Genomic DNA, 57,671 nt, shown 5'->3' on the forward strand with positions numbered 1-57,671 from the left:
ACCGCCCTCCAGCGGGGCGCCTCCGGCACACCCGCCCCGGACGCGCGGTGACCTACGCCCCGGCGGCGCGGCCTGGTGAGGCTCAGTTGCCCGGCGTCAGTTCCTTCGGGCCGTAGAGGGCTTCGGCCCTCCCGGTCATGAGGGCCCAGTAGCGGTCGCCGAAGGACCAGTGCCACCACTCCGTCGGGTAGTTCACCAGGCCCGCGGCGCTCAGGACGGAGCCGAGCAGGTCCCGGTGCGCGCGCGCCTCGGCGCCGATCGTGTCGGCGTCGGTGTAGCACGCTCCGGCGCTCTCCTCCGGGCCCGCGTTCATCCGGGTCCCCAGGTCCAGTTCCCGCCCGTCGGGCCCGACCAGGGTGAGGTCGACGGCCGCGCCCGCACTGTGCGGCGCGATCTCGGGCGGGGACACGTACCGGCTCGCGGCCGTACGGATCCGGTCCGCCTCCCACTTCGGGTGGAGCGCGCGCAACTCGTCCGCGTACTCCTCGAAGTACTCCCGCTGGAGGGAGGGCGGACGGTACCCCTCGACGAACAGCAGCCGCAGCCCGTCCGGGAGCATGGACTGGGCCTTGAGCAGCCGCTCGACCACGCCTTCGCGCAGATGGGCGAAGGCGCCCTCCGGGTCCTGCTTGCGCGTGTCGACGGGCAGCGCGCCGCCCTGCCGGACGTCGACGAGGTCCTCGCCGCACTCGGCCACGCGTATCGCGGCGACACGGGGATCGGACATCAAGATGATCTCAGTCATGAGGTGATCTTCTCCCACGGCGTCGCAGGTCATCCGGCCTGCCGCCGGGCACGGCGGGGCGTGGCCGCGGCAGTGCGGCGATTTCACCGGTCCTCCATGAGACGCAACAGTCGTCCTCCACGAGACGCGCCGGTCCGCCTCCCCGGTCTTCCCCGCCCCGCCGGTCCCGTGTGAGCATGAGCCATGACCGCCCGTGCCCCGCTCCCCGGCGCCCCCGGCGCACCCCGCGCGTACGACGCCGTGATCGTCGGAGGCGGTCACAACGGCCTGGTCGCCGCCGCCTACCTCGCCCGTGCCGGACGGTCCGTCCTCGTCCTGGAGCGGCTCGGCACCACCGGCGGGGCGGCCGTCTCCACGCGGCCCTTCGCCGGGGTCGACGCGCGGCTCTCCCGGTACTCGTACCTCGTCTCGCTCCTCCCGGAGAAGATCGTGCGCGATCTCGGGCTGCGGTTCGCCGTACGGAAACGGTCCATCTCCTCGTACACCCCGAAGGGCGACGGCGGCCTGCTCGTCGGCGGCGGCGCCGACCGCACCCGCGCCTCCTTCTCCGCACTCACCGGCTCCGACCGTGAATACGAGGCCTGGCAGGCCTTCTACGGGCGCACCGCCCGCGCGGCCCGCCGCATCTTCCCCACCCTCACCGAGCCCCTCCCCACCCGCGCCGCGCTCCGCGCCCGCGTGGACGACGCCGAGACCTGGCGCATGCTCTTCGAGGACCCCCTCGGTGTCACCGTCGAGCGGACCTTCGCCGACGACCTCGTGCGCGGTGTCGTCCTCACCGACGCCCTCATCGGCACCTTCGCCGACGCCCACGACCCCACGCTCCTCCAGAACCGCTGCTTCCTCTACCACGTGATCGGCGGCGGCACCGGCGACTGGGACGTCCCCGTCGGCGGCATGGGCGCCTTCACCGACGCGCTCGCGGCCGCGGCCCGCACCGCAGGGGCGCACATCCGCACCGGCCATGAGGCCACCCGTATCGAGACCGACGGCAGCCGGGCCGCCGTCACCTACCGCACGGCCGACGGCGTGGGCACCGTCGAGGCCGGCCAGGTGCTCGTCAACGCCTCCCCGCAGGAGCTCGCGACCCTGCTCGGCGAGACGCCCCCGCCGCCCCCGGAAGGCGCCCAGCTCAAGGTCAACATGCTGCTCACCCGGCTGCCGAGGCTCCGCGACCGCTCCGTCGACCCGCGCGAGGCCTTCGCGGGGACCTTCCACATCGCCGAGGGGTACCAGCAGCTGGCCGCCGCCCACGCCGAGGCCGCCGCAGGACACCTCCCCTCCGCCCCGCCCTCCGAGATCTACTGCCACTCGCTGACCGATCCGTCGATCCTCGGCGGCGAACTCGCCGCCACGGGCCACCACACCCTCACGCTCTTCGGACTGCACACGCCCGCCCGGCTGTTCGCCGCCGACAACGACGGCGCCCGCGCCGCGCTCCTCAAGGCGACCCTCGCCCAGCTCGACGCCCACCTCGACGAGCCGATCGCCGACTGCCTCGCCGTCGACGAGGACGGCCGCCCCTGCATCGAGGCGAAGACACCGCTCGACCTCGAACGGGACCTCCGCCTGCCCGGCGGCCACATCTTCCACCGGGACCTCTCCTTCCCCTACGGCGAGGACGGCCAGGACGGCGAGAGCGAAGCCGAGGTGGCACAGAGCGCCGGCCGCTGGGGCGTCGAGACCCGCCACGCCAACGTCCTGCTCTGCGGCGCGGGCGCGATCCGGGGCGGCGGCGTCAGCGGCATCCCCGGCCACAACGCGGCGATGGCGGCACTCGGACGTTGACGCGTGGCGGCCTCCCACCGGGGGTGTGAAGCTGATCTGCGAGCGCGCTTAAGAAATCCTCGATGGACCGCGAGCGCGACGTACGGAAGATTCTCTTCCAGGGATCATGGGCGCGCAGTCGTGCCCGCACCCCCACATCACAGGACACGCACGTCGGGAGCCGTTGCATTGAAGGCGCTGGTCAAGCTGAACGCGGAGCCGGGACTCTGGCTCACGGACGTGCCCGAGCCGGAGACCGGCCCGGGGGACGTCCTCATCAAGGTCAAGCGGACCGGCATCTGCGGCACCGACCTCCACATCCGCTCCTGGGACGGCTGGGCGCAGAAGACCATCGCCACGCCGCTGACGATCGGCCACGAGTTCGTCGGCGAGGTCGTCTCCGTCGGCCGTGACGTCTCCGACATCGCCATCGGCGACCTGGTCAGCGGCGAGGGCCACCTCGTCTGCGGCAAGTGCCGCAACTGTCTGGCCGGCCGCCGCCACCTCTGCCGCGCCACCGTCGGCCTCGGCGTCGGCCGTGACGGCGCGTTCGCCGAGTACGTGGCGCTGCCCGCCTCCAACGTGTGGGTGCACCGCGTCCCCGTCGACCTCGACGTCGCCGCGATCTTCGACCCGTTCGGCAACGCCGTGCACACGGCGCTCTCCTTCCCCCTGGTCGGCGAGGACGTCCTCGTCACCGGTGCCGGCCCGATCGGCATCATGGCCGCCGCCGTCGCCAAGCACGCCGGCGCCCGCAACGTCGTCATCACCGACGTCAGCGAGGAGCGCCTCGCCCTGGCCCGCAAGACGGGCGTCTCCCTCGCCCTCAACGTCGCCGAGCAGACCATCGCCGACGGCCAGCGCACCCTCGGGCTCAAGGAGGGCTTCGACGTCGGCCTGGAGATGTCGGGCAACCCGCACGCGATGCGGGACATGGTCGCCAACATGACCAACGGCGGAAAGATCGCCATGCTGGGCCTGCCCAGCGAGGACTTCGCCGTCGACTGGGCGAAGATCGTCACCTCCATGATCACGGTCAAGGGCATCTACGGCCGCGAGATGTTCGAGACCTGGTACGCGATGTCGGTGCTCCTGGAGGCGGGTCTCGACCTCAGCCCCGTCATCACCGGCCGCTACGACTACACGGACTTCGAGGCCGCCTTCGACGACGCGGCCTTCGGCAAGAGCGGCAAGATCATCCTCGACTGGACTGCGGGAGCCTGACCCATGTTCGATTCCGTACGCGACGACATCCGTGCCACCCTCGAAGAGATCCGCGAGGCCGGGCTCCACAAGCCCGAGCGCGTGATCGGCACTCCCCAGTCGGCCACCGTCGCCGTCACCTCGGGCGGCCGCCCCGGCGAGGTCCTCAACTTCTGCGCCAACAACTACCTCGGCCTCGCCGACAACCCCGAGATCGTCGCCGCCGCCCACGAGGCGCTCGACCGCTGGGGCTACGGCATGGCGTCCGTCCGCTTCATCTGCGGCACGCAGGAGGTGCACAAGGAGCTGGAGGCACGCCTCTCGGCCTTCCTCGGCCAGGAGGACACGATCCTCTACTCCTCCTGCTTCGACGCCAACGGCGGCGTCTTCGAGACGATCCTCGGCGCCGAGGACGCGGTCATCTCCGACGCCCTCAACCACGCCTCGATCATCGACGGCATCCGCCTCTCCAAGGCCCGCCGCTTCCGCTACGCCAACCGCGACATGGCCGACCTGGAGCAGCAGCTCAAGGAGGCCACCGAAGGCGGCGCCCGGCGCAAGCTGATCGTCACCGACGGCGTCTTCTCCATGGACGGCTACGTCGCCCCGCTCGCCGAGATCTGCGACCTGGCCGAGCGCTACGACGCCATGGTCATGGTCGACGACTCGCACGCGGTCGGCTTCGTCGGCCCCGGCGGCCGCGGCACCCCCGAGCTGCACGGCGTCATGGACCGCGTCGACATCATCACCGGCACCCTCGGCAAGGCCCTCGGCGGCGCCTCCGGCGGCTACGTCGCGGCCCGCGCCGAGATCGTCGCCCTGCTGCGCCAGCGCTCCCGCCCCTACCTCTTCTCCAACACCCTCGCCCCGGTCATCGCCGCCGCCTCTCTCAAGGTCCTCGACCTGCTGGAGTCCGCCGGCGACCTGCGCGACCGCCTGAACGCCAACACGGCGCTCTTCCGCTCCCGCATGACCGAGGAGGGCTTCGACATCCTCCCCGGCGACCACGCCATCGCCCCGGTCATGATCGGCGACGCGGCCGTCGCCGGCCGCATGGCCGAGCTGCTCCTGGAGCGCGGCGTGTACGTGATCGGCTTCTCGTACCCGGTCGTCCCGCAGGGGCAGGCCCGCATCCGCGTGCAGCTCTCCGCCGCCCACTCCACGGAGGACGTGAACCGGGCCGTCGACGCCTTCGTCGAGGCCCGCGCCGCCCTCGAAGGCTGACGGCGTAAGCAGGGCTCCGGTCCTGCGAGACTAGGGACATGATCGAAGCGCGGCGGTTGCACATCCTCCGTGCGGTGGCCGACCACCGCACGGTCACGGCGGCGGCCGCCGCGCTGTATCTCACCCCCTCCGCGGTCTCCCAGCAGCTCGCCGCCCTGGAGCAGGAGACCGGCCACCGGCTCGTGGACCGCAGCGCCCGCGGCGCACGCCTCACCCCGGCCGGCGAGATCCTGCTCAGCCACGCCAACGCCGTCCTCGCCCAGCTGGAGCGCGCCGAGTCCGAACTCGCCGCCTACGGCTCCGGCGAGGCCGGTACGGTCACGGTCGCCGCCTTCGCCACCGGCATCGGGCTCGTGGTGGCCCCCGCCATCAGCGCGCTGGCCGACTCCGCCCCCGGCATCCGGGTCCGGGTGCGGGACGCCGAGGGCGACGAGAGCCTGATGATGGTCCTCGACCGGCAGGTCGACGTGGCCGTCGCGGTCGAGTACCGGGGCGCCCCCGGCGAGGACGACGCCCGGCTCACCCGCGTCCCGCTCTACGCGGAGCCCTTCGACGCGGTGCTGCCGCCCGGCCACCCGCTGGCCGCCGGCGAGCGGGTCGCGCTCGGAGACCTCGCCAAGGACGCCTGGATCGGCCAGTCCGCCGGCAATCCCTGTCATGACGTGACCGTCCTGGCCTGCGAGTACGCCGGCTTCGCCCCCCGCTTCGACCACGTCTCCGACGACTTCCGGGCCGTCGTCGCCCTCGCCTCGGCCGCGGCCGGCGTCGCGCTCGTCCCGCGCTCGGCGCTCCGGGGCATGGACCTCACGGACGTGGGCGTCCGTCCGGTGGACGGGGTCGCCCCCACCCGCCGGGTCTTCGCGGCCGTCCGCCGCGGAGCCGAGGACCACCCCCTGATCAGCCCGGTCCTCGCGGCGCTCGGCGCGGCGGCGGCCCCGGGGGCCTGACGGCGCACGTCGGATGCGCGGGCACGTGGCCGCGCGCCCGGCCGAATGGCCGTGCGCGTCCTGGCGGAGCCCGAACCGCCCCACCAGACTGGGCGTCATGGAAACCATGGTGACGGTCAGTCAGGGCGAAGTGTGGGCGGACGATTCGGGCGGGGACGGGCTGCCGCTGGTCCTGCTCCATCCCGGTGTCGGCGACTCCGCGGTGTGGGACCCGGTCCTGCCGGCGCTCGTCGCACGGTACCGGGTGATCCGCTACGACGTGCGCGGCTACGGACGTTCCCCCGCGCCCACCGCCACGTACTCCACGGTCCGCGACCTCTCCGAGGTCCTCGACCACTTCGCCGTCGAGCGGGCGGTCCTGGTGGGCTCCAGCATGGGCGGGGCGACCTCGGTCAACCTGGCCCTGGAGTCACCCGAGCGGGTGGCGGGCCTCGCCCTCCTCGTACCCGGTGTCACCGGGTACGAGGGACTGGTCACGGGTGAGTTCTTCGAGCGGCTGGAGACACTGGCGAAAGCCGGCGACACGGAGGGGATCGTCCGCCTCGGCCTCGGTCTGTGGGGGAAGGCCGGCGGCGGGAGCCCCGAGTCCGACCCGGTCGCGGCGGCCCTCTTCCGGGCCGTTCTGCCCGCCTGGTTCAGCAACATCGACCGCCAGCTCCCCGACGAGCCCGCCTTCGACCGGCTCGGCGAGATCTCCGCGCCGACCCTGCTCGCGCTCGGCGAGCTGGACCGGCCGGAGGTCGTGCGCTGCAACGAGGAGATGGCCGAACGGATCCGCGACTGCCGTCTCGTCAGGCTCACCGCCTCCGACCACTACCCGACGCTGCGGGAACCGGAGCGCGTCGCCCGGCTGATCGAGGAGCTGTACGCCGAGGCCGTCTGAGCCTCATCGGTCCCCGGTCCGGCGGGCGTGACGCCCACCGGACCGGGGCCGCCCGACTACCAGATGGTGCTGAAGCCGAGGCGCAGCCTCTCCTTGTCCTTCGCCACCTCGAGGGAGCCCGCCTTGACGGAGGCCGCCTCGGCCTCGGTCAGTGCGGTCCCGAAGAGCCGCACGTCGTCCAGGGTGCCGCGGAAGAGCTCCGCCACCCCGGCCGGCTGGTTGGGGAAGTCGGGCCGGGCACCGACGTGGATGTTGAACTCGGCGGCGGGGGTGAGGTTCCGGTCGGTCGCCGAGGTCCCCGCCGGCATGGTCGCGGTGGCCGCCGGCCCCCCGTCCACGGCGAGGCTGATGGTCAGGCCCTGCCGCTTGAACACGACGTGGTGCCACACGTCCTTGCCGTAGGCGGACGGCAGCGTCACCTCGGTGGAGCCGATGTCCGTGCCGACGGTGGCCCGCAGGACGCCCGCGCCGGGCTCGGCCCGGACCGAGAAGTGCCGGCCCTTCTTCAGGGGGTCGGTGCCCGGCATGCCGTACGCCCAGATGATGGGCAGCGTGCCCGTCGTGGCATCGTGCTTGAACCAGGCCGTGACGGTGAAGTCCTGGTCCTCGACCCGCAGGGTCGGCGAGCAGACGAGGCGCAGGTAGTCGTCCGTCCCGTCGAACTCCATGGCCTTGCCGCCGTTGCGCTCGCCGAGCTGGGCCCCGCCGTGGATGACGGCGTGGTTGCCGGGCTCCTGGGGAGCCCTGTCGCGGGTGTCGGCGGTGCGCGGGCGGCGCAGCTCGGTCTCGGAGTCCTTCATGGCCTGCTCGGTGAAGGCGGTGAAGACGAGGTTGCCGTGCGGGATGTTGCCGGCCGTCTCGTACAGGACGCCGATGGAGCCGTTCGGCAGCACCGTCAGGTCCGAGTAGCCGGTGCGGGCGCCGGAGACCAGTGTGCCGACGGTCTTCCAGGTCTTGCCCTCGTCGTACGAGGAGCGGACGGCCAGCTCGCGCCGGTCCTCCAGCGGGCTGGGGCCGAGCCGGGAGGCGCCCGAGTACAGCAGCCGGTTGGGCTTCCCGTCCTTGTCCTCGGCGTGCAGCCGCAGCAGCGAGCCGAACACCGGGGAGGTGTCCAGGTTGGCCACCGGGGTGAAGGGGGCCGCGAAGGAGCCGCCGCCGTCGGTGCTGACGGTCTCCAGCCGGTGCTCGTTGGTCCGGCAGCGTGTGGGCTCGGAGTTGCGGGCGTTGACGTAGAGGCCGCCGTCGACGGTCTCGGCGACCGTCAGCTCGGCGGGGTACGCACCGGTCTTGCCCGCCGAGGAGGTCGCGCCGAGCGCCCAGGTGAGCCCGCCGTCGTCGCTGAAGTACAACTGGCCGCCCGCGGTCGTGTCACCGCCGGCCGTGTGGTCGCCGGGAACGATCAGCCGGCCGTGGTGCTGCCCCCGACTGAGCTGGATGCCGTGACCCGGGCCCGTCGAGACCCAGCCCCAGCCGGCGCCCTTGAGCTGTGGCTGCGGCACGCTCGCCGACCAGGTCACGCCGCCGTCCATGCTGTGGACGGCGTGAACCGTGCGCTCGTAGCCCTTGCGGCTGGGCTTGCTCGCGTCACGGTTCCAGTCGCTGCTGGAGTAGAGGAGCGTGATCCGGCCGGTGACCGCGTCCACGACCGGCGCGGGGTTGCCGTGGGCGAGCTCGTCGGAGCCGCCGACGACGACCTGGAGGACCTGCCAGGTGGCGCCTCCGTCGAGGGACCGCTTGAGCACGAGGTCGTTGTCGCCGACGTCGTTGCAGCCGGTCGCCACCAGCCGGGTGCGGCCCTCGGCGAAGGCGAGGAGGGCGCCCGTCCTGCTGGTGACGACGGCGGGTATGCGCGTGCAGTAGTAGTTCTCGCGCGCCTTGAACGGCGTCGTGGACACCTGCGTCGCGAGCGGCGGTGTGGCCGTGGTTGCGGTCGTCGACGCGACGGCGGGCGAGGTCGGCGTCACCGCGAGGGCGACGGCGGCCAGGACCGCGAGGGACAGCACGCACAGCCATGCGGACAGCGCGAAGCGGCGAGCGCCGGGTGGACGGCGCTCGGACAGGGGCAGCATGAAGGAATACCTCGTTACGGATGCGAAAGCGAAGCGGAGGCGACGGACGACGGGGCGGCTGGGCCTTGACGCGGTTGTGCCGCGATCGTCAGCGGGCCGGTTGCGGCGGCTCCCGCGGAGCGGAAGGGCACCGCGAACGGGCGACGCGACAGACGCTCGCCTCGGCGTTCGTCTCATCCCCCCGGTGAGATCTCCCGGCGGGGACGCTACCTCATGTGATCACTTGCGCACAGCTCGCCCCGACGGATCGTCAGCAACAGCTCAATCGGCGGACCTGGTCCAGCCGTTGACCTCGATCCGCGCCCCGTCCGCCGGCCGTGCCTCGTCGAACACCGGCAGCCCCGTCCCGTCGAGAAGCCGCAGCCCGTCGACGTACACGCCCCGTCCCACGTACCGCTGGTCCGTCGTGTACCGCCAGCGCAGGCGGGCGTCCGCCGTGGTCAGGGGCGCGGACACGGTGTGCCAGACGCGGCCGGACCAGCCGCCGGCCGTGCCCGTCGGATGCTCGGTCCGGCCGTCGGTGGCGAAGGGCACCGGCTGCCAGGTCGCGCCGCCGTCGGTCGAGGACTCCAGGGCGACCGCGTCGGCGCCCGGCTCGGTGTCCCACCACAGCGCACACTCCAGCCGTGCGGCGCCCGGTACCTGAGGGAGCGTCAAGGTGGCCGTCGTGGCGCTCGCCATGCCGGAGAACCAGGAGGCACGCCCCCGGGCGGGGCGGACGGGAACGGCGCGGGCCAGGTGGTTCCCCGCGGCGACCCGGGGCGCCGAGCCGGAGCGCCATGAGCGCACCGGATGGACCGAGTTGCCGAGGACGATGAGGAAGGCGTCGGTCGTCGGGTCGAGGACGAGGCTGGTGCCGGTGAACCCGGTGTGCCCGGCCGTTTGCGGGGTGGCCATCGCGCCCATGTACCAGTGCTGGTTGAGCTCGAAGCCGAGGCCGTGCTCGTCGCCGGGGAAGGCGGTGTTGAAGTCGGTGAACATCAGGTCGACGGACTCGGGGGAGAGGATGCGGGCCCGGCCGTACGCCCCGCCGTTGAGGAGGGTGCGGGCCAGGATCGCGAGGTCCCAGGCGCACGAGAACACCCCGGCGTGGCCGGCGACCCCGCCCATGGCGTAGGCGTTCTCGTCGTGGACCTCGCCCCGCACCATGCCCCGGTCAAGGCCCGACCAGGGGCGTCGGGCGTCCTCGGTCGCCGCGATCCCCGGCAGCCACGAGAGCGGCGGGTTGAAACGAGTGCGGTGCATCCCGAGCGGAGCGGTGATCTCGTCGTGGAGCAGGGTGTCGAGACCGCGAGCGGTGATCTCCTCCAGGATCAGCTGGAGCGAGATCAGATTCAGATCGGAGTACAGATACGCGGAGCCCGGCGGGTTCGCCGGCTTCTCGACCCACAGCAGCCGCAGCCTCCCCTCCCGGGTCGGCTCCCGGTACAGCGGGATCCAGGAGCGGAACCCCGAGGTGTGGGTGAGCAGCTGACGTACCGTGACGTCCTGCTTCCCGCCGCCCCCGAACTCGGGGAGGTACGCGGTGACCTTCGCCTCCAGCTCCAGGGCCCCGCGCTCGATCTGCTGCACCGCCAGGATCGAGGTGAACAGCTTGGAGACGGACGCCAGGTCGAAGACCGTGTCCTCCGTCATCGGGATCCGCTCCCCGGGCGGCAGCTCGACTCCCGTGTCCGTCTTCTCGTCGTACGCGGAGTAGCGCACCGCCGAGCCGATCGGCCGGTGCAGGGCGACGGTCCCGCCGCGCCCGGCGAGCAGCACGGCCCCCGCGTACCAAGGGTGCGTGGGGGAGGGGGCGAGGAAGGCCTCGGCGTCCGTGACCAGCCGGTCCAGGTGCGCCGGGAGCAGCCCGGCCCGCTCGGCCGAGCCCCGCCGCAGCGTGGTCCGCCGCGCCGCCCGCCCGAGTCCCGGACCCCCGGGTCCCGCGTGCTCGGGCCCCGCACCCTCGGGTCCCGGCGCCGCCGTGGCCCCCGGCACCGAACCGATCACCACCGCACCTCCCAGTGCCAGCACCCCGCCGCCGAACGCGCGGCGGCTCAGAACTCCGTCTCGTACCGCATCCTCCGTCATGCCCACCCTCTCCCACGGCGGGCCGCGACGAAACGTCGACGTGCCCGTCTGCGGCAGCCCGGCGACAAAAGAATCTGACGCTTCATCAGAAAATCTCTTCCCTCCGTCGCGCGGCTGCGGCATCCTGCCGCCCATGAAGACGGAGCTGAGTCGCACACTGGGGATCGAGCACGCCATCTTCGGCTTCACGCCCTTCCCCGCGGTGGCCGCCGCCCTCACCAGAGCCGGCGGATTCGGAGTTCTCGGCGCGGTCCGCTACACCGCGCCCGACGATCTCGCCCGCGACCTCGACTGGATGCAGGAACACACGGACGGGCTGCCCTACGGCCTCGACGTCGTGATGCCCGCGAAGAAAGTGGAGGGCGTCAGCGAGGCGGACGTCGAGGCCATGATCCCCGAGGAGCACCGCGCGTTCGTCCGCGCGACCCTCGCCAAACACGGCGTGCCCGAACTCGCCGAGGGCGAGGCCTCAGGCTGGCGCATCACGGGCTGGATGGAGCAGGTCGCCCGCGGCCAGCTCGACGTCGCCTTCGACTACCCGATCAAACTCCTCGCCAACGCCCTCGGCTCCCCGCCCCCGGACGTCGTCGCCCGCGCCCACGACCACGGCGTCCTGGTCGCCGCCCTCGCGGGCAGCGCCCGGCACGCCCGCCACCATGCCGAGGCCGGCATCGACGTCGTCGTCGCCCAGGGATACGAGGCGGGCGGCCACACCGGAGAGATCGCGTCCATGGTCCTCACCCCCGAGGTCGTCGAGGCCGTGTCCCCGCTGCCCGTGCTCGCCGCCGGCGGCATCGGCAGCGGAGAGCAGATCGCCGCCGGTCTGGCCCTCGGCGCCCAGGGCGTCTGGCTCGGCTCGATCTGGCTCACCACCACCGAGGCCGACCTGCACTCGCGCGCCCTGACCGCCAAGCTCCTCGCCGCGGGCTCCGGCGACACCGTCCGCTCCCGCGCCCTGACCGGCAAGCCCGCGCGCCAGCTCCGCACCGAGTGGACCGACGCCTGGGACGACCCGGCCGGCCCCGGCCCGCTCCCCATGCCGCTCCAGGGACTCCTGGTGGCCGAGGCCGTCTCCCGTATCCAGAAGTACGAGGTCGATCCGCTCCTCGGCACGCCCGTCGGTCAGATCGTCGGCCGGATGAACTCCGAGCGCAGCGTCCAACAGGTCGTCGACGAGCTCACCCGGGGCTTCGAGAAGGCAGTCGACCGCATCAACCGCATCGCGGGACGGAGCGCCGAATGAACCGGTCCACCACCCCCGGCCCCACCACCCCGGGCGCCCCCGGCCCCGCCGGCTTCTGGGCCCAGGCCGCCGCCGACCCCGGCCGTACGGTCCTCGTCGCCCCCGACGGCGAGGAGTGGACCGCCGGCCGCCTCCACACCGAGGCCAACCGGCTCGTCCACGGGCTGCGCGCCGCCGGTCTGGAGCGCGGCGATGCCTTCGCCGTCGTCCTGCCCAACGGCCCGGAGTTCTTCACGGCCCATCTCGCCGCCACCCAGGCCGGGTTCTACCTGGTCCCCGTCAACCACCACTTCGTCGGCCCCGAGATCGCCTGGATCGTCGCCGACTCCGGCGCCAAGGTCCTGCTGGCCCACGAGCGGTTCGCCGAGGCAGTGACCCTCGCCGCCGACGAGGCCGGGCTCGCCCCCAGCCACCGCTACGCCGTCGGCACGGTCCCCGGCTTCCGCCCGTACGCCGAACTCCTCGACGGGCAGGACGGCGCCGCACCCGCAGACCGCACGCTCGGCTGGGTCATGAACTACACCTCCGGCACCACCGGACGGCCCCGTGGCATCCGCCGGCCCCTGCCCGGAAGGCTCCCCGAGGAGACCCCGCTCGGCGGCTTCCTCGGCATCTTCGGCATCCGGCCCGGCGACGGCAACGTCCACCTGGTCTGCTCCCCGCTCTACCACACGGCCGTCCTGCAGTTCGCCTCCGCCGCCCTGCACATCGGGCACCCGCTCGTCCTGATGGACCGGTGGACGCCGGAGGAGATGCTGCGGCTCATCGACCGGTACGCCTGCACCCACACCCACATGGTCCCCACCCAGTTCCACCGGCTGCTCTCGCTCCCCGCGGACGTGCGCGAGCGGTACGACGTCTCCTCGATGCGCCACGCCATCCACGGCGCCGCGCCCTGCCCCGAGCACGTCAAGCGGGCGATGATCGAGTGGTGGGGCCGGAGCGTGGAGGAGTACTACGCGGCCAGCGAGGGCGGCGGAGCCTTCGCCACCGCCGAGGAGTGGCTGAAGAAGCCCGGCACGGTCGGCAGGGCCTGGCCGATCAGCGAACTCGCCGTCTTCGACGACGACGGGAAGCGGCTGCCCCCCGGTGAAGTGGGCACCGTCTACCTGAAGATGAACACCGGCGGCTTCCAGTACCACAAGGACGAGGCGAAGACGGCGAAGAACCGCATCGGCGACTTCTTCACCGTCGGCGACCTCGGCGTCCTCGACGCGGACGGCTACCTCTTCCTCCGCGACCGCAAGATCGACATGATCATCTCGGGCGGGGTCAACATCTACCCGGCCGAGATCGAGGCAGCCCTCCTCACCCACCCGGCCGTCGCGGACGCCGCCGCCTTCGGCATCCCGCACGCCGACTGGGGCGAGGAGGTCAAGGCGGTCGTCGAGGCGGCCGAGGGGCACGAACCCGGCCCCGCGCTCGCCGACGAGATCCTGGCCCACTGCGGCGACCGCCTGGCCGGCTTCAAGCGCCCCAAGACGGTCGACTTCGTCACCACCATGCCCCGCGACCCCAACGGCAAGCTCTACAAGCGCCGCCTGCGCGACCCGTACTGGGAGGGGCGCGAGCGCCCGCTGTGAACGTCTGCGGCAGGCGGAGGTCCTTCCCGGGCGGGCCGGCGGCGCGGCCGCCGGCCCGCCCACAAAGTGCACGGGCCGGTCGGCCGAGGCGGCGGTGCAGGATCGTTTCTTGAGTCGTGGCGAGCCACCGATCGGGGGTGATTTCGGAGCCGTTGACCATCGCCTCGGCGTTTTCCTGGGCGTGACGGACGGCCGGTCGCTTTAGTGCACGACGTGATGACACATCTCCTTTACTCCCCGTCGCGATCCGGGCGTTGCCTCACGGCCGGCGTCCTGGGCGCCGCGGCCCTGGCGCTCGGCATGCTGACGGCCCTCCCGGCCTCGGCGGCCGACGGGGAACTCTCGATCACGGGACCGGAGTCGGCGAAGGTCGAGCTGGACGACCACGGCAGACGCGACCACCTCCACGGACCTCTGCCCCTCGTGATCTCCAATACCTCGCCGACGCGCGTGACCCCGGTGATCGCGGCCTACCTCGACGCCACAGGAGGCGAGCACGACGAGGTCTGCACCCGGACCGGCGCCGTCACGGCCTCGGAGACCGGCCGGGCGAGGGCACTCGGCGGCAACGAGGCCAGAGCCGTGGTCATCGACCTGGTGGTGCCCGAGCAATGCGTGGGCCGGGAGGGCACCCTGGTCGTCTCGGCGGCGAACACCCCTCCGACGACGACGAGGTTCACTCTCACCCGGGGAGCCGAGCATGAGCCGAAGTACACCGCCGCGCTCCTGACCGCCGCCGTTCTCGCTCTCCTCGTCTGTCTCCTGATGGCCGTGCCGGCCACGTTCTTCGGCAAGCCGCGGGACGACTGGGAGAGGGCGCCGCTGGACATCGACTCACCCTGGTCGGTCAAGGACAGCTGGCTGACGAACATCACCGCGCTGGGAGCGGTCGTCGGCACGATCCTGAGCACCACCGGATTCCTGACGGACTGGCTGCCGGGCGTCGACCTCGGCCGGTTCCTCGGGATGAATCTCCTTTTCGGCGGGCTGATCCTCTTCGCCCCCATCATCTACTCCGCGTCGTGCTACTGGGGGTGGCCGGAGCAGAAGGACGAGAAGGGGAAGGTCACCAGGAGCTTCAAGCCCGTCGCCCACGGCTGGGGCCTCGTGGTCGCCGCCTACGCCACGCTGTTCGGCGTGTTCGGCCAGCTGGCGACCATCGTGGTGCTGGTCGTGTCGGCGGCCGCGGACCAGTGGACCAAGTGGGCGCTGTACGTACTCGTCGCCGTGGCGGCCTTCTTCGTCGGCCTGTACTCACTGCGATTCGTGCGGGGAGCACTCGCGGCTCCTCCGACGGACGGGGTCACAGCAACTACGGGACAGCGGTCCGCGGTGCTCTGACCGCGCTTCCCCGGGGTCGCCGGTCCGCTCAGTCCGTTCGGTCCGTTCGGTCCGCTCACCCGTTCAAAAGCGAGAGCATTTAACTTCCAGGCATCGTCAGAGGAGACTCCATGTCCGGCATTCGCGCAGCCTTAGTCACCGCCCCGGTCGTCCTCGGCCTCCTCGGCGCCGCCGCCGCTCCCGCGGCGCCCGCCGTGCCCGCCGTCGGCGTCGCGCCCGCCTCCCTCACCTGCCGCGGCGAGGGCGTCGTCCCCGACGCCCTCGTCCGCCACCGGACCGAGATCGTGATCGACGCCCCGCTGCGCACCATCTGGAAGCTCCAGACCGACGTGGAGCGCTGGCCGTCCTGGCAGGCCCCCGTCGAGTCCGTGGAGCGTCTCGGTCACGGCCCCCTCCGCAGGGGTTCGGCCTTCCGGTGGACGATGCCGATCCCGCCCCTTCCCTCGATCCCCGCCACCAGCCTGGACATCACCTCGACCGTGCGGCAGATCAAGCACCACGCGTGCATCCGCTGGACCGGCCCGGCGATCGGCGAAGGGCTGCGCATCGACGGCGTCCACGTATGGAACTTCACCCCGGTCAAGGGAGGTGTACGGGTCAGCACCGAGGAGACCCACACCGGCCCCCAGGCCGAAGCGGACGTTCCCACCGCGAACATGCTTCTCCGTGAGGGCCTCGAAGCGTGGCTGCGGGACCTGAAGGCCGCCGCCGAGGCGCCTGCCCGCAACCAGGCTCACTGACCCGCGGCCGTGGCTCACCCCGCCCCCGGGCGGGCGGGGCTACGTCCCGGGTACGGCCCGCGTGCGAGTGAGTGCCGGCAGCAACTGCGCCTCCTCGTACGTGAAGTGCTCCTCCAACCGGGTCGCCAGCCGGTCCACCTCGGCGCGGAGCGTCGCCGGTGCGGCCCCCGAGGTGAGGAGCGCCTCCAGTTCCTCCACCGTGCGGGCGACCACCTTGTGCTCCTCGCGCATCCGGTTCAGCGCGTCGGACAGCTCCGGGAACTCGCGCTCCAGGAGGTCGAAGACGCTGTCCTCGTTGTGGTGGTGGGCGTGCAGCGCGCCGCAGAAGGTCAGGCAGTGGCGGGCGAGCTGTCGTCCGAGGGTCGGGGTGTCCCGTACCGCCGGGCCCTCCGCCTCCGTCGCCGCGGAGCCCAGCCCCTCCCGTAACGCCGTCAGTTCGGCGCGCAGTTCGGCATGGACCTTGACCAGGTGGGCGGCGATCGCCCGGTGCCGCTCCGGGTCCCCGAGGTCCAGGCGGTGCAGGGCGACGACCGGGATGATCCTGTCCGTGGCCGCCTGGTAGGCGGCGAATCCCGGGTCGCGGGACGCCTGCTCCGCGTACAGCCGGTCCCGCTCCTCGCCCTCCGTCACCACCGCCGTCGCGACGAAGCGCTCGACGGTCCCCGCAGGGGTGCCGATCTCGACGGTCACGTGCGGGTCGGCGCTGAGGTTGTGGAACCAGGCCGGGTGCTTCGGTCCGCCGGCGTTCGAGGCGAAGACCAACAGCCGTGCCCCGTCGTGTATGTACACGGCCGGTGTGGTGTGCGGCCGCCCGCTCCGGGCTCCCGTCGTGGTGAGCAGGAGCAGGGCCGCGCCCTCGAACATCCCGCCCACCCGGCCGCCGTTGGCGCGGAACTCCTCGATGACCTGCTGGTTGAAATCGGGCATGGCTGTGCCTTCCGGTAGCATCGATTCCGACAGATCTATTTGCTTTGAAAGCAAAGCTAAAAGGGAGGGTGCAGGGTGTCAATCGCACACGAGGGGGACGAGGCCGCCGACGGGCCGGAAATCGACGAGGCCGTGCGCACGTTGCTGCTGCTCATGCCTCGGATGGTCTCGCGGGCGAAGCGCATCAGAATTCCCGACGAGCTGCAGACGCTCACGCTCGCGCCCCGCCATCTCTCCTTGCTCGCCTATCTCCTCTTCGACGGGGCGCTGAGCGTCAACGAGCTCGCCGCCCGGCTGGAGGTCGCCCCCACGACCGTGAGCCTGATGGTCGGGGACCTGGCGAAGAAGGGCGTACTGGAACGGGCCGAGGACCCCGCCGACCGGAGGCGCAAGATCGTCTCCATCGCGCCGGCGCACAGCGCCGCCATCGACGGCTGGCTCGGCCGCAGCGCCGGTGCCTGGCGCGCGGCCCTCGCCCCGCTCGACCCGGCGCAGCGGCGGATGTTCCTGGAGACCCTCACCGCCTACGAGCGCGCCCTCAGCGACCCCCTGGATTGACCGAACCGGGCGAAAGCCCCCTTTGTGGCAGGATGCGGATCATGAGTTCGAGCACGGCGTCATTGACACGACAGTGGACCACCTGGGGGCCGGTGGTGGCCGCGCTTGCGCTTGTCGCGGCCTGGGGGCGCGACCTGCCGGGCTTCGCCGTCGCGTTCATCGCGCTCTGCCTGATCGCGGCCGTCCTCGCCGCGGTCCACCACGCCGAGGTCATCGCCCACCGGGTGGGCGAACCGTACGGCTCGCTCGTCCTCGCCGTGGCCGTCACCGTCATCGAGGTCGGACTCATCGTCTCGCTGATGGTGGGAGGCGGCGAGAAGACCTCGACCTACGCGCGCGACACCGTCTTCGCCGCCGTCATGATCACCTGCAACGGCATCGTCGGTCTCTCCCTCCTCGTCGGCGCGCTCCGCAACCGCGTCGCCGTCTTCAACGCCGAGGGCTCCGGCGGCGCGCTCGCCACCGTCTGCACCCTGGCCACGATGACGCTGGTCCTGCCGACCTTCACCACCAGCCACCCGGGCCCCGAGTTCTCCTCCGCCCAGCTCGCCTTCGCCGCAGTCGCCTCACTCTGCCTGTACGGCGTGTTCGTCGGTGTCCAGACCGTGCGGCACCGGGATTACTTCCTCCCCGTACCGCGTCCCGGCCATGACTCGGAGGACGACCACGCGGACCCGCCGACCCGGCGCGATGCCTGGACCAGCCTCGGGCTCCTCGTGGTCGCCCTCGTCGCCGTCGTCGGCAACGCCAAGCTGATCTCGCCGACGATCGAGGACGGCGTCCAGTCGGCAGGTCTGCCCAAGGCGGTCGTCGGTGTCGTCATCGCCCTGATGGTGCTGCTGCCCGAGACCCTCGCCGCCGTCCGCGCGGCCCGTCGCGACCGCATGCAGACCAGCCTCAACCTCGCCTACGGCTCCGCGATCGCCAGCATCGGCCTGACGATTCCGGCGATCGCGCTCGCCTCGATCTGGCTGTCCGGGCCCCTGGTCCTCGGTCTCGGACCGCTCCACATGGTCCTGCTCGTCCTCACCGGCGTGGTGAGCGCGCTGACCGTGGTGCCCGGACGGGCCACCCTCCTCCAGGGCGGCGTCCATCTCGCGATCTTCGCCGCCTTCGTGTTCCTCTCGTTCAGCCCCTGACGGGAGCTCAGTCCCTGACGGGTGCTCAGCCCCTGACGACCACCACCCGCAGCGCCGGCGAGCGCAGGATGTCCTTCTCGCAGAACCGGGAGGTCACCCAGCGCTCGCCCGCGTACAGCCGGGTCTGGTCGCTGTAGTGCGGCGACGCCGGGTTGGAGGACTGGGAGTACGACAGAAGGGTGCGGGCCACCGGGCACCGGCCCCCGTCCCAGCCCACCGCCTGGACGTGGCTGGTCCCGTGCGCGACCTCCACATAGCCGCCGCCCGCCGCGTTCCACACGGGCTCCGTCTTGTTCCAGACGCCCAGCGCCTCGGTCCCGCCGCTCACCGGTATCCGCTCACCGTTCCGTACGACGAACTGGTGGGAGCCGAGCGGCGCGTCCAGCGGGATCCCCGCCGCCCGCAGCTCCGCCGCCGCGTCCCGCAGCGCCTTCGCGAAGCCCGGCGTCGCCGTGTTCACGGTGTGCGGGGTGCGGACCGGGTCCACCGCCGAGAACGGGACCTTCCACTGCTCGGCCTGCGGCACCGAGCCGGCGAACTTCCGCCAGAACCGGTCGAAGAACAGCGCGCCCCGGCTCTCGACGTTCACCGTCCGGTCCCAGGCACCGATCACCCGGCAGACCTCGGGATCGTCCGGGAGCGCCGTCGGGCAGGCCGCGGCGACATCGGCCGCCGCCAGGTCACCGGCCGGAGCCCGGTTGGCGAACTGCTGGCGCTGGAGGTCGGTCACCGTGAGCCGCCCCCGGTCCGCCATCGCGGCCACGTCCTCGACACCGCCCCGGGTGCGCAGCGAGCGCTGCGTGGCGGTCGTGCCGAAGATCCGCTCGTAGCCGGTCAGCGGCCGGTCGGCGTTGGTCAGCCAGGCGCTGTCGTTGGAGTTCTCGACGTACGGCGTGTCCCGAAGCGTCGGCATCCGCGCCGGACCGAAGGTCCCCGGCTGGACCGCGTCCGGGTCCGAGCCGAGCGCGCAGTCGGAGCGCGAGCCGTCGAGCACCGCGACGCCCGAGGCCGGATAGGTGGCCCGGCCCAGGGGCGTCGAGCAGCGCTGGGCGAGCTCGTCGGTGATCCGGGGGAGCACCTGCGACTGGCTGAAGTAGGAGTGGCCGGCCGAGTCGGCCGCGATCGTGTTGACCCACGGCAGGCCCTGGGTGCGGCGCAGGGTGTCGGCGACGTCCCGCGTCGAGCGCGCCTTGCCGAAGCCGAGCGCCGTGTCGGAGCCGCGCAGGTTGGCCGCGTTGGGGTCGTTGAGCGCGTACGCCGTCGTCGCCGTCCACGGCAGCGGGAGCTGCGCGCCGAGGCCGCCGACGACCGGGCCGTACCGGGTCCACCACTGGGTACGGGTGACGGGGGCGCCGTCCTTGACCGGGACGGTCACCGTGCGGGCCGTCATCGGTTCAGGGCGGCCGTCCACCAGGTAGGAGGTGGGGTCGCCGGGGGCGAGCGTCAGCTGGTGGAGGTTGAGCGGCACTCCGGTGGCGACGGTGTGGCTCCAGGCCACCTTGTCGTTGAAGCCGATGTTGACGACCGTCGTGCCGAGGAGCGAGGCGCCCGAGACGTTCAGCTCGCCCGGGATGGTCTGCTGGGACTGCCAGAAGCGGCGGCCGCCCTGCCAGGGGTAGTGCGGGTTGCCGAGGAGCAGCCCGCGCCCGTTGGCCGTCGTGGCCCCGGAGAACGCGACGGCGTTGGAGCCCATGGTGGCGTTCTCCGCGGCGAACAGCGCACGGGCCGCCTCGGCGGTGCGCGCCGGATCGGGCGCCTGCTCCGGTTCGGGCGCCTGCTCCGGTTCGGGCGCCTGCGCCGGTTCGGGAGCGGCGGACGGAGCGGCCGGCGGGCGGGCGGCGGTGATGCCGTCCACGGCCCGGCCCTGTCCGCCGAGGACCGAGACGGCGAAGCCGCGCCGGGCCACGTCGAGCGCGCTCACCGGGCGGACCCAGTCGGCGCCGGCGCAGGCGGGGTCCGTGATCCGGTTCTTCCGCAGCCAGGCGTTGTAGCCGGCCGCCCAGCCGCGCATCAGCTCCTTGAGGTCGCCGCTCGGCCCGGCCGGAGCGGGCGTCCTGAGCAGCTCCTCGACCGTCCCGGCGTCCTTGACGCCGCGGAAGTACAGATCGCTGGAGACGTTGGTCGCGGCCGAGGACAGCGAGCCGTCCGGGGCGGCGCTCGGGCCGAAGTACCGCGAGCGCTCGCCGTTCACGGTCAGGAAGCCGTCGGCGAGCACGCAGACCTGGTCGGCGGCCTGGGCCCAGCCCGTACCGAAGCCCAGGTTCGCGTAGTCCTTCGCCACGATGTGCGGGATGCCGAACTCGGTGTACCGGATGACGGCCGACAGACCCCGGTCCGAGGGCCGGTGGCCGCCCCGGTCCCCGGAGTCGGCCGCCGCCGCGCCGGGCAGCGTGGCGGTGACGACGGCGAGTGCCGCGCCGGTCAGTGCCAGGTGTTTCAGGCGGGTCAAGCGGGTGCGGAGGTGCAAGGTGCCTCCCAACGGACGGATGTGCACTGCTGGTCGGACCATGCACGCAGCCGGATGACCCGCTTGTCAACATCCCGTTCGGTATCCGAGGTCGGGCGAGGTGGGGCGCATGTGCGGCGCGCCGCAAGGTACTTGACCTTCCGCCCGCCCCGCGCCGAGGATCACGGCATGGAACGACTCCTCAGCCGTACCGTCGACGGCGTGCTGCGCATGAGCGCCCAGCGTGTACCGGACCGCGTCGCCGTCCGGTACGCCGACCGGACCTGGACGTACGCCGAGCTGGACGCGGCCGTCACCACCGCGGCCGCCGTCCTGCGGGAGCCGCACCACGGCCTCGGCCTGCCCGACGGCGCACGCGTCGCGACCTACGGCCACAACTCGGACGCCTACCTCGTCGCGTTCCTCGCCTGCGCGCGGGCCGGCCTGATCCACGTGCCGGTCAACCACCACCTGACCGGCGAAGACCTCGCGTACCTCCTGGAGCAGTCGGACACCTCGCTCGTCCTCGCCGACCCCGCCCTCGCGGACCGCGTCCCGGACGGCTTCGCGGTCAAACCGCTGCGGGACGCGCCCGGTTCGCTCCTCGACGCGGTCGCCGTACCGGAGGAGTACGACACCGACCGCGACGCCCGCGAGCACGTCCAGCTGCTCTACACCTCGGGCACCACCGCCCTCCCCAAGGGCGCGATGATGACCCACCGCGCGCTCGTCCACGAGTACGCGAGCGCCGTCGAGGCCCTCGACCTGCGCGAGGACGACCGGCCCGTGCACGCGCTGCCGCTTTACCACTCGGCGCAGATGCACGTCTTCCTGCTGCCGTACCTCGCCGTCGGCGCCGAGAACACGATCGTCGACGGCCCCGACCCGGCTCTCCTCTTCGACCTCGTCGAGGCGGGCCGCGCCGACAGCTTCTTCGCGCCGCCGACCGTCTGGATCGGCCTCGCCAACCACCCGGACTTCGCCGGGCGGGACCTCTCCGCGCTGCGCAAGGCCTACTACGGGGCCTCGATCATGCCCGTACCGGTACTCGAACGGCTGCGGGCGCGCCTCCCCGGGCTGCGCTTCTACAACTGCTTCGGCCAGTCCGAGATCGGCCCCCTCGCCACCGTCCTCGGGCCCGACGAGCACGAGGGACGGATGGACTCCTGCGGCCGGCCCGTCCGCCATGTCGAGGCCCGGGTCGTCGACGAGGACGGGAAGGACGTCCCCGACGGCACCGCCGGGGAAATCGTCTACCGCTCACCGCAGCTGTGCGAGGGCTACTGGCGCAAGCCCGAGGAGACCAAGGCGGCTTTCCGGGGCGGCTGGTTCCACTCGGGCGACCTCGCCGTGCGCGACGCCGAGGGCTTCCTCACCATCGTCGACCGGGTGAAGGACGTCATCAACTCCGGGGGAGTGCTCGTCGCCTCGCGCCAGGTCGAGGACGCCCTCTACACCCACCCGGGCGTCGCCGAGGTGGCCGTGATCGGCCTCCCCGACGAGCGCTGGATCGAGGCCGTCACGGCCGTCGTCGTCCCGCGCGGCGAGGTCACGGAGGCCGAACTCCTCGCGCACGCCCGCGAGAAGCTCGCCCACTTCAAGGCCCCGAAGCGCGTCCACTTCACTCCGGACCTGCCGCGCAACGCGAGCGGCAAGATCCTCAAGCGAGAACTGCGGGACCGCTTCGGCGCCGTGTGATGTCCTGCCGTCGTCAGCTCGCGAGCTCCTCCACCACGCAGAGGATGTTGCCCTCACTGTCCTTGAACCAGGCACCGCGCATGGTGTCCGATTCGACCACGCCGTCGACCGTCTTGATGCCCGGCAGGTCGTACTCCTCGAACGTGACGCCCTTGGAGCGGAGCTCCGTCATCTCGGCGTCGAGATCGGCGACCTTCCAGCTCGCGAGGGTGTGCCCGGCCTGGCCGCCGTAGGGCGTTTCGTAGAGTCCGATCGTCGTGCCCCCGCACTCGTATCGGGTGTCCTCGGCCGATTCCCTGGTGAGGGGAAGGCCGAGGGTCTCGGAGTAGAAGCGCTTGGCCCGGGACATGTCGTTGACCGGGATGATCGCGGCGATGGGGGAGTCAGACAGCATCGCACTCACCTCCTCCCTCCAGGCTACGCGCCGCGCAGGTCCACGATCCGCTTGATCTTGCCCACCGACCGTTCCAGCGTCTCCGGGTCGACCACCTCGACGCCGACCGACACCCCGATCCCGTCCTTGACCGCCGCCGCGATGGCCAGGGCCGCCGCCGCGCGCTGCTCGGCCGTCGCCTCCGCACGGGCCTCGGCCCGCACCGTCAGGGCGTCGAGCCGGCCCTCCCGGGTCAGCCGCAGCTGGAAGTGCGGGGCCACGGCCGGCGTGCGCAGGACGATCTCCTCGATCTGGGTGGGGAAGAGGTTCACCCCGCGCAGGATGATCATGTCGTCGCTGCGCCCGGTGACCTTCTCCATCCGCCGGAACACCCGCGCCGTCCCCGGCAGCAGCCGCGTCAGGTCGCGCGTCCGGTAGCGGATCACCGGCATCGCCTCCTTGGTGAGCGAGGTGAAGACGAGCTCGCCCTCCTCCCCGTCGGGCAGCACCTCGCCCGTGAAGGGATCCACGATCTCCGGGTAGAAGTGGTCCTCCCAGATGTGCAGCCCATCCTTCGTCTCCACGCACTCCTGCGCCACACCGGGACCGATCACCTCCGACAGCCCGTATATGTCGACCGCGTCGATGGCGAACCGCTCCTCGATCTCCTTCCGCATCGCCTCCGTCCACGGCTCGGCGCCGAACACGCCCACCTTCAGGGAGGTGGAGCGCGGGTCCACGCCCTGCCGCTCGAACTCGTCGAGCAGCGTGAGCATGTACGAGGGGGTCACCATGATGATCTCGGGCCGGAAGTCCTGGATGAGCTGCACCTGCCGGGCCGTCATGCCGCCGGAGGCGGGGATCACCGTGCACCCGAGGCGCTCCGCGCCGTAGTGGGCGCCGAGTCCGCCGGTGAACAGGCCGTATCCGTACGCGACATGGACCTTGTGGCCGGGGCGTGCCCCGGCGGCGCGCAGGGAGCGGGCCACCACGTCCGCCCAGGTGTCGAGGTCCCGGTCGGTGTAGCCGACCACGGTCGGCCGCCCGGTGGTGCCGCTGGAGGCGTGGACGCGCCGGATCCGGGACTGGTCGACGGCGAACATGCCGAAGGGGTAGTGGTCACGCAGGTCGGACTTGGCAGTGAAGGGGAAGCGGGCGAGGTCCGCGAGGGTGTGGCAGTCGTCGGGGGAGAGCCCGGCCGCGTCGAAGGACTGCCGGTAGAAGGGCACGTTCTCGTACGCGTGCCGCAGGGTCGCGCGCAGTCGCTCCAGCTGGAGCAGCGCCAGCTCCTCGCGCCCGAGCTGTTCGCCGCTGTCCAGAAGGTCCGTCATGCGCCACTCCTCCGCAGTCGTAAAACGGACTACCGATCATTCGGTAGTTGCGTACGGGCCAGTAAACCCGGAGGCGCCCAGGGCTTGGCAAGGGGTGGGAGGGGGTCAATCCGAGTGCGCCCGTTCGCTCTCCCGGATGATGTAGTTCGCACTGATATCGCACCTTGGGGTGCTTTTGAGGTGAATGGTGTGCTCTTGTGGCGGTGTGCGGGAGAGAGTGGATCATCCGAGACCGTCCCGCGTCTCGCCTCTCCCACCTCCAGCTCCGGACGGACGGGCCCTGCCCGCGTGCCCGGCCGAAAGCGAAGTCTGCACGCCGGGCACGAGCAGCTCCCGCTCGTCCTGCGCCTGATCGAGAACACCGGGGTCGCGAAGCGGCATCTGGTGCAACCGATCGAGCGCACCCTCGCCCACCCCGGCTTCGAGGCGCGGAACGCGCGGTACGAGAGCGAGGCCAAGGCGCGCGTCCCCGCCGTCGTCGAAGAGGCGCTCGAGGTCGGCAGCGTCACCGTCCGGGAAGGGGAGGCCGTCTACGTCTTCTACCCCGCGGCCAACCGCGACCCGTCCGTCTACACCGAGCCCGACCGGCTCGACCTCGCGCGGAACGAGGCCCCCCACCTCGCCTTCGGTCACGGCGCCCACTACTGCGCGGGCGCCCAACTGGCCCGGATGGAGGCCGAGGTGATGCTCTCCACCTTCCTCACCCGCAACCCCGGCCTCGCCACGGCGGTGGAACCCGAACGGATCGCCTGGCGCCGCGGAACGGTCAACAGAGGCCCGGTCGCCCTGCCCGTCACCTGGTGAATCCCGACCACCGCGGCCACCCTGGCCAGGCAAAACCTGTTGCCGGAGGGCCGGAACCGCTGCTGGAGTGACCCCCATGGAACCTCAGCACCTGCGTGACCTCTACGACCGTCAACTGCGCCGCGAGGCACGCCCCGACGGACCCGGCTGCCGCGTCGAGCGCGTCGGCCCCGTCGTCCGGCAGACCGGACCCGCACACGCCTGGAACGGCGTGCTCTGGTCCGGCCTCGACGCCCCCGGGGCCGACGCCGCGATCGCCGCGCAGATCGCCCACTACCGCGCCGCCGGACTCTCCTTCGAATGGAAGCTGTACGGACACGACGGCCCCGCCGACCTCGCCGACCGGCTCCTCGCCGCCGGCTTCACCGCCGAGGACCCCGAGACCCTGATGGCCACCGAGGCCGCCGCCCTGCCCCAGGACGTGCCGCTCCCCGAAGGCGTCGAGCTCCACGCGGTCACCGACGAGGCCGGGGTGCGCCAGGTCGTCGAGGTCCACGAACGCGCCTTCGGCACCGACAGCTCCCACATCGGCCGCCAGCTCCTCGACCGCCTCGCCGCCGACCCCGACACGGTCACCGCCGTCGTCGCCGTCGCGTCCGGCGAACCCGTCAGCGCGGCCCGCCTCGAACTCTGCCCGGGCACCGACTTCGCCGGACTCTGGGGCGGCGGCACCGTCGAGGCCTGGCGGGGCCGCGGCCTCTACCGCGCGCTCGTCGCCCACCGCGCCCGCATCGCCGCGGCCCGCGGCCACCGCTACGTCCAGGTCGACGCGGCGGACACGAGCCGCCCGATCCTCCAGCGCCTGGGCTTCCTGACGCTCTCGACGACGACCCCGTACACGTACACCGTGTAGACGCAGCCGGTCAGGACCTCCCTTCTGCGGCGGGCACGGACGATGCGGGCGTCGCGGTCCGCGGTCGCGCCCGCATGTGCAGGTCGCGAAGCTCCAGCGTCACCGCCGCGGCGAGGCGGCCTCGGTGGCCCGGCACGTGCTCCAGACGCCAGCGGGCGGCGATGGTCGCGAGGGCGAGGGTGGCCTCGATCATGCTGAACGAGTCGCCGATGCACTTGCGGGCACCCGCGGCGAAGGGGAGGAAGGCGTGGCGGGGCGGCTGGGGGTGCGGGGCCGCCCAGCGATCGGGGGAGAAGACCTCGGGATCCTGGTAGAGGTCGGGCCGGTGGTGGATGAGGTAGGGGCTGTACGCGACGCTGGTCCCGGCCGGCAGCAGATGCCCGCCGAGGTGCGTGTCGGCGGTGACCACGCGCGTGAAGAACCAGCCCGGCGGGCGTAGCCGGAGGGTTTCGGTGATGACGCGCTCGGTCAGCGGCAGGCGCGGCAGGTCGGCGTGGGTGGCCGGCGCACCGCCCAGGACGGCGTCGACCTCGGCGTGCAACCGCTGCTCGACCTCGGGGTGGCGGGCCACCAGATCCAGCGCCGAGGACAGCGTGGCGGCGGTGCTCTCGATGCCGGCCAGGACGAAGGAGACGACGGTGTCGGTGATCTCGGCACTGCTCATGCCGGGGCGATCGTCCTCGGGGTCGTGGGCCGCCACCAGGGCCGAGAGCAGGTCACCGTAGTCGGCGCCGTCGGCACGGCGCTCGGCGATGATGCGCTCGACGGTGCCGTGGAGGCGGGCGCGGGCCGCGAGGTGGGCGCGATTTCCGGGGGTGGGCAGGCGATCCAGCGGCGGGATCAGGAACATGCGCTGGTAGAGGCTCTTGACCACGGTGGTGACATCGGCGGTGAGCCGGCCGTGCGCCGTCGCGGGCAGAGCGTCGGAGAAGAGCGTGGCGGTGATGATCCTGGAGCTCGTCGCCATCATCTCGGCGGGCACGTCGAGGACCTGGCCGGGACTCCAGGAATCGGTCGCCTCCTGTACGCAACCGGTCATGGCCCGTGCGTAGTCCGGCAGCCGGGCCTGGTGGAAGGCGGGCTGGGACAGCCGCCGCAGCCGGCGGTGCGCCTGGTGCGGGCAGGAGACCACGCCGTCGCCGATCACTTCGCGCAGGCGGTCGTAGAGCGGGCCGCCCTTGTCGAAGACGCGGTCGTCCAGCAGGGCTCGCCGGGTCAGTTCCGGATCGCAGATCACGATCATGCTGAGGGGACCGAGGCGGACGCGGACCAGCTCGCCGAGGGCGGGCAGCGAGTTCAGGAAGGCCAGGGGATCCCGCAGCAGCGGTACGACGTGCCCGATCAGGGGCAGCGCACGGGGAGCGGTGGGGATCGAGGGGAAATCCTTCATGACGCGCCACGGCTCCTCTTGGCGGGCCCCATCGTCGGGCGACCCCCCTGCTGAGGGTCTATCCCGCTGGCGGTCCGGCCGATCCGAACGTCGCCGGAGCCGTACGGCCACGTCGGGTCCACCCCGACCACGTCCCGCATCTCGGTGTATTTAGCGCAGGGCCTGTGGGCCGGCAAGTGCCAGGTCGGGGAAGCGGCAGGTCAGCGACGGTCACCCGGATCATCGCCAGGTTGACGGCGACGGGCCGTGGTGACCCCGCCCTCCTCGGGTGTCCTGTATGCGTCGTCGCTGGTCGCGACTCTGACTGAGCCTCAATTGATCTTTGACGCTGCCGAATTGGGGCGGATAACGTCCACATGTTCTTCACGAACACGGGGGCGTGAGCACATGCCCGTAGTCTCTCTTCCTGGAGCGAATGTGCGTACGGTTGGAAGGCTGGCGTTGCCGCTTGCGGCGTTGCTGGCGATACCTGTTGTGGTCGGTTCCGTGCCGGCTTCCGCTGCGGAGGCCGCACCGCCGTTGGCGGTCGAGTCCTTCGCCTACCCGGGGGCCGCGGAGATCCTCGCGGAGCAGGCGGTGACGTTGAAGGCGGGCGACGGCAACATCCTGCTCGCGGACTGCTCCTCGGAGCCGAACCTGGTGCAGGTGGTGCGCCGGGACGCGTCGCCCGCGACGGTCTGTTTCAAGGTCAGCGGCGCGTCCGGCTACCTGGCGTTGGAGATCGCGAAGGTCGTCAGGATCAAGGGCGACAACCATGCGATGAAGGCGACGCTGAACAGGGCCGGAACGGTCAGCAGTGTCGACATCGCGAAGAACGACTGGACGCCTGTCGGCGAGGGCGACCCCCAGCCGGCGGGGGACGGGACCACCCTCCTGGAGCTGACCGCCGGGGGTGCTCCGTCCGAGCCCGTCGTGACCACGGATGTCCCGGCCGTCGGGCGGCTGACCGTCGGTCCCGCCGGGCGGGAAGGCTCGCGCCGGTGCACCGCCAGCCTGGTCGACCCGCTCTGGGCGCTCACCTCCGCGGGCTGCTTCACCGACGACCCCACCTCGCTCGCCGCGGGTGCGCCCTCGGTCAGGAGCACGTTCACCGCCGGTGGCCGCACGGTCGAGATCGCGGAGCTCGTTCCCCGTTCGGACCGGGACGCCCTGATGGTCCGTCTGGCCACGCCGGTCACGGGCATCACCCCGCTCAAGCTCGCCGCCACCGCCCCGACCGGCGGTGAGTACCTGCGGGTGGCCGGGCTCGGCCGCACCGCCACCGAGTGGAACCCGGCCAAGGCCCATGCCGGCACCTACACCGTCGGCAGTGTCACCGCCACCGGCATCGACACCGCGCCCGGCGCGGGCTCGGCCGCGATCTGCGCCGGCGACGCCGGTGCCCCACTGCTGCGCGAGGCCGGCGGCACCACCCGGATCGCGGGCATCGTCTCCCGTGCGTGGCAGGGCGGCTGCCTGGGTACCGCAGCCGACGAGACCCGTACCGACGCCCGGAGCGTCCGCGTCGACGGTCTGGACGAGTGGATCGGCGCCCAGACCGGCCGCAGCTTCACGATCGTCAACCCGGCCGGCGAGCGCTGCCTGAACCTGTCCGGTGTCGGCCCGTGGGGCAACCTGACGCCCGTCATCCTCTTCGACTGCGCGCTGGGCGCCCCCAACGAGCAGTTCCAGATCACCACGGACGGTCAGATCCGGAACCCCGCCTCCGGCCGCTGCCTGAACCTCGAGGGCGCCGGCGGCTGGACCAACGGCACCCGGGTCATCCTGTTCGACTGCCAGGACATCGTGAACGAGAAGTTCGAGTGGACCGCCGACGGTCAGATCCGCAACGCCGCCTCCGGCCGTTGCCTGAACCTCGAGGGCGCCGCCGGCTGGACCAACGGCACCCGGCTCATCCTGTGGGAGTGCCTCGGCGGGGTGAACGAGAAGTTCAAGCTGGTCCCGGAGGACCAGGCGCCGAACCCGATCGGCCGGATCCTCAACCCGCAGACCGGGAAGTGCCTGAACCTCGAGGGCGGGGGCCCCTGGGACAACGGCAACAGGGTCATCCTGTGGGACTGCACGGTCGGTGCGCAGAACGAGCTGTTCCAGCTGACGGCCGACGGACAGATCCGGAACCCCGCCTCCGGGCGCTGCCTGAACCTGGAAGGCGCCGGTGGCTGGACCAACGGCACCCGGGTCATCCTCTGGGACTGCCAGGACGTGGTGAACGAGAAGTTCGAGTGGACCGCCGACGGTCAGATCCGCAACGACGCCTCCGGCCGTTGCCTGAACCTTGAGGGCGCCGGTGGCTGGGCCAACGGCACCCGGGTCATTCTGTGGGACTGCGAGGACGTGGTGAACGAGAAGTTCAAGCTGGTCTCCGTCGGCGGCTGACACCGCCGCACCTCCCTCGCACCACGGCCTCGCGTCGGCAGGGCCGTGGTGACCGCGTGCGGATACGCCGGGGAACGGGGCCGGCCGCTTCAGGACCGAAGCGGCCGCCCCGGGCCCTGGCGCACCATGGTGGTGTGGACACGGACACCCCGCACGGCGACAGCGCCGAGCGGCCCGGTGCGCTCGGCAGCCCGCCGACGCCCCGCACCGCCGTGGCGTGGCTCCCGCCGGCGGAGCTGTGGCCCGCGATCCAGCGGATCCGTGAGGTGCACGACCGGCAGATCGGTCGCTGGCCGCCGCACGTGAACCTGCTCTTCGGCTTCGTCCCTGAGACGGACTTCGACCGGGCGGCTCCGCTGCTGGCCGCCGCCGCGGCCGAGGTTGCGCCGTTCACCGCCCGGCTCAGCGGTGTGCGCAGCTTCGGGCACCGCCACGACGCCACCCTGTGGCTCGATCCGGCGGCGGCCGGCCCCGAGCCCTGGGAGGAGCTGTACGACGCGCTGCTACGCCGCTTCCCCCGCTGCCAGGGCCGCGCCGCCGGCTTCACCCCGCATCTCTCGCTGGGCCGGAGCAGGACTCCGCGCCGACTCGCTCCCGAGCTGGCCGGCCGGCTGGGCACGATGCCGGCCCGCGTCGAGGAGGTCGTCGTGCTGTCGCGCCGGGAGGACGGCCCCATGCGGCCCCGACTCGTCTTCGGGCTCGGGAGGGCCGACGTACGGTGACCCCCTAGACGGATCCTGCAGGTCGGAGCGCGCTGGGGCCTCGGTCAGGGTGTCCAGTGCGTGGGCCGGTCGAAGCCGTCCGGGAGGCGGGTCGCCGCGTTTCCGCGGGCCGAGTTCAGCTGCGGCTGCGTGAGGAAGAGCGCGCCGGTCAGGTCCGCGCCCGACAGGTCGGCGTCCCGCAGGTCCGCCCCGATGAGGTCGGTGAGCGTCAGGTCGGCCCCCGTCAGGTCGGCGGCGATCAGGAGCGCCCCGCGCAGGTCCGCGCCCCGCAGCTTCGCCCCGCGCAGCCGCTTGCCGATCAGGTCGGCCCCCCGGCGGCTCTTCGGCTTGCCGCCGGCCGTCGCCCGGACCAGTTCGCTGGTCCGCAGGAGCAGGGGGTTCACCTCGGCCCGTACGGGCGCCACGTCGAGCTTCTCCAGCGCGTCGGGCGTTCCCCCGGTCAGCTCCTCGACCCGGGCGAGCGCCGCGCGCAGCTCGGCGTGGAGCGGCCGGGCGGCCGGCAGCGCCAGGGCCTCGGTGAGGTAGCGCAGCAGCTCGTGGAGCTGGCGTACGACGGGGAACACCTCGTACATCTGGCGCGCGGTCTCCGGCGCCTCGCGCCAGGACACCCCGCCGAACGTCACCTGGGAGACCTGCTGGCCCGCGCCGAAGCAGTCGTACACCGTGCAGCCCTGGAAGCCACTGGGCCGCAGCCGCGTGTGGATGCCGCAGCGGAAGTCCTCCTGGAGGTTGCGGCAGGGCTCACCGGACGACTTGTTCACGGCGAAGTCCGCCGACTTCGCGAAGGGCAGCGCCACGCAGCACAGTCCGAAGCAGTTGGCGCAGTCGCCGCGCAGCGCGGAATCCCGGGTCTCGGGCACGGTGGAACGGTTCCTTCGCATGTCGGGGACGGTCCGTCCACCGTATCGCGCGCTCCCTGGGCGTCCCGCAATTTCTCCCGCCCGTTCCGCAGCCCTCGGCGAAATCCGTTGCGAAGATCGACAACGGGTCGTGAAGATCGGCGGCATGCCCACCTTCATGAGCTTCACGACCCCCACGACCTTCACCACGTACGACGGGACCGTGCTCGCCTACCGGACGCTGGGGGAGGGGGCGGGCGAGCCGCTGATCTGCCTTCCCGGCGGACCCATGCGCGACGCCGCCTACCTCGGCGACCTCGGCGGACTCGCCGCCCATCGCACCCTGGTCGTGCTCGACCCCCGCGGCGTCGGAGCGAGCGCCGAGCCCGCCGACCCCGGCACGTACCGCTGCGACCGCCAGGTCGGCGACGTCGAGGCCCTCCGCGCCCACCTCGGCCTGGAGCGGATCGACCTCCTCGGCCACTCCGCCGCCGGAAACCTCGCCACCCTGTACGCCGCCGCCCACCCCGACCGCGTCCGCTCCCTCGTCATCGTCACCTCCAGCGGGTGGGCGCTCGGCCTCGGCACCACCGACGAGGAGTGGGACGAGGCCGTCGAGGTCTTCGCCGATCAGCCGTGGTACGCGGACGCCCACGCCGGAATCGCCACGATCGGCCCCGACACGCCGCTGCCGCGCGTCCTGGAGATCGTCGCGCCCTTCGGCTACGGCCGCTGGGACGAGGCAGCGCAGGAGCACGCGGCGGCGGCGGAAGGGCAGATCCGCTGGGAGGCCGCCTCCGCGTACCACGGTGAGGGCGCCTACGACCCGGAGACCACCCGGCGCGCGCTCACCGCGCTCAAGGCGCCCGTGCTGATCCTGGCCGGGGAGTACGACGCCGGACCCACCCCGGCCAGGGCCGCCGAGATAGCGACCTGCTTCCCCGACGCCGAACTCGTCGTCCAGCCCGGCGCCGGGCACTTCCCGTGGGTGGACGACGCGGAGGCCTTCGTCCGCCCGATCGCCGCCTTCCTCGATCCGGAGGTCCGCACGGTCACCGTGGACGGCGTTCGCCTCGCCTACCGGGTGAGCGGCCCCGAGGGCGCCCCGCCCGTCGTCCTCGTCCACGGCCGCGGCGAGAACGGCACCGGCTGGCACGGCGTCAGCGAGGCCCTCGCCGCCGACCACCGGGTGTACGCCCCCGACCTGCGCGGCCACGGACTGAGCGACCGCCCCGGCGGATACGGCTTCGAGGACCTCCGCGACGAACTCGGCGGCTTCCTGCGCGCCCTCGGCCTCGCCGGGGTGACGGTCGTGGCCCACTCGATGGGCGCCGGGGCCGCGTGCCTCCTCGCCCAGCGGGAACCCGGCCTGATCGGCCGTCTCGTCCTGGAGGAGCCGCCCGTCTTCCTCCCGCTCGACCCGCCGCGCCCGGTCGCCGAGCGCCCCGAGGGCCCGCTGGCCGTCGACTGGGAGGTCGTCACGACCACCGACGCCCAGCTGAACGCCCCCGACCCGGCCTGGCGCGAGGGCCTCCCCGCGATCAAGGCCCCCACCCTCGTCCTCGCCGGAGGCCCGTCCAGCCACGTCCCCCAGGAACAGCTGGCCTGGCTCGGCGAACGCATCCCCGGCGCCCGCCTGGTCACGATCGACGCCGGGCATCTGATCCATGAGGCCCGACCGGCGGACTTCCTTGCCGCGCTCAGGGAGTTCGGGATTTAGGACCGCCGGCTGCCCCTAGGCGCCGCCCTTCGCGGCCGTTCCCGTCCCCGTGTCCGCCTCCACCGCCACGGTGCGGGCCCAGCGGTAGTCCGCCTTGCCGCTGGGGGAGCGCTGGATCCGGTCCGTGAGGACCAGTTGGCGCGGGACCTTGTAGCCCGCCAGGCGCGGGCGGCAGTGGCTCTGCACCGCCTCCAGGTCCAGCGGCGGGGCGTCCGCGCGGAGCTGGACGACCGCGGCGACGTGGTTGCCCCAGCGGGCGTCGGGGACTCCGGCGACCAGGGCGTCGTACACGTCGGGGTGGGACTTCAGCGCCTGCTCCACCTCCTCCGGGTAGACCTTCTCGCCGCCCGTGTTGATGCACTGCGATCCGCGCCCGAGGACGGTGACGACGCCGTGCTCGTCGACGGTCGCCATGTCGCCGAGGAGCACCCACCGCACGCCGTCCTTCTCGAAGAAGGTCTCGGCGGTCTTGGCCGGGTCGTTGTAGTAGCCGAGCGGGACGTGACCGCGCTGGGCCAGGCGGCCGATCTCGCCCGTCGCGACGGGCTCGCGGGTCGCCGGGTCGACGACCTGGGTGCGTTCGTTGACGTGCAGCCGGAAGCCCTTGTCCGGGCCGGAGTCGTCCGTCGCGCGGCCGTTGGAACCGGACTCGGTGGAGCCGAAGTTGTTGAGGAGCAGGACGTTCGGCATGAGCTCCTGGAGCTGGGCCCGCACGGTGTCGGACATGATCGCCCCGGAGGACGACAGGCTGAAGAGATGGGAGAGGTCGGTGCCCTTGAGGGGGCCGTGCAGCGCGTCGACGAGCGGGCGCAGCATCGCGTCGCCCACGAGGGAGATGCTGGAGACCTTCTCCTTCTCCAGGGTGCGCAGGACCTCCTCCGGCACGTACTTGCGGTGGAGGACGACCCGCTGGCCGTAGTTGAAGGCGATGAACGCCGTCAGCGTGGAGGTGCCGTGCATCAGCGGCGGCGCGGGGAAGAACGTGATGCCGGGGCCGCCGGCCGCGACCCGCTCGGCCAGCTCCTCGGGCCGCTTCACGGGCTCGCCCGAGGGCTCTCCCCCGAACAGGCCCGCGAAGAACAGGTCCTCCTGGCGCCACAGGACGCCCTTCGGCATGCCGGTCGTGCCACCGGTGTAGATGATGAAGAGGTCGTCCCCGGAGCGCGGGCCGAAGCCCCGCTCCGCCGAGCCGGCCGCCTCCGCCTCGGCGTACGGCACGCAGTCGAGCGCCGGAGCTCCCTCGGGCGGGGTCCCCACCCGCACGAGGTGCCGCAGCATCGAAGTCTGCGGCAGCGCCGCCGCGACCCGCTCCGTGAACTCGGCGTCGAAGACGAGCGCGGCGAGGTCGGCGTCCCGGTAGAGGTAGACGAGCTCTTCCTCCACGTACCGGTAGTTGACGTTGACCGGCACGATCCGTGCCTTGAGGCAGGCGAGGACCGTCTCCAGGTACTCGACGCCGTTGTACAGGTGGAGGCCGAGGTGCTCACCGGGGCGGATGCCCGCGTCGATGAGGTGATGGGCGATCCCGTTGGCGGCGGCGTCGAGTTCGGCGTACGTGAGACGGCGCTCCGCACCCGTGCCCGGGTGATCGACGTACACCAGAGCCTCGCGGTCCGGGACCACGTCGACCACCGATTCGAACAGGTCGGCAAGGTTGTACTCCACCGTTCCTCCTGACCCCGGTTCGCGCTGACTCGTACGGGTGCGCAGTGACTCGGCGGTCATTAGAGCGCCGACCGGCGACGGGGGGAAGGGGGTGCGCAGAAGAATCTGACTGAGTGTCAGAAAACTATTGAACTGGAACCCCCACTCCTGCAACCTGTTCCAGAACTGGAGACGGGAGACCCCATGGGTGGCACCGAACACCTGGACGTCCGGCGCGAAGGCGCCACGCTCGTACTCACCTTGAACCGGCCCGAGGCCAAGAACGCCCTCTCGCTGCCGATGCTCGTCGGCCTCCACGACGGCTGGCTGGAGGCCGACGCCGACGACGCGATCCGCTCGATCGTCCTCACCGGCGCGGGCGGCTCCTTCTGCGCCGGCATGGACCTCAAGGCCCTGGCCGGCAAGGGCATGGAGGGCGAGCAGTACCGGGACCGGCTGAAGGCCGACCCCGACCTGCACTGGAAGGCGATGCTGCGCCACCACCGCCCGCGCAAACCCGTCATCGCGGCCGTCGAGGGGTACTGCGTCGCCGGCGGCACCGAGATCCTCCAGGGCACCGACATCCGGGTCGCGGCCGCCTCGGCGACCTTCGGCCTCTTCGAGGTCAAGCGAGGCCTCTTCCCCATCGGCGGCTCCACAGTCCGGCTGCCCCGCCAGATCGCCCGTACCCACGCCCTCGAAATGCTCCTCACCGGCCGCCCGTACACCGCCGAGGAAGCCGCCCGCATCGGGCTCGTCGGGCGGGTCGTCCCCGACGGCACGGCCCTGGACGCCGCCCTCGACATCGCCGAGCGGATCAACGCGTGCGGTCCGTTGGCGGTCGAGGCGGTGAAGGCGTCCGTCTACGAGACCGCCGAGATGGCGGAGACGGAGGGGCTGGCCGCCGAGCTGAAGCGGGGGTGGCCGATCTTCGACACGGCGGACGCGAAGGAGGGGGCGAGGGCGTTCGCGGAGAAACGGACGCCGGAGTACCGGCGGGAGTGACGTTTCCCCACCCCGCCCCTTCCCGAACTGGGGCTCCGCCCCAGACCCCGGTCCTCAAACGCCGGACGGGCTGACATCGCCGCCGCAATCCAGCCCCGCCGGGCGGAACTTCAGCCCCGCCGGCGTTTGAGGCGCGGGGGTCCGGGGGCGGAGCCCCCGGTTACGGGAAGGGGCGGGGTGGGGGAAGGCCCCGCGCAGCGGTCCCACCCGCACCCAGCCCACCCCCCCCCAACGAAGGAGCCGTCCCATGACAGCCGCCGCCCCACCGCCGGAGGCCCTCCGCGCCCCCCTGGTCGTCGAGTTCCCCTTCACCCGCTCCCTCGGCCCCGTCCAGTCCGCCTTCCTCACCGGACTGCGCGAGCGGACCGTGCTCGGGGCGCGGACCGAAGCCGGCGAGGTGCTCGTCCCGCCCGTCGAGTACGACCCCGTCACCGCCGCCGAGCTCCGCGAGCTCGTCGAGGTCGGAGTCACCGGCACCGTCACCACCTGGGCCTGGAACCCCGAGCCCCGCAGGGGCCAGCCGCTCGCGACCCCCTTCGCCTGGGTCCTCGTCCGTCTCGACGGCGCCGACACCGCCCTCCTGCACGCCCTCGACGCCCCGGGCCCCGAGGCCGTCCGCACCGGACTGCGCGTCCGGATCCGCTGGGCCGCCGAACGCTCCGGCGCCATCACCGACATCGCCTGCTTCGAGCCGTACGAGTACGAGAACGACGACCCCGCGACCGGACCGCAGCCCCACGACGGGGAGTTCGGCAACCCCGTCACCGGCATCGTCGCCCCCGCCCGCCTCGACTACACCTACAGCCCCGGCCGCGCCCAGACCCGCTACCTCCACGCGCTCGCCGGGCGCCGCACCGTCGGCGAACGCTGCCCCTCCTGCGCCAAGGTGTACGTCCCTCCCCGGGGTGCCTGCCCCACCTGCGGGGTCGCCACCACCGACCAGGTCGAGGTCGGCCCCCGCGGCACCGTCACCACGTACTGCATCGTGAACATCAAGGCGAAGAACCTCGACATCGAGGTGCCGTACGTCTACGCCCACATCGCCCTCGACGGCGCCGGGCTCGCCCTCCACGGCCGCATCGGCGGCATCCCCTACGACGAGGTCCGCATGGGCCTGCGCGTCGAACCCGTGTGGAGCGAGGACGGCCGCTACCCCGACCACTACCGGCCCACCGGCGAACCCGACGCCGACTACGACACCTACAAGGAGCTGCTGTGACGCCGCACCGGCCCGCGCGAGAGGTGGCGATCGTCGCCTTCGCCCAGAGCGACCACCGCCGCCGCACCGACGACCTCTCCGAGGTCGAGATGGTCATGCCCGTCCTGCACGACGTGCTCCGGCAGACCGGACTCAAGGCCTCCGACATCGGGTTCACCTGCTCCGGCTCCTCCGACTACCTCGCCGGACGGGCCTTCTCCTTCACCATGGCACTCGACGGCGTCGGCGCCTGGCCGCCGATCTCCGAGTCCCACGTCGAGACGGACGGCGCCTGGGCCCTGTACGAGGCCTGGGTGAAACTCCTCACCGGGGAGGCCGACACCGCCCTCGTCTACTCCTACGGGAAGTCCTCGCCCGGCTCCGTACGCGACGTCCTCACCCGCCAGCTGGACCCCTACTACCTCGCCCCGCTCTGGCCCGACTCCGTCGCCCTCGCCGCGCTCCAGGCCCAGGCGCTCGTCGACGCGGGGCACACCGACGAACCCGCCCTCGCCGCCATCGCCGAACGGAGCCGGAGCGACGCGGCGGCGAACCCGCACGCCCAACTCCCCGGCGCCCGCCCCCAGGGCGAGTACGTCGTCCAGCCGCTCCGCACCGGCGACTGCCCGCCCATCGGCGACGGAGCCGCCGCCGTCATCCTCGCCGCCGGCGACCTGGCCCGCGAGCTCTGCGAACGACCCGCCTGGATCCGGGGCATGGACCACCGTATAGAGGCACACTCCCTCGGCGTCCGCGACCTCACCGACTCGCCCTCCACCCGCCTCGCCGCCGAGCGCGCCGGAGCCTTCGAGAGGCCCGTCGACACCGCCGAACTCCACGCCCCCTTCACCTCCCAGGAGGTCGTGCTCGCCAAGGCCCTCGGCCTCGACGAGAGCGTGCGGGTCAACCCCTCCGGCGGAGCCCTCGGCGCCAACCCCGTCATGGCGACGGGCCTCATCCGCCTCGGCGAGGCCGCCGCCCGCATCCACCGGGGCGCCTCCGACCGCGCCCTCGCCCACGCCACCTCCGGGCCCTGCCTCCAGCAGAACCTGGTCGCCGTACTGGAAGGGGACCCCCGTGCCTAAAGAGCCCGTCGCCGTCGTCGGCATCGGCCAGACCAAGCACGTCGCCGCCCGCCGGGACGTCTCGATCGCCGGACTCGTCCGCGAGGCGGCCGTCCGAGCCCTGGCGGACGCGGAGCTGACCTGGGCGGACATCGACGCCGTCGTCATCGGCAAGGCCCCCGACTTCTTCGAGGGCGTGATGATGCCGGAGCTGTACCTCGCCGACGCGCTCGGCGCCGTCGGCAAACCCATGCTCCGGGTGCACACGGCCGGATCGGTCGGCGGCTCCACCGCGCTCGTCGCCGCCAACCTCGTCGCGGCGGGCGTCCACGGGACCGTCCTCACCCTCGCCTTCGAGAAGCAGTCCGAGTCCAACGCCATGTGGGGCCTCTCCCTGCCCGTCCCCTTCCAGCAGCCGCTGCTCGCCGGGGCCGGAGGCTTCTTCGCCCCGCACGTCCGGGCCTACATGCGCCGCACCGGCGCCCCCGACACGGTCGGCTCCCTCGTCGCGTACAAGGACCGGCGCAACGCCCTCAAGAACCCCTACGCCCATCTCCACGAGCACGACCTGACCCTGGAGAAGGTCCAGTCCTCCCCGATGCTCTGGGACCCGATCCGGTACTCGGAGACCTGCCCGTCCTCGGACGGCGCCTGCGCCATGGTCCTCACGAACCGCGCCGGCGCGGCCCGTGCACCGCGCCCGGCCGCCTGGGTGCACGGCGGCGCGATGCGCAGCGAACCCACCCTCTTCGCCGGCAAGGACTTCGTCTCGCCGCAGGCGGGCCGGGACTGCGCCGCCGACGTCTACCGGCAGGCCGGCATCACGGACCCGAGGCGGGAGATCGACGCCGTCGAGATGTACGTGCCGTTCTCCTGGTACGAGCCGATGTGGCTGGAGAACCTCGGCTTCGCCGAGGAGGGCGAGGGCTGGAAGCTCACCGAGGCCGGAGTGACCGAACTCGACGGCGACCTGCCGGTGAACCCCTCGGGCGGAGTGCTCTCCACCAACCCCATCGGAGCCTCCGGCATGATCCGCTTCGCCGAGGCCGCGCTCCAGGTGCGCGGCGAGGCGGGCGAACACCAGGTGGAGGGCGCACGGCGGGCGCTCGGCCACGCTTACGGAGGCGGCGCGCAGTTCTTCTCCATGTGGCTGGTCGGCGACACCCCGCCCGCCACCTGAACCGGCCGGCCGGGCAGCTTAGGCTGGCCGCCATGAACGCCGAACGCGACCTGATCCGACTCCTCGCCGGAATGCGACCGGAACTCGCCCCCGGGCGGTACGTCTTCACCACGGTGGCCGGCCCCGCCGCCCCGGCCGGGGTCGCCCCCGTCGTCACCGTGACCGAGAGCGAGGGGCTCACCCTCGTCGTACGCCAGGAGGAGGCGGACGCCGCCTCCCTCCCGTACGACTACGTCGCGGGGTGGATCACCCTGCGGATCCACTCCGCGCTCGACGCCGTCGGCCTGACGGCCGCCGTCGCGGGCGCGCTCGCCGACGCGGGCATGAGCTGCAACGTCGTGGCCGGGTTCCACCACGACCACCTCTTCGTGGAACACGCGCGGGCGGAGGAGGCGTTGGCCGTTCTGGAGCGCCTCGCGGAGGGCGGCGACCTTCCGGGGCGTCCCTAGGGCTCCGGTCGGGGTCCTCCTTAGGGAAGCGGTGGGCCTCACTCATCCCTCGTCATGATCACCGGTGCTCTCCACCTGCCTAGGCTGAAGCCAACTCACGTCGCTCCAGCCGCAGATGAGGAAGTCAGCCCCGTGAAGTCGTCGCACCGCAAGGCCACCGCCGCCACCGTCTCCCTGCTCGCCGCCGCCGCGCTGCTCGTGCCCGCCGTCACCCCCGCCACGGCCGCCGCACCGGCAGCCGGCGCAGGCATCGGACACGGAGCCGACCGGGCCGCACTCCAGCAGGCCCTCGACGCCACCGTCGCCGCCGGGGTCCCCGGGGCCGTGGCCGAGGTGCGCGACGGGCGCGGAGTGTGGCGCGGCAGCAGCGGAACCGCCGATCTGGGCAGTGGGCGCGCCGCCAAGGCCGGCGACCGGTTCCGTGCCGGGAGCGTCACGAAGAGCTTCACCGCCACCCTCGTGCTCCAGCTGGTGGCCGAGGACAGGGTCGGGCTCGACGACACCGTGGAGGAGCACCTCCCCGGCGTCGTGCCCAACGGCGGGCACATCACCGTACGGCAGCTGCTCCACCACACCAGCGGTCTCGCCAACTACACCGACGTGCTGCTGAGGAAGCCCGATCCGGTACGGGACGCACAGCGGGCCACGTACACACCGCGCGAGCTCATCGCGCTCGTCGCCGACGCGCCGAACAGGCCCGCGCCCGGCACGGTGTGGGAGTACTCCAACACCAACTACGTCGTCCTCGGACTGCTCGTCGAGGACATCACGGGCCGCTCGCTCCGGCACGAGACCGAGCGCCGCATCCTGCGCCCCCTGCGCCTGTCGGGCACGTCCTTCCCCACCACGGCGCACCTCGCCGGTCCGCGGCTGCACGGGTACGAGTGGCTCGACGGCCGCGGACCGGGCGCCGCGCCCACCGACCTCACCGAGTTCAGCCCCGCCGCCTACTGGGCCACCGGGACGCTCATCTCCACCACCCACGACCTGAACACCTTCTACAAGGCGCTCTTCGACGGCCGGTTGCTCCCGTCCCGCCTGGTGAAGGAGATGCGGGCGACGCAGCCCATGAACCCCGAGCGGCCGGGGCGCTCCTACGGTCTCGGCCTGGAGGGCAACGCCCACACCTGTCCGGCCGACGGACCGGTCCTCGGACACACGGGCGAGGTGGTCGGATATCAGACCTTCAGCTTCACCTCCGCCGACGGCGACCGACAGGTCACCCTGTCGGTCAACACCGGTCTGACCCTGTCCGACACGGCGGCGAAGGCCGCGACGAAGGTGCTCTCCACCGCCCTGTGCCGAGCGGATTGAGACGGACGCGCCGTCGTGCGCCCCTGGCTTGGGTGTTTACCCGTCCCTGTTCACTCCGTCGGGCGTACGCTGGGGTTTTCGCGGGGCCACCCGCCCGGCACCCCGCACTGTGCGCCGGGCGCGCGCCCCCGGTGTGGGGGTGGAACGTGGTACCTGAGGACGGCAGGCCGGCCCGTAAGGGTTTCGGTCTCTTCGAACGCGAGGCGGCGCTCACGGCGGCCGAGGAGGCACTCGACCTCCTGACGGGCCTCGCCGAGGAGTTCCCTGCCCGGCCCGACCGGGTGCCCGCACCCCGCGAGCCCCGTGGCCCCCACCTCGTCGCCGTCCCCGACGGAACCCCGAGCCGTCCCGTCATCCTCCCGGGCAGGGAGCCCGCCACCGGACCGAGGCTCCTCCCCGCCCCGGCCGACGACACCGTGACCGACCACATCGCGGCCGACAGCACCCTGGCCGACGCGTCCGACAGTGCTACCGACAGCGCGTCCGAGGCCGACCGGCCCCGCGCCACCCGGCGCGGCGGCATCCTCGCCTACGCCGCCCCCGCCGGGCTCGGCAAGACCACCCTGCTCGCCGAGATCCGGCGCCTCGCCGGCGCCCGCGGCTGCACCGTGCTCTCCGCCCGGGGCGGCGACCAGGAACAGCGGGTCGCCTTCCACGTCGCCCGGCAGCTCCTCCAGCCCCAACTGGCCCACGCCTCCGACACCGAGCTCCGCGAGCGGCTCGGCTCCTGGTACGACATCATCGGCCCCGCCCTCGGGCTGCGCGCCACCGGCGCCGGGTCCCCGCCCGACCCGCAGGGCCTGCGCGACGGACTCGACTGGGTCCTCACCCACCTCGCCGTCCGGCGCGCCCCGCTCGTCGTCGTCCTCGACGACGCCCACTGGGCCGACCCCGAGTCCCTCGGCTGGCTCGCCGCCTTCGCCCCGCGCGCCGAAGAGCTGCCCATGCTCCTCGTCGTCGCCTACCGGCCCGACGAACTCCCCGACGAGGGCGCGGAGTTCACCGGACACCGCTCGGGGCAGCGGCCCCTCGGCCTCGCCCCGCTCACCACCGACGCCATAGCGCAGCTCGTCCGCGACCGGGTCGGCGCCCATGCCGACGACGCCTTCTGCCGGGAGTGCTGGACCGTCACCTCCGGCAATCCCTTCGAGGCCGTCGAACTCGCCGCCAAGGTCCGCGACCACGGCCTCGAACCCACCGCGGGCGGCGCCCACGAACTCCGCGACCTCGCCGCCGCCCTCAAGGGCAGCGGCCTCGTCACCCGGCTCGAACGCCTCGGCCCCGCCACCGTGCGCCTCGCCTGGGCCTGCGCCGTCCTCGGCACCGAGATCTCCCCGCAGCTCGCCGGAGCCGTCGCCGGACTCGGCGACGAGGCCGTCGCCGACTGCGCCGGGCGGCTGCGCGAGGCCCGGGTGCTCGCCGAGGCCGACGGACCCGACGAGCCCCTCCAGTTCGTCCACCCCCTCATCGCCACCACCGTCTACCGCTCGATCCCCGCCGCCACCCGCGTCGCCCTCCACGGCCAGGCCGCCTGGTGCGTCGTCGACGCGGGCCTCGGCTCCACCGCCGCGGCCCGCCACCTCCTGGAGACCCACCCCGAGGGCGACTCCTGGGCTGTCGGCCATCTGCGCGCGGCCGCCCGCGAGAACCTCCGCGCCGGCGCCCCCGACGCAGCCCGCCGCTTCCTCGCCCGCGCCCTGCGCGAGCCCCCCACCGTCGACGACCGGGCCGCCGTCCTCTTCGAGCTCGGCTGCTCCTCCCTCCTCACCGAACCCGCCACCACCGTCAACCACCTGCGCGCCGCCCTGGAGGAGCCGATCGCCGACCCGGCCCTGCGGCACGGCATCGTCTACCGCCTCTCCCAGGTCCTCGCCCACAGCGACCGCCTCGTCGAGGCCTCCGAGCTCCTCGGCCGCGAGGCCCGGCAGACCACCGACGCCCGCAGCCGCCTCCGTATGCAGGCCGAGAAGTTCATGTGGGACGCCTTCCGCGCCGACGAACCCGAGTCGCCCGCCCGCTCCCGCCGCCTCACCGCCCTCGCCGACCGGCTCACCGGCCGCGACCTCACCGAGCGGTACGTCATCGGCCTGCGCGCCTGGGACGCCACCCTGCGCGCCGAACCCTCCGCCGTCGCCGTACGGCACGCCGAGCGCGCCCTCGAAGGCGGTCTCAGCTGGGCCGACGAGAGCCGGGGCTTCGAGGTCCCGGTCCTCACGGCCCTCACCTTCCTCTACGCCGACCGCCCCGGCCGCGCCGAGGAGCTGTTCGCCGCCGGCACCGCCGAGTTCGAGCGCCAGGGCTGGCGCGGCGCCCACCTCTCCTTCGCGTACACCCTGCTCGGCTACATCCGCTACCGCCGCGGCCGCCTCGTCGAGGCCGAGGACTTCGTCCGCGCCGGACTGCGCCTCGCGGAGCGCGTCGGACCGCGCACCCCCGCCCAGTGGTACGCGGTCGGCGTCACCATCGAGGTCCTGCTCGCCCGCGGCCGGGTCGAGGAGGCCGACCGCATCGCCCGCGAGCACGACTTCGGCGAGCCCTTCCCGGCCGCCGTCGGCCGCCGCCTCGACCCGCGCGGCATGCGCAACCCCGCCTGGTGCCCCTGGCAGCTCCACCTCGCCGCCGCCGAGGCCGCCACGACCCCCGCGAGGGCCCGGCGGACCGCCCAGGAGGCCGTCGCCCGCGCCCGGCAGTACGGGGCACCCTCCGCGATCGGCTCGGCGCTCCGGGTGCTCGCCGAGGTCTCCGCGCCCGCCGAGCACGTGAAGCTCCTGGAGGAGTCCGTCGACTGGCTGGACCAGTCGCCCGCCGCCTACGAGCTCGCCCGCTCCCTCGTCGCCCTCGGCGCCGCCCTGCGCCGCACGGAACGCGCGGGGGAGGCCGCCGAGCACCTCTACCGGGGCCTGGAGGCCGCCCAGGACTGCGGCGCCGACGGCCTGGTCGACGAGGCGCGGGCCGAGCTGGCGGCGGCCGGACTGCGCCCCCGGGCCCTCCACCCGGCCGGCACGGACACGCTCACCGCCCGTGAGCGCCAGGCCGCCGAGCTCACCGTCCGCGACCGGGACGTGGCCCTCCACCTCGGCGTCGACGCGGCCGCCGTCAGCCGCCTCCTTTCGGCCGTCTACCGGAAACTGGGCACCGACAGGACCGGCCTCGACCAGGCCCTGCGGAACACGGGCCGCCCCGGCGGGCAGCCCTGACCGGGGCGGGGCGCCCGGCGCGCGGCATCGCGCGCCGGGGCACGTACCATGGCCGTATGTCCTTCCTCCGCCGCCGCAGCGCCGCCACTCCCGCGGGCCCGGACTTCGATGTCCTGGCCATGGATCCGGGCGACTGGCCCGGCAATCTCGGCGCCGGTCTGCTGCCCGCCCCCGACGGCTCCTGCCAGGGCGTGTTCCTCCGGTACGACCTGTTCGGCGGCCGCGGCCCCGCGATGATCATCGGCAACCTCCCCGAGGGCTCCCCGGCGCGCGAGCTCGCCGACGGGCAGATCCCCTTCGAGGTCGCCCAGCTCCTCGCGGCCCTGGAGAACGACGAGCCGGTCGAGGTGCTCGACACCGAGGACGTCCCCGTGATGCAGGGCGACAACCTCCTCATCGTCCGCCGCCTCAAGCTCTCCGAGAGCCGCATCTCCTGCGTCCAGTTCGACCGCAGCGACAACGTCCTCGTGACGATCGCCAGTTGGGACCGGCCGATCACCGACGACCTGTACGCGCTGCTCAAGCCCCTGCCCGCCGAGCTGTTCCAGCAGGGCTGACGGGAAGCGGGGGCCGATGAGCGCGCGCGTCGACGCCTGGATCTGGGCGGTCCGCCTCACCAAGACCCGGGCCCAGGCCGCCGCGGCCTGCCGGGCCGGGCACGTCAAGGTCAACGGCGACCGGGCCAAGCCCGCGCAGTCGGTGAAGCCGGGCGACGAGGTCAGGATCTTCCACGGCGGCCGTGAACGGATCGTCGAGGTCAAGGAGTTGCACATCAAGCGGGTCGGGCCGCCCGTCGCCGTCGAGGCGTACGTGGACAACAGCCCGCCCCCGCCGCCCCGCGAGCACGTCGCCGTCGCGGCGGTACGCGACCGGGGCGCGGGCCGCCCCACCAAGCGCGAGCGCCGCGAGATCGACGACCTGCGCGGCCGGCGCACCTGATCCGATGACCCGAAGGCCTCCGGGAACCGTCCCGGAGGCCTTCGGCGCAGGTCAGCGGGGTGCGGCGCCGAGCAGCTCGGAGAGCCGCGCGGCCGAGGTGCCGAGACCCACGGGTCCGCGCCGCAGCAGCGCGCTGCCACTGCCCGCACGGACGTCCTCAGGGCCGTAACGCCGGGCCTTCCGGTGCCAGTTGAGGACACCCGCGAGCCAGTCCTCCAACTCCCGCAGATACGCCTCGAACGCCGCCCGCCCGGCCGCGTCGAGACCGAAGTCCTCGTAGAGCACGGGAACTTCACGCGCCTTCAGGTGCTCGTACTGACGCAGCCGGCCCCGCATCAGGTCGTCGACCATCGCCACCGCCGTCGGGTAGTCGCAGTCGAAGAACTTCTGGAGCACCAGAACGCCGTTGTGCACCTCGCCCTCGACCTCGATCTCCTTCTGGTACGAGAAGAGGTCGTTGACGAGCGCGCCGTAGTCCATCACCGCGTTCTCCAGGCTGCGCACCGTGCCCGACCGGAACAGCTCCGGAGGCAGCGCCGCGTCCTGCCGGATCCTGCACAGCAGCAGGGTGAGTTCGGACCCGAAGGTGCTGCGCCGCATCTCGATGTAGTCGACCGGGTCGGGCACCCGGTGCTGCACCACGTTGTGCATCTCCCACATCCAGCTGTCGAGCATCGCGTCGATCGCACCCCGCAACTGCGCTCGTGCCCGAGGGGCCATCGGCGCGGCGGTCCGGTGCCAGATGTCGGCGAGCGAGCGCTCCAGCGGGTTCACCGCGACCGCCGCGCCGGCCGACGGCTCGTCGAGCGGCATGCACGCCTTGAGCCGGTCGGTCTGCTCCTTCGCGCCGGCCAGACCGCCCGAACGCCCGAAGAGCGCCGGGTAGTAGTCGTCCGCGTACGTCCCCCAGGTCAGCCAGTCGGAGCTGAGGCACAGCTCCTCCAGGGACGCGTCCGGATCGAGGCCCGCCGAGCACAGCGCGAAGTCGAAGCCCTCCGCCAGCGACCGGTCCCAGAGGTCGTCGAGGAGCCCCATCCGCTCGGCCCAGTCCACCGTGTGCCGCTTGGCCGCCGCGTGGTGGGGGTTGACGGCGAGCGGGTACGGCAGGTCGAACTCGGGCAGCAGCGAAGGCCCCACGTGCTGGTGCGGGGCGTGGCTGAACGCCCGGTGCCGGGCCGCCGCCGGGCGCCCGAACAGGGTCCGGATGTCGAGAGCGGAGGTGCCGAGGACCCCTTCGAGCCGCGAAGGCCCCGCGACCATGCCCTCGTTCATGTACCGGCTGGAGCGCATGTGCCACTCGTGCCCGCCGGACTGCCAGTCCTGGAGCCCCTTCGCGTACGCCGCCACGGCCGCGCACTCGACCGCGCTCAGCCCCTTCTCGGCGGCGAGCAGCGGCACTTCGGTCAGGGCCGTGTTCTCGAACTGCTGGACCCGGGAGGTCAGCAGGTCGTTGACGGCCTCCGCCGCCTCCTGGGTCGTACAGCCGAGGAACCTCTCCAGGACCAGGACGCCGTTGCTGTTCTCGCCCTCGTCCTCCACCTCGCGCTGGTACGAGAAGAGGTCGTTGCGCAGGTGCACGGCGTCCGAGAAGGCGTCCCTGAGCACACGCAGCGGGCGGGAGTACGCCACCTGGGCGGGGACCTCGGCCCCTGCCGCGTACTCGACGAGACCTGCCGACCAGGGCGCGCCGCCGACCTTGCGGCGCATCTCGATGTACTCCAGGGGGTTGGCGATCCGCCCGTCGTTGATGTTGTCGAGCTCCCACAGGGACTCGTAGAGGAGGTGCTCCGTCGCCTCCGCGAACCGCACCCGCCAGCCCCCGGACATCGACGGGATCGTCCGCCGCCAGAGGTCCGCGAGACCCGCCTCCACCGGGTTGGTCGGCTCGGGCATGCCCGCCGCCGGGTCCGCCGGCATGAAGAGCGGCAGCCGGTCCAGATAGGCCTTGCCGCCCGCCCGGTCCTGGGTGCGCTTGAAGACCTCCAGGAAGTGGTCGTCGAAGAAGAAGACCCACGTGTACCAGTCCGTGACGAGGTCGAGGGTCTCTGCGTCGCAGTCGGGGTGGGTGTACGAGCAGAGCAGCGCGTAGTCGTGGGACTGGAGGTCGTGCTCCTCCCAGACGCCCGAGCCCTCCAGCATCCCCATCTCCCGTGCCCAGTCACGCGTATGCGTGCGGGCGGTCTCCACATGGGGATTGAGCCGCGCCGGATACGGAACATAGAAGTCCGGCATAACGAAGGGCTGAGCCATTTCCTGAAGGGCCTTCCGGTGAGCACGTGCGGTGACCGGCCCAGCCTTACCCGTCGCCCGGATGGCACACGCGATCTCCCGAATAGTCGTATGAACGGAGGTGGGGTGGCGCCGGAGTGTTTCTCCGGCACCACCCCGAGCCTTTCGGCCACGCCTCCGTCAGCCCTGGGAAACCCGCACGTCAGAGGCCTTCACAAAGGCCACCCGATGGCCGAACTGGATCTGGTAGTACTCCTCCTGGCCCCGGACGACCGTGTGTCCGCTGCTGTCGAACACCGGCGCGAAGTAGTACTCGCCCGGTGTGCGGTCACCCACCACGTACCGCTGACCCGCGAGCAGCTTGTACGGCAGCGGGGACACCGCCTGCACCGGCACCCCCGCCGGGTAGGCCGAGGCCTCCGGATACGCCCGCCCGTACACCGGCACCTCCGTGAGCCCCTCCCGGGGAGTGAGGACGAGCCCGCGCGCGTTCACCGCGGCCGGCTCCTTCCCCGGGTTGTGGAACCACGCCTTCTGCCCCAGGTACCAGATCGCCGTCCACTCGCCCCGGCGCTCCGCCACCGCGAAGCTCTGCCCGGTCGAGGCGCGCGCCCCGGTGTCGTTGACCCCGGTGGTCGAGTCCTGCCCACCCGGCCGCAGCCCGATGTCCTTCACCAGGGGCGCGTCGGCGCTCGGTGCGGTGTGCAGGCGCACCGCACCGCTCCCGTGCGGCGCACACACCTCGCCCGCCTTCACGCAGCCCGTGTAGACCGGCTGATGCGCGCTGTAGTCGGGCCGGATCGTCACCACTCCGGCGTGCGGACCGGCGCTCGGCGTGATCGGCCGGCCCAGCAGCTTGAAGTAGTGGGCCCAGTCCCAGTACGGGCCCGGGTCCGTGTGCATGCCCCGGATCGTCGAGGTCACCGTCCCCGGCACGGTGTCGTGCCCGAGGATGTGCTGCCGGTCCAGCAGGATGTCGTACCGCTGCGCCAGGTACCGCACGAGCCTCGCCGACGTCCGGTACATCGCCTCCGTGTACCAGGAGTCCGGCGAGGTGAGGAAGCCCTCGTGCTCCAGCCCCACCGATTTGGCGTTCACGAACCAGTTCCCCGCGTGCCACCCGACGTCCTTGAGCGGCAGGTGCTGCGCGATGTGCCCGTCCGAGGAGCGCAGCGAGTACTGCCACGACACGTACGTCGGGTCCTGCACCAGCTTCAGGGTGACGTCCCAGGTCGCCTCGGTGTCGTGGACGACGATGTAGTCGATCGACTGGGACGAGGGCCGGTCCGCCTTGTCGTGGTTGCCGTAGTCGCCGTCGCCGAACTCCTCGTACGGCGCGGGGATCCACTCGCAGGCCACCGACCGCGGGCACTCCACCGGACCCGCGGCGGGCCGGCGCAGCCCGAGCGCGTCGACCTGCTCCGTGGCGGGCGCCACCGCGGGGACGGCAGGGAGCGACACCCGCTGGCCGCTGTCCGTCGTGCGGGACTCCCCGGTCCGGATCACGTCGAACACGTCGTTCGCGTACGTCGCGGCCGTCGCCGAGTCGTCGGCACCCGAGTAGCGCGCCACGGCTCCGTACCACTCGGCGGGGTCGGCGCTCGCCGGCAGCCCGGCCTCCCGCTGCGCCGCCGCGAGCAGCGCCGCCCCACCCTCGATGTTCGCGGCGGTGGAGTCGCGCAGCTCCTCGGCAGGGATCCCGGAGAGCGCGGACGCCCGCTCCAGGGTCCGCAGCCGGCCGGGCAGCGCCTCCGACGCGGGCACGGCCGCGCTCGCGGGTGCATCGGCCGCCGTCCGGGCCGGGCGCGAGGAGTCGCCGCGCCCGTCCTCCTCGCCGTCCGAGTGGTGCGGGGCGGTGGACTCGGCGAGCGCCGTCACCGCGTCCGTCAGGTGCATCGGCCCGTATCCGCCGGTCACGCTCGGCGCACCGCCGTGGGTGTCCCAGCGCGACTGGAGGTACGACACGGCGAGCAGGACGCTCTCGGGCACGCCGTGGTGCGCGGCCGCCCGCGCGAACTGCCCTTGGAGCGTGCCCGCCTCGGGCACCTCGGCGACGGCGGACGGGGCCGCGGACAGCAGTGGCAGCAGCAGGGCGGCGGACGCGACGGCGCCCGCCACCCTCGGCACGCGGCGGGGGGACCGTGGCAGGGGTGACACACGTCTGTAGGACGTGGAACGGAGCAAGGCAGCCTCCAGGGGCGGGGGTGACACGGCGGCGTGCGGGACCGAACCCGTACAGGGGTATCGGGTCCCGGACGATCCGTCAATCACGCCTGCGCACGCGGAAGTTCCCACGTCAGGACGGGAATGGAGGCCGTTCGGCGGAGTTTCGCGACGACGGGTCCCGGGCCTGGGACGCGTCAGTGGAGTGGACCAATGGGGCCGTCGCCCGCGAGGTCCGACGGCGTGGACAAGACGGTGCGCCGTGTCCCGGTGTGTCGGCACCGGGCGCACGGCGCGCCTCCCTGGGGCCCTGTCGTGGACGTCCCGTCCGGGCCCCGTGTCGTCGGTCGGACCCGCCCCTTCAGCGCGTCCCGACCGCCGCGCGCACGGCCCGCCGTGCCATGGCGCAGTCGTCGTGCAGCCGCCTCAGGAGCAGCCGCTGTTCCTCGCCCGCGGAGAGCGCACCGGAGGGCACCGGGACGGTACCGGCCGGCGGGGCCTCCTTGATGGTGCGCTGCACCGCCGTCTCGTAGGTACGGATCTCCCGCGTCAGCACGATCATCAGGTTCACCAGGAAGGCGTCCCGGGAGGCCGGGCCCGCCTGCTGGGCGAGCTGACTGATCTGCCGCCTGGCCAGCGGCGCGTCACCGAGCACCGCCCACAGGGTCGCCAGGTCGTAGCCGGGCAGGTACCAGCCGGCGTGCTCCCAGTCGACGAGGACCGGACCGGCGGGGGAGAGCAGGATGTTGGAGAGCAGGGCGTCACCGTGGCAGAACTGCCCCATGCCCTGCCGACCGCCCGCGTGCGCCAGGCCGTGCAGCAGCTTCTGCAGGTCGTCCCGGTCCCGGTCGGTGAAGAGACCGAGCTCGTGGTAGCGCGCGATCCGCGTCCCGTAGTCCAGCGGGGCGTCGAAGGTCCCGGCCGGCGGCCGCCAGGAGTTGAGCCGGGCCACCGCGCCGAGCACCGCCCGGACATCGGCCCGCGGCGGGGCCTCGACGGGGTGGCGCGAGAGCGCCGCCGCCCGTCCGGGCATCCGCTCGATCACCAGCGTGCAGTTCTCCGGGTCCGCGGCGATGAGCCGGGGCGCCCGCACCGGCGGGCGGTGCCGGACGAAGGAGCGGTAGGAAGCTATCTCGTGCTGGAACCGCTCGACCCACGCGGGGGAATGGTCCAGTAAACACTTCGCGACCGCCGTGGTCCGTCCGGTCGTCCCGACGATCAGGACGGAGCGGCCGCTGCGCCGCAGCACCTGGACCGGGTTGAACTCCGGGCAGATGCGGTGGACCGAGGCGATCGCCATCTTCAGCTGCGCCCCCTGGGGGCCGGACAGGTCGAGTCTTCCGCTCACCGGCTGGGTGCCTGTGCCGCCCGTCCAGCGCCGGGGCCGTACGGCCTGAGGCGCGGGGGCGAGGTGCGGCCCGGCACCGGCCGGGACGACGCGGTGCTGCGGCCGGGGCGGGGCGGACACGGAGGACGATGCTGTGTACATGGAGGTGACAGATCCCTTCGTGGTCCGACGAGTTGCGTGCGTCGCCCCGCCCGCCCCCGGGTCCGCACCCTGGGGAATGAGGGCCGGTCGGCGGGGCGGGGTGGCGCGTTCCTACCTGACACCCGGGCGCGGGTGGCGGAACATCGGGCGCACCCTGGCGAACCCTGGCGAATAGTCGCCAGCCCTATGACAGGGGGTTACTGTCAACTCAGCCGAGAACCTGGGGGCTTAGACGTGACCGGACAAACCAACACCCGCCTGGCAGACCTGTTCGGCCTGGCCGGCTGGTCCAAGGGCGAACTCGCGAGACTCGTCAACCGGCAGGCGGCGGCCATGGGCCACCCCCAGCTGGCGACCGACACCTCGCGGGTGCGGCGGTGGATCGACCGGGGCGAGACCCCGCGCGATCCCGTACCCCGCGTGTTGGCAGCACTGTTCACCGAGCGACTCGGCCGTGTCGTGACCATCGAGGACCTCGGGTTCGTACGACACGGGCGCGCCGGACGAAGGCAGGTCGTCAAGAACGACGACAACCCCGACAACCTGCCCTGGCCACCCGATCGTACGGCTGCGGTCCTCACCGAATTCACGGGAATGGACCTCATGCTCAACCGACGCGGCCTGGTGGGCGCGGGTGCCGCGCTCGCCGCCGGCTCCGCACTCAGCAGCAGCATGTACGACTGGCTGCAGACCGACCCCGCACGCAAGGCCACCGCCCAGCGCGCCACCGATCCCCTCCACGCCGACCCCGCCGGGTTCGACCGTTATGAGGCCGCCCCCGTCGGGTCGGAGGAGATCGAGGCGCTGGAGTACTCGGTGAACGTGTTCCGCGCGTGGGACGCCTCCCGGGGCGGCGGCCTCCAGCGCAAGGCCGTCGTGGGCCAGCTCAACGAGGTGGGCGGCATGCTCGCCTACCGCCACGCCGACCACCTCCAGCGGCGCCTCTGGGGCGTCGCCGCCAACCTTGCCGTCCTGGCGGGCTGGATGTCCCACGATGTGGGCCTCGAACCCACGGCGCAGAAGTACTTCGTCATCGCCGCCCACGCGGCCCGCGAGGGCGGCGACCGTCCCCGGGCCGGCGAGGCGCTGTCCCGGGCGGCCCGCCAGATGGTGCACCTGGGCCGGCCCGACGACGCCCTCGACCTGATGAAGCTGGCCAAGGCCGGCGGTGGCGAGGAGATGCTGCCGCGGACGCAGGCCATGCTGCACACCATCGAGGCCTGGGCACAGGCCTCGATGGGGCGCGGGCAGGCCATGAAGCGGACGCTGGGCGAGGCGGAGGAGCTCTTCATCTCGGACCGGGCGGACGTGGAACCGCCGAGCTGGATGCAGAACTTCGACGAGGCCGACATGCACGGCATGCAGGCCCTCGCCTACCGGACCCTCGCGGATCACGACCCCTCCGCAGCGATCCCCGCTCAGCGGCACGCCAGGCTCGCCCTGGAGCTGCGCAGCCACGGGCACAACCGCTCGAAGCTCTTCGACTTCATCTCGATGGCCTCGGCCTGCTTCATCGCCGACGATCCGGAGCAGGCGGACCGCTATGCCCGGCTCGCCCTCGTCTCCATGGGGGAGACCTCCTCCCACCGGACGTGGCACCGGCTGCGGGAGATGTACCGGCTCACCGGGCAGTACGCGGGCTTCTCGAAGATCGAGGTCCTGCGCGAGGAGATCGAGCTGGCCCTGCCCAAGTCGCCGGTCAACCGTCCGAGAAACGGCGAGGCCTGAGCTCCTCGCGAGGCCGCAGGGCCATCGCGGGGGCACGGCACGACCGGGCCTTCACACAAGGGTAGGAAGGCACGACCGGGCCTTCGCAGGGGTAGAACAGGGGCAGATCACCGTCGGCCGGACGCGCCGACGACCCGAAACCCGTCCATGGGTTCCGGGTCGCTTTCGGCGACCCTTCGGGGCCCGGTGCCCTCGGTCAGCGTCCGACCTGGACCACCATCACGCAGGCGTCGTCCTCGCGCGGCTCCTCGCCGAACTCCTCGACGACCGCGCGCACGCATTCCAGCGCGTCCCGTGCTTCGGTGAGCCGGGGGCCGAGGGCGAGCAGCCGCCGCGTGCCCGTGTCGTCCTGCGCGCCGCTGCCACGGGTCAGTCCGTCCGTGTGCAGCACCAGCAGGTCACCGGGGAACAGCTGGGTCTCGGTCTCGCCGTATCTGCCGCCGGTCGTGGCCCCGAGCAGTACACCCTCGGGCCGCCGCAGGGCGTGCCCCGTCCCGTCGCGGAAGAGCAGCGGGGCGGGGTGGCCGGCCTGCGCCCAGGTCAGGGTCTGGGCGACCGGGTCGTAGCGGCAGCACATCGCGCTGCCGAGCGCGGGCTGTACGGAGGTCTCCAGGAGCTGGTTGAGGTGCCCCATCAGGTCCCCTGGGCGGATTCCGGCCACGGCCATGCCGCGCAGCGCGCCGAGGAGCATGGCCATGGAGGAGGTCGCGGCGACCCCGTGGCCCGTCAGGTCGCCCACGGTCAGCAGCGCGTCTCCGCCGGGCAGGGCCAGGGCGTCGTACCAGTCGCCGCCGATCAGGCCGGTGCTGGCGGCCGGCAGGTAGTGGGCCGCCACGTCGAGCGGGGCGGGGCCGTCGTGGGCGAAGCGGAGCGAGCCGCGCCACGGCGGGAGCACCGCTTCCTGGAGCTCGACGGCGACGCGCCGCTCGGTGCGCTCGATCTGACGGCTGCGCTCCAGGCTGTCCCGGCTCTCGCGGACCGCCCGCTGGCTGCGTCGCAGCTCGCTGACGTCTCGTAAAACGGCCCACATGGAGGCGGTGCAGCCGTCGGAGTCGAGGACGGGCTCACCCGTCATGTGCACGGTCCGCACACGGCCGTCCGTCCGGACGATCCGGAACTCGCCGTCGATGGGCTTCCCGTCGATGAGGCAGTCCGTCACCAGGCCCTGGAGCACGGACTGGTCCTCGGCGAAGACCATGGAGGGCAGTTCGTCCAGCGACATCGGGCCGCTCTCGGCGGGACGGCCGAAGATCTGGAACAGCTCCTCGGACCAACTGACCTCGTCCGTGAGGAGGTTCCACTCGGCGCTGCCGACACGGGAGAGCAGCGAGCCGGTGCGGGCCGGTGCGGCCTCGCCGTACGCGGTGCCGGGGTCGGGCTCGGTGGCCGGGTCGGGGACGATGTCGACCTCGGGCTCGGCGTCGGCCCCGGTCCCGGGCGCGACACCCTCCGGCACGCCGACGCGGAGCTGGCCCAAGTGGGCGCCCAGGTCGTCGAGTTGATGCACGGCGAGGTCGCACAGGGCACGCTGCCACCGCTGCTGGGGGTCGTCGTCGTTCGCCACGGCGTCCCGGCGGACGGCGTCCACCTCGCCGCGCAGGCGGCGGGTCTGCGAGATCAGCGCGTCCACCGCGCCCGGCTCCGGCGGCTGGGCGGGACGGTCCGCGAACAGATGGGACGGCGGCATGTCGTACTCCGATACAGGCGCGGCGCGGCCAGGTGGGAAAAGGAGGCCTGCGGACGACTGTTGCACAGCCCGGGACACCTCGTAAGGGATTTGGCAACACTCGATCCGGTGGTGCTTCTGACATATGCCTACGGCCCGACGATTATCGGACAGGCCGCGACGCGTTACGGTGCTGGGGTGGTGATCGACGACGGAAACGGCACGGTAGGCACCCGCTCGGCAGGTACGCGGGTGCGGGAAACGGGCGGGCGTGCGAGCGGAGGCGGCGACGCCCGGACCCGCGCGTATCCGGGTGCGGACATACGTGCGGGTGGGGGTGCGGGGGTGGGTGATGCCGCGATCGGCACTCCCGGGGCAGGTGCGTCCGTGCCGGGTGTCTCCGAGCCGGGCGCGGCCTCCGTGGGTCCGGCCTCGGTGGGTACGGCGGTGCTGCTCGCGGCAGCGCCCGCCGGGCGGGGGCGCGCCATGGACGCCGCGTCCGTGCTGCCGGTCCTCGCCGCCGTGCCGCCCGCCGTCCTCACCGGCACCGCCACCGCGACCGTCGTCGAACTCGCCGATCCGCTGGATCCCCAGACCGTCCTCACCCGCCTGCGCGCGGTGGCGGCGAGCCCCGGCCCCCTCGTCGTCTTCCTCGCGGGCCAACTCCACCTCGACAAGCGACAGTTCCTGCCCCATCTCGCGCTCGCCCGCACCACCGCGGCGACCCTGCGTTACACGGCGCTGCCCTGGCACTGGCTCGCGGGCGAACTCGGCCGGCGCCCCGCCGGCACCACGACCGTCGTCGCCGACCTCGCCGCGGACCCCGACGTCTGGCAGCGCCTCACCGCCGCACCGGACCTGCTGCACCTGGGGCCCGGCACGCACCTGTACGGGCGCGTGACCCCGGCCCCGCGGCGGGGCGAGCCCGCGACCCCCGACTACCTCCGCGCCTGGGCGGAGCTCTGGCGAGCCGGCGCCCGGCCGCCGCTCCCCGCGATGCACGCCGAGGCCTGCGTCCGGGCGTCGGCGGCCCGCGCGACGGCGCCGGAGGAGATCCTTCTGGCCCCCGCGCCGGTCGTCGTCCCCGCGCCCGCCGCCCCTGCTCCGGCCGCCCCCGTCGCGGCCGTCGTCCAGGATCCGCATCCCGCGATCCTCGCCGCCGCCATGGCCGGGCGGCACGGGGAGGCCGCCGCCATGGCGGCCGCCTGGGAGAGCGAGGCCCTGCGCCGGCACGGGCCCCGGTCCGCCGAGGCCGTGCACTGGACGGAGGTACGGGCCGACCTCGCCCGCCTCGCCGGCGACCCGGCCCGCAGCTGCGAACTCTGGCTGGCAGCCGCTGAGTTCAGACTTGCCCTGCGGCAGCAGGCCGACGATCCCGACGTCGAGGCGGCCGTCGACCGGGCCCATCACCAGTGGGAGCGGGTCGACGACCGCGCCAGGGCCGGCGCCCTGGGCCCCGCGCTCGTCGCGTTGCGCGAGCGGGTACCCGGCCCTCGACCGGGCGCCCTCGACGCACTGCGCCGCCGCATGGGCTGAAACCGCCCGCAGTCCCGCCCGGAGCCGACAGCGCCACCACCCGAAAGGCCACCGCGTGACCCCGTCCGACACGGCCCTGCGTTCGCTCGCCATCGCCCAGCGTTCGCTCGCCGACCCCTCCGTACGCCACCCGCTCTGGCCGCCGCTCACCGCCGGCTGTCCCGCCACCTCCACCGACGAGGTCGCGTACCCCCTCGACATCGACTACGCCTACGACGAGGTCCCCGACGACCTGTTCACGCGCCCGGCCGCCCACGGCCTCGACCGGTGGGCGCCGCTGCTCCCGCCGCTCGCCGCGCCGGGCCTCGGCGAGGGCAACACCCCGATGGTCGCGCTCCCCGACGGCGTCTGGGTCAAGGACGAGTCCCGCAACCCCACATGGAGCCACAAGGACCGACTCAACAGGGTGGCCGTCAGCGCCGCCCTCGCCTCGGGCGCGCGCGGCATCGTCGTCTCCTCCTCCGGTAACCACGGCGCGGCGGCCGCCGCCTACGCGGCCCGCGCCGGACTGCCCTGCGCCGTCTTCACCTCCCCGTACGCCCCGCCCGCCGTGGCCTCGCACCTCCGGGCCTACGGGGCGACGGTCCTGACCGTCCCGTACGAGTCGGTGCGCCCCCTGATGCGCCGGATCGTCGACGAGCTCGGCTTCCAGGCCGTCAGCAGTGTCACGGACACCGCCCACACCGGGCACCCCTTCGGGCCCGAGGGGTACAAGACCCTCGCGTACGAGGTCGCCCTCGACCTCGGCAGGGCTCCGGCTGCGGTCCATCTCCCCACCGGGTACGGCGAGTTGCTGTTCGGTGTGGCCAAGGGCTTCCAGGAGCTGGCCCGGCTGGGCGTGACCGACTCGGTCCCCCGGATGTACGCGACCGAACCCGCCGCGGCCGGAGCGCTCACCGAGGCCCTCCGCACCGGCCGGCCCACCGCCCGCGTTCCCGTCGGACCCACCCTCGCGTACGCCATCGACTGCGAGATCAACAGCTATCGCGGCGTCGTGGCCGTCCGGGCGACCGGGGGAGCGGCGCGCACGGTGACAGACGAACAGATGACGGCGGCGCGTGCGGAGTTGGCGTCCCAGGGGCTGTGGTGCGAGACCTCGGCGGCGGCCGGCCTCGCGGGCCTCCGGGCCCACGGGCCGCAGGAGACCGACGGCCCGGTCGTGTGCGTGGTCACGTCCAGCGGCTACAAGGACGTGGCCACGGCCGGGGAGACGTACGAGCCGACGGCCCCGGACTGGCCGTCGATCAGGTCCGCCCTGACGGCTGCCAGGGCGGACTGACCCACCGGCGACGGGCCCGTGTGTCCGGTCCCGCTGCGGCTACGAGGCCTCGGCGCCCGCCGCGGGCGGCACGAACCGGATGTTGAACTTGAAGGTGCCCGTCGACAGGGCGATCCCGATGAAGAGCAGGGCGAAGTGCTCCTGGCCACGCGCGGTCGCGATGCCGCCCAGGTCGAGCAGTGCATCCGCGGGCCAGCCCAGGTCGGCCAGGAGCCCGCCCACGATCCGCTTCGCCTCCGCGTCCTCACCGGAGAGGAAGACGGTGCTGGGGCCTTCGAGGGATTCCGGCGCGACCATCACCGCGCGGTCGATCGTGCAGAGGGACTTCACCACGCGCGTGTCCGGGAACGCCCGCTGGATCTCCTCGCCGAGGCTGACGACCTGGTGCGAGAGCGACTCGTCCTCCAGGAAGCCGACCGCGACGTCGAGCAGGACCTTCCCGGCGAGCGCCGGCGCCCCGATCGAGGCGAGCAGCGCCACGGAGGCGGTGCCCGGGGTCGCGTTCACGAGGACCTCCGCGTGCGCGGCGGCCCCGGCGGGGTCGTCGACCTGTAACCCTGCCTGGAGGAGCTCCTTCAGCCCCGTCAGGAGCTCTTCGTC

At 72.9% G+C, this 57,671-nt stretch carries 45 protein-coding genes (2 of these 45 only partly in view); 30 read left to right on the top strand and 15 right to left on the bottom strand.

Annotated elements, in window-relative coordinates:
• Positions 1 to 51 carry the 3' portion of a serine/threonine-protein kinase gene (locus SGA01_RS00450; protein WP_141292308.1) on the top strand. Its footprint begins 2,280 nt before the window's first position, so only the last 51 of its 2,331 coding nucleotides appear in the window; its start codon lies off the left edge, out of view; it ends in the stop codon at positions 49 to 51.
• A gap of 31 nt (positions 52 to 82) precedes the next feature.
• Here SGA01_RS00450 and SGA01_RS00455 read toward each other — a convergent pair whose 3' ends face one another.
• Positions 83 to 745, bottom strand: coding sequence for a M15 family metallopeptidase (locus SGA01_RS00455; protein WP_141292309.1), 663 nt, complete (start codon positions 743 to 745; stop codon positions 83 to 85).
• Between the two features lie 183 nt (positions 746 to 928).
• Between SGA01_RS00455 and SGA01_RS00460 the strand changes: the two genes are divergently transcribed.
• From SGA01_RS00460 to SGA01_RS00480, 5 genes are all read left to right on the top strand, one after another.
• Positions 929 to 2,533: a phytoene desaturase family protein gene (locus SGA01_RS00460; protein WP_141292310.1), complete on the top strand. Its 1,605-nt coding sequence runs from the start codon at positions 929 to 931 to the stop codon at positions 2,531 to 2,533.
• A 168-nt stretch (positions 2,534 to 2,701) separates the two neighbouring features.
• Complete coding sequence (gene tdh / locus SGA01_RS00465) at positions 2,702 to 3,736, top strand: L-threonine 3-dehydrogenase (protein WP_141292311.1); 1,035 nt, start codon at positions 2,702 to 2,704, stop codon at positions 3,734 to 3,736.
• A 3-nt stretch (positions 3,737 to 3,739) separates the two neighbouring features.
• Entirely contained in the window at positions 3,740 to 4,939 is a 1,200-nt protein-coding gene (locus SGA01_RS00470) for a glycine C-acetyltransferase (protein ID WP_141292312.1), read from the top strand.
• 38 nt (positions 4,940 to 4,977) lie between these two features.
• On the top strand, positions 4,978 to 5,886 hold the full coding sequence (locus SGA01_RS00475; RefSeq protein ID WP_141292313.1) for a LysR family transcriptional regulator: 909 nt from the start codon (positions 4,978 to 4,980) through the stop codon (positions 5,884 to 5,886).
• A gap of 97 nt (positions 5,887 to 5,983) precedes the next feature.
• Entirely contained in the window at positions 5,984 to 6,769 is a 786-nt protein-coding gene (locus SGA01_RS00480; RefSeq protein WP_229917669.1) for an alpha/beta fold hydrolase, read from the top strand.
• Between the two features lie 56 nt (positions 6,770 to 6,825).
• On the opposite strand, the gene SGA01_RS00485 is transcribed toward SGA01_RS00480, so the two are convergent.
• Both SGA01_RS00485 and SGA01_RS00490 read right to left on the bottom strand, forming a co-directional pair.
• Positions 6,826 to 8,838 (bottom strand): sialidase family protein, encoded by a 2,013-nt coding sequence (locus tag SGA01_RS00485; RefSeq protein WP_141292314.1) that lies wholly within the window; start codon positions 8,836 to 8,838, stop codon positions 6,826 to 6,828.
• 261 nt (positions 8,839 to 9,099) lie between these two features.
• Complete coding sequence (locus SGA01_RS00490) at positions 9,100 to 10,908, bottom strand: serine hydrolase domain-containing protein (RefSeq protein WP_141292315.1); 1,809 nt, start codon at positions 10,906 to 10,908, stop codon at positions 9,100 to 9,102.
• Positions 10,909 to 11,041: 133 nt separating this feature from the next.
• Between SGA01_RS00490 and SGA01_RS00495 the strand changes: the two genes are divergently transcribed.
• The 4 genes from SGA01_RS00495 (at position 11,042) to SGA01_RS00510 (ending at position 15,815) form a co-directional block, all read left to right on the top strand.
• Positions 11,042 to 12,151: an NAD(P)H-dependent flavin oxidoreductase gene (locus SGA01_RS00495; protein ID WP_055645155.1), complete on the top strand. Its 1,110-nt coding sequence runs from the start codon at positions 11,042 to 11,044 to the stop codon at positions 12,149 to 12,151.
• The gene (locus tag SGA01_RS00500; protein ID WP_141292316.1) at positions 12,148 to 13,734 is read left to right on the top strand and encodes an acyl-CoA synthetase; all 1,587 of its coding nucleotides are present in this window, start codon (positions 12,148 to 12,150) and stop codon (positions 13,732 to 13,734) included. Before SGA01_RS00495 ends, SGA01_RS00500 begins: the two co-directional genes overlap by 4 nt.
• 216 nt (positions 13,735 to 13,950) lie before the next feature.
• A complete protein-coding gene (locus tag SGA01_RS00505; RefSeq protein WP_141292317.1) occupies positions 13,951 to 15,075 on the top strand; it encodes a hypothetical protein in 1,125 nt (374 codons plus the stop codon).
• Between the two features lie 110 nt (positions 15,076 to 15,185).
• On the top strand, positions 15,186 to 15,815 hold the full coding sequence (locus SGA01_RS00510) for an SRPBCC family protein (protein WP_141292318.1): 630 nt from the start codon (positions 15,186 to 15,188) through the stop codon (positions 15,813 to 15,815).
• A gap of 39 nt (positions 15,816 to 15,854) precedes the next feature.
• Here the strand turns inward: SGA01_RS00510 and SGA01_RS00515 are convergent, their stop codons facing one another.
• Complete coding sequence (locus SGA01_RS00515) at positions 15,855 to 16,742, bottom strand: nitroreductase/quinone reductase family protein (protein WP_141292319.1); 888 nt, start codon at positions 16,740 to 16,742, stop codon at positions 15,855 to 15,857.
• A 153-nt stretch (positions 16,743 to 16,895) separates the two neighbouring features.
• Between SGA01_RS00515 and SGA01_RS00520 the strand changes: the two genes are divergently transcribed.
• Both SGA01_RS00520 and SGA01_RS00525 read left to right on the top strand, forming a co-directional pair.
• Entirely contained in the window at positions 16,896 to 17,300 is a 405-nt protein-coding gene (locus tag SGA01_RS00520) for a MarR family winged helix-turn-helix transcriptional regulator (protein ID WP_141292351.1), read from the top strand.
• Between the two features lie 41 nt (positions 17,301 to 17,341).
• Positions 17,342 to 18,439, top strand: coding sequence for a calcium:cation antiporter (locus SGA01_RS00525; RefSeq protein WP_141292320.1), 1,098 nt, complete (start codon positions 17,342 to 17,344; stop codon positions 18,437 to 18,439).
• Between the two features lie 25 nt (positions 18,440 to 18,464).
• Here SGA01_RS00525 and SGA01_RS00530 read toward each other — a convergent pair whose 3' ends face one another.
• Positions 18,465 to 20,948 carry a penicillin acylase family protein gene (locus SGA01_RS00530; RefSeq protein ID WP_141292321.1) on the bottom strand — a complete coding sequence of 828 codons (2,484 nt, stop codon included), beginning with the start codon at positions 20,946 to 20,948 and terminating at the stop codon, positions 18,465 to 18,467.
• A gap of 126 nt (positions 20,949 to 21,074) precedes the next feature.
• Between SGA01_RS00530 and SGA01_RS00535 the strand changes: the two genes are divergently transcribed.
• Positions 21,075 to 22,583 (top strand): fatty acyl-CoA synthetase, encoded by a 1,509-nt coding sequence (locus SGA01_RS00535; RefSeq protein ID WP_141292322.1) that lies wholly within the window; start codon positions 21,075 to 21,077, stop codon positions 22,581 to 22,583.
• Positions 22,584 to 22,596: 13 nt separating this feature from the next.
• Here the strand turns inward: SGA01_RS00535 and SGA01_RS00540 are convergent, their stop codons facing one another.
• Together SGA01_RS00540 and paaK are read right to left on the bottom strand one after the other, a co-directional pair.
• Complete coding sequence (locus SGA01_RS00540) at positions 22,597 to 22,977, bottom strand: VOC family protein (protein ID WP_055645161.1); 381 nt, start codon at positions 22,975 to 22,977, stop codon at positions 22,597 to 22,599.
• A gap of 23 nt (positions 22,978 to 23,000) precedes the next feature.
• The gene (paaK, locus tag SGA01_RS00545) at positions 23,001 to 24,287 is read right to left on the bottom strand and encodes a phenylacetate--CoA ligase PaaK (RefSeq protein WP_141292323.1); all 1,287 of its coding nucleotides are present in this window, start codon (positions 24,285 to 24,287) and stop codon (positions 23,001 to 23,003) included.
• A 288-nt stretch (positions 24,288 to 24,575) separates the two neighbouring features.
• On the opposite strand from paaK, the gene SGA01_RS40815 reads away from it, so the two are divergent.
• Together SGA01_RS40815 and SGA01_RS00555 are read left to right on the top strand one after the other, a co-directional pair.
• Positions 24,576 to 25,091, top strand: a complete 516-nt coding sequence (locus SGA01_RS40815) for a cytochrome P450 (RefSeq protein WP_167533963.1) — start codon at positions 24,576 to 24,578, stop codon at positions 25,089 to 25,091.
• 76 nt (positions 25,092 to 25,167) lie between these two features.
• Positions 25,168 to 25,944: a GNAT family N-acetyltransferase gene (locus tag SGA01_RS00555; RefSeq protein WP_141292325.1), complete on the top strand. Its 777-nt coding sequence runs from the start codon at positions 25,168 to 25,170 to the stop codon at positions 25,942 to 25,944.
• A 10-nt stretch (positions 25,945 to 25,954) separates the two neighbouring features.
• Here SGA01_RS00555 and SGA01_RS00560 read toward each other — a convergent pair whose 3' ends face one another.
• Positions 25,955 to 27,334, bottom strand: coding sequence for a cytochrome P450 (locus SGA01_RS00560; RefSeq protein WP_141292326.1), 1,380 nt, complete (start codon positions 27,332 to 27,334; stop codon positions 25,955 to 25,957).
• A gap of 486 nt (positions 27,335 to 27,820) precedes the next feature.
• On the opposite strand from SGA01_RS00560, the gene SGA01_RS00565 reads away from it, so the two are divergent.
• Both SGA01_RS00565 and SGA01_RS00570 read left to right on the top strand, forming a co-directional pair.
• Positions 27,821 to 29,710, top strand: coding sequence for a ricin-type beta-trefoil lectin domain protein (locus tag SGA01_RS00565; RefSeq protein WP_167533964.1), 1,890 nt, complete (start codon positions 27,821 to 27,823; stop codon positions 29,708 to 29,710).
• A 134-nt stretch (positions 29,711 to 29,844) separates the two neighbouring features.
• Entirely contained in the window at positions 29,845 to 30,432 is a 588-nt protein-coding gene (locus SGA01_RS00570; RefSeq protein WP_141292328.1) for a 2'-5' RNA ligase family protein, read from the top strand.
• Between the two features lie 44 nt (positions 30,433 to 30,476).
• Here the strand turns inward: SGA01_RS00570 and SGA01_RS00575 are convergent, their stop codons facing one another.
• Positions 30,477 to 31,313 (bottom strand): pentapeptide repeat-containing protein, encoded by an 837-nt coding sequence (locus tag SGA01_RS00575; protein ID WP_141292329.1) that lies wholly within the window; start codon positions 31,311 to 31,313, stop codon positions 30,477 to 30,479.
• A 124-nt stretch (positions 31,314 to 31,437) separates the two neighbouring features.
• Here SGA01_RS00575 and SGA01_RS00580 point away from each other — a divergent pair, with 124 nt between their 5' ends.
• A complete protein-coding gene (locus tag SGA01_RS00580) occupies positions 31,438 to 32,991 on the top strand; it encodes an alpha/beta fold hydrolase (RefSeq protein ID WP_229917671.1) in 1,554 nt (517 codons plus the stop codon).
• 15 nt (positions 32,992 to 33,006) lie between these two features.
• Here the strand turns inward: SGA01_RS00580 and SGA01_RS00585 are convergent, their stop codons facing one another.
• Positions 33,007 to 34,656 carry an acyl-CoA synthetase gene (locus SGA01_RS00585; protein ID WP_141292330.1) on the bottom strand — a complete coding sequence of 550 codons (1,650 nt, stop codon included), beginning with the start codon at positions 34,654 to 34,656 and terminating at the stop codon, positions 33,007 to 33,009.
• Positions 34,657 to 34,839: 183 nt separating this feature from the next.
• Here SGA01_RS00585 and SGA01_RS00590 point away from each other — a divergent pair, with 183 nt between their 5' ends.
• From SGA01_RS00590 to SGA01_RS00630, 9 genes are all read left to right on the top strand, one after another.
• Positions 34,840 to 35,640, top strand: a complete 801-nt coding sequence (locus SGA01_RS00590) for a crotonase/enoyl-CoA hydratase family protein (protein WP_141292331.1) — start codon at positions 34,840 to 34,842, stop codon at positions 35,638 to 35,640.
• A gap of 247 nt (positions 35,641 to 35,887) precedes the next feature.
• The gene (locus SGA01_RS00595; protein WP_141292332.1) at positions 35,888 to 36,859 is read left to right on the top strand and encodes a Zn-ribbon domain-containing OB-fold protein; all 972 of its coding nucleotides are present in this window, start codon (positions 35,888 to 35,890) and stop codon (positions 36,857 to 36,859) included.
• Positions 36,856 to 37,923, top strand: a complete 1,068-nt coding sequence (locus tag SGA01_RS00600) for a thiolase family protein (protein WP_141292333.1) — start codon at positions 36,856 to 36,858, stop codon at positions 37,921 to 37,923. Before SGA01_RS00595 ends, SGA01_RS00600 begins: the two co-directional genes overlap by 4 nt.
• Positions 37,916 to 39,082, top strand: coding sequence for a thiolase family protein (locus tag SGA01_RS00605; protein ID WP_055645170.1), 1,167 nt, complete (start codon positions 37,916 to 37,918; stop codon positions 39,080 to 39,082). The genes SGA01_RS00600 and SGA01_RS00605 overlap by 8 nt, the downstream gene beginning before the upstream one ends.
• A gap of 32 nt (positions 39,083 to 39,114) precedes the next feature.
• A complete protein-coding gene (locus SGA01_RS00610) occupies positions 39,115 to 39,531 on the top strand; it encodes an ACT domain-containing protein (RefSeq protein WP_141292334.1) in 417 nt (138 codons plus the stop codon).
• A gap of 132 nt (positions 39,532 to 39,663) precedes the next feature.
• Positions 39,664 to 40,845 (top strand): serine hydrolase domain-containing protein, encoded by a 1,182-nt coding sequence (locus SGA01_RS00615; RefSeq protein WP_167533965.1) that lies wholly within the window; start codon positions 39,664 to 39,666, stop codon positions 40,843 to 40,845.
• A gap of 416 nt (positions 40,846 to 41,261) precedes the next feature.
• A complete protein-coding gene (locus SGA01_RS00620) occupies positions 41,262 to 44,042 on the top strand; it encodes an ATP-binding protein (protein WP_443098353.1) in 2,781 nt (926 codons plus the stop codon).
• Between the two features lie 56 nt (positions 44,043 to 44,098).
• Positions 44,099 to 44,599: a hypothetical protein gene (locus SGA01_RS00625; RefSeq protein ID WP_024757478.1), complete on the top strand. Its 501-nt coding sequence runs from the start codon at positions 44,099 to 44,101 to the stop codon at positions 44,597 to 44,599.
• A 16-nt stretch (positions 44,600 to 44,615) separates the two neighbouring features.
• A complete protein-coding gene (locus tag SGA01_RS00630) occupies positions 44,616 to 44,981 on the top strand; it encodes an RNA-binding S4 domain-containing protein (RefSeq protein ID WP_141292336.1) in 366 nt (121 codons plus the stop codon).
• Between the two features lie 51 nt (positions 44,982 to 45,032).
• Here SGA01_RS00630 and SGA01_RS00635 read toward each other — a convergent pair whose 3' ends face one another.
• From SGA01_RS00635 to SGA01_RS00645, 3 genes are all read right to left on the bottom strand, one after another.
• Positions 45,033 to 47,231: a terpene synthase family protein gene (locus SGA01_RS00635; protein ID WP_141292337.1), complete on the bottom strand. Its 2,199-nt coding sequence runs from the start codon at positions 47,229 to 47,231 to the stop codon at positions 45,033 to 45,035.
• A gap of 159 nt (positions 47,232 to 47,390) precedes the next feature.
• The gene (locus SGA01_RS00640; protein WP_141292354.1) at positions 47,391 to 49,328 is read right to left on the bottom strand and encodes an N-acetylmuramoyl-L-alanine amidase; all 1,938 of its coding nucleotides are present in this window, start codon (positions 49,326 to 49,328) and stop codon (positions 47,391 to 47,393) included.
• 406 nt (positions 49,329 to 49,734) lie between these two features.
• Positions 49,735 to 50,862 carry an aminoglycoside phosphotransferase family protein gene (locus SGA01_RS00645; RefSeq protein ID WP_141292338.1) on the bottom strand — a complete coding sequence of 376 codons (1,128 nt, stop codon included), beginning with the start codon at positions 50,860 to 50,862 and terminating at the stop codon, positions 49,735 to 49,737.
• A gap of 234 nt (positions 50,863 to 51,096) precedes the next feature.
• On the opposite strand from SGA01_RS00645, the gene SGA01_RS00650 reads away from it, so the two are divergent.
• Entirely contained in the window at positions 51,097 to 52,590 is a 1,494-nt protein-coding gene (locus SGA01_RS00650; protein WP_141292339.1) for a DNA-binding protein NsdB, read from the top strand.
• A 196-nt stretch (positions 52,591 to 52,786) separates the two neighbouring features.
• Here the strand turns inward: SGA01_RS00650 and SGA01_RS00655 are convergent, their stop codons facing one another.
• Positions 52,787 to 54,277: a PP2C family protein-serine/threonine phosphatase gene (locus tag SGA01_RS00655; protein ID WP_141292340.1), complete on the bottom strand. Its 1,491-nt coding sequence runs from the start codon at positions 54,275 to 54,277 to the stop codon at positions 52,787 to 52,789.
• Positions 54,278 to 54,643: 366 nt separating this feature from the next.
• Here SGA01_RS00655 and SGA01_RS00660 point away from each other — a divergent pair, with 366 nt between their 5' ends.
• Together SGA01_RS00660 and SGA01_RS00665 are read left to right on the top strand one after the other, a co-directional pair.
• Positions 54,644 to 55,792, top strand: a complete 1,149-nt coding sequence (locus tag SGA01_RS00660) for a hypothetical protein (RefSeq protein ID WP_371865951.1) — start codon at positions 54,644 to 54,646, stop codon at positions 55,790 to 55,792.
• Between the two features lie 55 nt (positions 55,793 to 55,847).
• Complete coding sequence (locus tag SGA01_RS00665; protein WP_141292341.1) at positions 55,848 to 57,071, top strand: threonine synthase; 1,224 nt, start codon at positions 55,848 to 55,850, stop codon at positions 57,069 to 57,071.
• A gap of 39 nt (positions 57,072 to 57,110) precedes the next feature.
• On the opposite strand, the gene SGA01_RS00670 is transcribed toward SGA01_RS00665, so the two are convergent.
• On the bottom strand, positions 57,111 to 57,671 hold the 3' portion of the coding sequence (locus SGA01_RS00670; RefSeq protein WP_141292342.1) for an NADPH-dependent F420 reductase. It continues 102 nt past the right edge of the window; 561 of the gene's 663 nt are visible here — the last part of the coding sequence; its start codon lies beyond the right edge, outside the window; the stop codon is at positions 57,111 to 57,113.

Source organism: Streptomyces gardneri (assembly GCF_006539185.1).
GTDB classification, from domain to species: Bacteria; Actinomycetota; Actinomycetes; order Streptomycetales; family Streptomycetaceae; genus Streptomyces; species Streptomyces gardneri.

What these genes read in the sequence shown, in the direction of transcription:
- SGA01_RS00475 (WP_141292313.1), top strand. Translation starts at nt 4,978, where the DNA reads ATGATCGAAGCGCGGCGGTTGCACATCCTCCGTGCGGTGGCCGACCAC.
- SGA01_RS00480 (WP_229917669.1), top strand. Translation starts at nt 5,984, where the DNA reads ATGGAAACCATGGTGACGGTCAGTCAGGGCGAAGTGTGGGCGGACGAT.
- SGA01_RS00575 (WP_141292329.1), bottom strand. Translation starts at nt 31,313, where the DNA reads ATGCGAAGGAACCGTTCCACCGTGCCCGAGACCCGGGATTCCGCGCTG.
- SGA01_RS00530 (WP_141292321.1), bottom strand. Translation starts at nt 20,948, where the DNA reads ATGGTCCGACCAGCAGTGCACATCCGTCCGTTGGGAGGCACCTTGCAC.
- SGA01_RS00515 (WP_141292319.1), bottom strand. Translation starts at nt 16,742, where the DNA reads ATGCCCGATTTCAACCAGCAGGTCATCGAGGAGTTCCGCGCCAACGGC.
- SGA01_RS00455 (WP_141292309.1), bottom strand. Translation starts at nt 745, where the DNA reads ATGACTGAGATCATCTTGATGTCCGATCCCCGTGTCGCCGCGATACGC.
- paaK (WP_141292323.1), bottom strand. Translation starts at nt 24,287, where the DNA reads ATGACGGACCTTCTGGACAGCGGCGAACAGCTCGGGCGCGAGGAGCTG.
- SGA01_RS00655 (WP_141292340.1), bottom strand. Translation starts at nt 54,277, where the DNA reads ATGCCGCCGTCCCATCTGTTCGCGGACCGTCCCGCCCAGCCGCCGGAG.
- SGA01_RS00535 (WP_141292322.1), top strand. Translation starts at nt 21,075, where the DNA reads ATGGAACGACTCCTCAGCCGTACCGTCGACGGCGTGCTGCGCATGAGC.
- SGA01_RS00520 (WP_141292351.1), top strand. Translation starts at nt 16,896, where the DNA reads ATGCCTCGGATGGTCTCGCGGGCGAAGCGCATCAGAATTCCCGACGAG.
- SGA01_RS00645 (WP_141292338.1), bottom strand. Translation starts at nt 50,862, where the DNA reads ATGTACACAGCATCGTCCTCCGTGTCCGCCCCGCCCCGGCCGCAGCAC.
- SGA01_RS00590 (WP_141292331.1), top strand. Translation starts at nt 34,840, where the DNA reads ATGGGTGGCACCGAACACCTGGACGTCCGGCGCGAAGGCGCCACGCTC.
- SGA01_RS00580 (WP_229917671.1), top strand. Translation starts at nt 31,438, where the DNA reads ATGCCCACCTTCATGAGCTTCACGACCCCCACGACCTTCACCACGTAC.
- SGA01_RS00460 (WP_141292310.1), top strand. Translation starts at nt 929, where the DNA reads ATGACCGCCCGTGCCCCGCTCCCCGGCGCCCCCGGCGCACCCCGCGCG.
- SGA01_RS00485 (WP_141292314.1), bottom strand. Translation starts at nt 8,838, where the DNA reads ATGCTGCCCCTGTCCGAGCGCCGTCCACCCGGCGCTCGCCGCTTCGCG.
- SGA01_RS00555 (WP_141292325.1), top strand. Translation starts at nt 25,168, where the DNA reads ATGGAACCTCAGCACCTGCGTGACCTCTACGACCGTCAACTGCGCCGC.
- SGA01_RS00595 (WP_141292332.1), top strand. Translation starts at nt 35,888, where the DNA reads ATGACAGCCGCCGCCCCACCGCCGGAGGCCCTCCGCGCCCCCCTGGTC.
- SGA01_RS00490 (WP_141292315.1), bottom strand. Translation starts at nt 10,908, where the DNA reads ATGACGGAGGATGCGGTACGAGACGGAGTTCTGAGCCGCCGCGCGTTC.
- SGA01_RS00635 (WP_141292337.1), bottom strand. Translation starts at nt 47,231, where the DNA reads ATGGCTCAGCCCTTCGTTATGCCGGACTTCTATGTTCCGTATCCGGCG.
- SGA01_RS00525 (WP_141292320.1), top strand. Translation starts at nt 17,342, where the DNA reads ATGAGTTCGAGCACGGCGTCATTGACACGACAGTGGACCACCTGGGGG.
- SGA01_RS00630 (WP_141292336.1), top strand. Translation starts at nt 44,616, where the DNA reads ATGAGCGCGCGCGTCGACGCCTGGATCTGGGCGGTCCGCCTCACCAAG.
- SGA01_RS00505 (WP_141292317.1), top strand. Translation starts at nt 13,951, where the DNA reads ATGACACATCTCCTTTACTCCCCGTCGCGATCCGGGCGTTGCCTCACG.
- SGA01_RS00540 (WP_055645161.1), bottom strand. Translation starts at nt 22,977, where the DNA reads ATGCTGTCTGACTCCCCCATCGCCGCGATCATCCCGGTCAACGACATG.
- SGA01_RS00625 (WP_024757478.1), top strand. Translation starts at nt 44,099, where the DNA reads ATGTCCTTCCTCCGCCGCCGCAGCGCCGCCACTCCCGCGGGCCCGGAC.
- SGA01_RS00560 (WP_141292326.1), bottom strand. Translation starts at nt 27,334, where the DNA reads ATGAAGGATTTCCCCTCGATCCCCACCGCTCCCCGTGCGCTGCCCCTG.
- SGA01_RS00500 (WP_141292316.1), top strand. Translation starts at nt 12,148, where the DNA reads ATGAACCGGTCCACCACCCCCGGCCCCACCACCCCGGGCGCCCCCGGC.
- SGA01_RS00495 (WP_055645155.1), top strand. Translation starts at nt 11,042, where the DNA reads ATGAAGACGGAGCTGAGTCGCACACTGGGGATCGAGCACGCCATCTTC.
- SGA01_RS00610 (WP_141292334.1), top strand. Translation starts at nt 39,115, where the DNA reads ATGAACGCCGAACGCGACCTGATCCGACTCCTCGCCGGAATGCGACCG.
- SGA01_RS00510 (WP_141292318.1), top strand. Translation starts at nt 15,186, where the DNA reads ATGTCCGGCATTCGCGCAGCCTTAGTCACCGCCCCGGTCGTCCTCGGC.
- SGA01_RS00470 (WP_141292312.1), top strand. Translation starts at nt 3,740, where the DNA reads ATGTTCGATTCCGTACGCGACGACATCCGTGCCACCCTCGAAGAGATC.